The sequence below is a fragment of the Bradyrhizobium cytisi genome (assembly GCF_008123515.1).
GTDB lineage: Bacteria > Pseudomonadota > Alphaproteobacteria > Rhizobiales > Xanthobacteraceae > Bradyrhizobium > Bradyrhizobium cytisi.
Genome location: NZ_VSSR01000002.1, coordinates 1 through 57,400, shown reverse-complemented (window position 1 = coordinate 57,400; position 57,400 = coordinate 1). Strand labels below are relative to the sequence as shown.

At 64.3% G+C, this 57,400-nt stretch carries 51 protein-coding genes (1 of these 51 cut by a window edge); 29 read left to right on the top strand and 22 right to left on the bottom strand.

The annotated features are described in order from the left end of the window. Positions 1-151: the 3' portion of a TetR/AcrR family transcriptional regulator gene (locus FXB38_RS00925; protein ID WP_148748907.1), read on the top strand. The gene continues 497 nt to the left of window position 1, outside the view; 151 of the gene's 648 nt are visible here — the last part of the coding sequence; its start codon lies off the left edge, out of view; its stop codon occupies positions 149-151. Here FXB38_RS00925 and FXB38_RS00920 read toward each other — a convergent pair. The 4 genes from FXB38_RS00920 to FXB38_RS00905 all read right to left on the bottom strand — a co-directional run bounded on the left by FXB38_RS00920 (position 148) and on the right by FXB38_RS00905 (position 4,197). After that, positions 148-798 (bottom strand): aspartate/glutamate racemase family protein, encoded by a 651-nt coding sequence (locus FXB38_RS00920; RefSeq protein WP_148748906.1) that lies wholly within the window; start codon positions 796-798, stop codon positions 148-150. The two genes, FXB38_RS00925 and FXB38_RS00920, sit on opposite strands and share 4 nt — an antisense overlap. 148 nt (positions 799-946) lie before the next feature. Beyond that, complete coding sequence (locus FXB38_RS00915; protein ID WP_148748905.1) at positions 947-1,960, bottom strand: amino acid ABC transporter substrate-binding protein; 1,014 nt, start codon at positions 1,958-1,960, stop codon at positions 947-949. A gap of 12 nt (positions 1,961-1,972) precedes the next feature. Then, positions 1,973-3,322 (bottom strand): aspartate aminotransferase family protein, encoded by a 1,350-nt coding sequence (locus FXB38_RS00910; RefSeq protein WP_148748904.1) that lies wholly within the window; start codon positions 3,320-3,322, stop codon positions 1,973-1,975. Between the two features lie 2 nt (positions 3,323-3,324). Continuing rightward, positions 3,325-4,197 carry a MurR/RpiR family transcriptional regulator gene (locus tag FXB38_RS00905; RefSeq protein ID WP_148748903.1) on the bottom strand — a complete coding sequence of 291 codons (873 nt, stop codon included), beginning with the start codon at positions 4,195-4,197 and terminating at the stop codon, positions 3,325-3,327. An 88-nt stretch (positions 4,198-4,285) separates the two neighbouring features. On the opposite strand from FXB38_RS00905, the gene FXB38_RS00900 reads away from it, so the two are divergent. Both FXB38_RS00900 and FXB38_RS00895 read left to right on the top strand, forming a co-directional pair. Next, the gene (locus tag FXB38_RS00900) at positions 4,286-5,473 is read left to right on the top strand and encodes an amino acid ABC transporter permease (protein ID WP_148748902.1); all 1,188 of its coding nucleotides are present in this window, start codon (positions 4,286-4,288) and stop codon (positions 5,471-5,473) included. A gap of 2 nt (positions 5,474-5,475) precedes the next feature. Next, complete coding sequence (locus tag FXB38_RS00895; RefSeq protein WP_148748901.1) at positions 5,476-6,582, top strand: amino acid ABC transporter permease; 1,107 nt, start codon at positions 5,476-5,478, stop codon at positions 6,580-6,582. A 148-nt stretch (positions 6,583-6,730) separates the two neighbouring features. Here the strand turns inward: FXB38_RS00895 and FXB38_RS00890 are convergent, their stop codons facing one another. After that, positions 6,731-8,149 carry an amidase gene (locus tag FXB38_RS00890; RefSeq protein ID WP_148748900.1) on the bottom strand — a complete coding sequence of 473 codons (1,419 nt, stop codon included), beginning with the start codon at positions 8,147-8,149 and terminating at the stop codon, positions 6,731-6,733. A 119-nt stretch (positions 8,150-8,268) separates the two neighbouring features. Next, positions 8,269-9,045: an SDR family oxidoreductase gene (locus FXB38_RS00885; RefSeq protein ID WP_148748899.1), complete on the bottom strand. Its 777-nt coding sequence runs from the start codon at positions 9,043-9,045 to the stop codon at positions 8,269-8,271. Between the two features lie 157 nt (positions 9,046-9,202). On the opposite strand from FXB38_RS00885, the gene FXB38_RS00880 reads away from it, so the two are divergent. After that, entirely contained in the window at positions 9,203-10,276 is a 1,074-nt protein-coding gene (locus FXB38_RS00880; RefSeq protein WP_148748898.1) for a tartrate dehydrogenase, read from the top strand. 80 nt (positions 10,277-10,356) lie between these two features. Here FXB38_RS00880 and FXB38_RS00875 read toward each other — a convergent pair whose 3' ends face one another. The 4 genes from FXB38_RS00875 to FXB38_RS00860 are packed head-to-tail and all read right to left on the bottom strand — an operon-like array spanning position 10,357 to position 14,565. Then, complete coding sequence (locus tag FXB38_RS00875) at positions 10,357-11,430, bottom strand: malate/lactate/ureidoglycolate dehydrogenase (protein WP_148748897.1); 1,074 nt, start codon at positions 11,428-11,430, stop codon at positions 10,357-10,359. 11 nt (positions 11,431-11,441) lie between these two features. Continuing rightward, complete coding sequence (locus FXB38_RS00870; protein ID WP_148748896.1) at positions 11,442-12,353, bottom strand: NAD(P)-dependent oxidoreductase; 912 nt, start codon at positions 12,351-12,353, stop codon at positions 11,442-11,444. Between the two features lie 12 nt (positions 12,354-12,365). Then, positions 12,366-13,616, bottom strand: a complete 1,251-nt coding sequence (locus tag FXB38_RS00865; RefSeq protein WP_148748895.1) for a Zn-dependent hydrolase — start codon at positions 13,614-13,616, stop codon at positions 12,366-12,368. 31 nt (positions 13,617-13,647) lie between these two features. Next, positions 13,648-14,565 (bottom strand): LysR family transcriptional regulator, encoded by a 918-nt coding sequence (locus tag FXB38_RS00860; RefSeq protein WP_148748894.1) that lies wholly within the window; start codon positions 14,563-14,565, stop codon positions 13,648-13,650. A gap of 121 nt (positions 14,566-14,686) precedes the next feature. On the opposite strand from FXB38_RS00860, the gene FXB38_RS00855 reads away from it, so the two are divergent. The 6 genes from FXB38_RS00855 to FXB38_RS00830 all read left to right on the top strand — a co-directional run bounded on the left by FXB38_RS00855 (position 14,687) and on the right by FXB38_RS00830 (position 20,262). After that, the gene (locus FXB38_RS00855) at positions 14,687-15,502 is read left to right on the top strand and encodes a putative hydro-lyase (RefSeq protein WP_148748893.1); all 816 of its coding nucleotides are present in this window, start codon (positions 14,687-14,689) and stop codon (positions 15,500-15,502) included. An 85-nt stretch (positions 15,503-15,587) separates the two neighbouring features. Continuing rightward, positions 15,588-16,832 (top strand): ABC transporter substrate-binding protein, encoded by a 1,245-nt coding sequence (locus FXB38_RS00850; protein ID WP_148748892.1) that lies wholly within the window; start codon positions 15,588-15,590, stop codon positions 16,830-16,832. A 152-nt stretch (positions 16,833-16,984) separates the two neighbouring features. Beyond that, on the top strand, positions 16,985-17,863 hold the full coding sequence (locus FXB38_RS00845) for a branched-chain amino acid ABC transporter permease (protein WP_148749020.1): 879 nt from the start codon (positions 16,985-16,987) through the stop codon (positions 17,861-17,863). Further along, positions 17,863-18,846, top strand: coding sequence for a branched-chain amino acid ABC transporter permease (locus tag FXB38_RS00840; protein ID WP_148748891.1), 984 nt, complete (start codon positions 17,863-17,865; stop codon positions 18,844-18,846). The genes FXB38_RS00845 and FXB38_RS00840 overlap by 1 nt, the downstream gene beginning before the upstream one ends. After that, positions 18,843-19,574, top strand: a complete 732-nt coding sequence (locus tag FXB38_RS00835) for an ABC transporter ATP-binding protein (RefSeq protein ID WP_148748890.1) — start codon at positions 18,843-18,845, stop codon at positions 19,572-19,574. The genes FXB38_RS00840 and FXB38_RS00835 overlap by 4 nt, the downstream gene beginning before the upstream one ends. Next, positions 19,558-20,262 (top strand): ABC transporter ATP-binding protein, encoded by a 705-nt coding sequence (locus tag FXB38_RS00830; protein ID WP_148748889.1) that lies wholly within the window; start codon positions 19,558-19,560, stop codon positions 20,260-20,262. Before FXB38_RS00835 ends, FXB38_RS00830 begins: the two co-directional genes overlap by 17 nt. Positions 20,263-20,364: 102 nt before the next feature. On the opposite strand, the gene otnC is transcribed toward FXB38_RS00830, so the two are convergent. Further along, positions 20,365-21,057, bottom strand: a complete 693-nt coding sequence (gene otnC / locus FXB38_RS00825) for a 3-oxo-tetronate 4-phosphate decarboxylase (RefSeq protein WP_187434586.1) — start codon at positions 21,055-21,057, stop codon at positions 20,365-20,367. On the opposite strand from otnC, the gene ltnD reads away from it, so the two are divergent. The 6 genes from ltnD (at position 21,021) to FXB38_RS00795 (ending at position 30,627) form a co-directional block, all read left to right on the top strand. Continuing rightward, positions 21,021-22,079, top strand: coding sequence for an L-threonate dehydrogenase (ltnD, locus tag FXB38_RS00820; RefSeq protein ID WP_283812697.1), 1,059 nt, complete (start codon positions 21,021-21,023; stop codon positions 22,077-22,079). The genes otnC and ltnD overlap by 37 nt on opposite strands. Before the next feature lie 12 nt (positions 22,080-22,091). Next, positions 22,092-22,874, top strand: a complete 783-nt coding sequence (gene otnI / locus FXB38_RS00815; protein ID WP_148748886.1) for a 2-oxo-tetronate isomerase — start codon at positions 22,092-22,094, stop codon at positions 22,872-22,874. Next, positions 22,871-24,148, top strand: a complete 1,278-nt coding sequence (gene otnK / locus FXB38_RS00810; RefSeq protein ID WP_148748885.1) for a 3-oxo-tetronate kinase — start codon at positions 22,871-22,873, stop codon at positions 24,146-24,148. Before otnI ends, otnK begins: the two co-directional genes overlap by 4 nt. A gap of 164 nt (positions 24,149-24,312) precedes the next feature. Further along, positions 24,313-26,004 (top strand): methyl-accepting chemotaxis protein, encoded by a 1,692-nt coding sequence (locus FXB38_RS00805; protein WP_148748884.1) that lies wholly within the window; start codon positions 24,313-24,315, stop codon positions 26,002-26,004. 260 nt (positions 26,005-26,264) lie between these two features. Further along, complete coding sequence (locus FXB38_RS00800) at positions 26,265-29,444, top strand: efflux RND transporter permease subunit (protein WP_148748883.1); 3,180 nt, start codon at positions 26,265-26,267, stop codon at positions 29,442-29,444. Then, positions 29,431-30,627, top strand: coding sequence for an efflux RND transporter periplasmic adaptor subunit (locus tag FXB38_RS00795; protein ID WP_148748882.1), 1,197 nt, complete (start codon positions 29,431-29,433; stop codon positions 30,625-30,627). The genes FXB38_RS00800 and FXB38_RS00795 overlap by 14 nt, the downstream gene beginning before the upstream one ends. A 156-nt stretch (positions 30,628-30,783) precedes the next feature. On the opposite strand, the gene FXB38_RS00790 is transcribed toward FXB38_RS00795, so the two are convergent. After that, on the bottom strand, positions 30,784-32,301 hold the full coding sequence (locus FXB38_RS00790; protein WP_148748881.1) for an acetyl-CoA acetyltransferase: 1,518 nt from the start codon (positions 32,299-32,301) through the stop codon (positions 30,784-30,786). A gap of 116 nt (positions 32,302-32,417) precedes the next feature. After that, positions 32,418-33,551: a nitronate monooxygenase gene (locus tag FXB38_RS00785; RefSeq protein ID WP_148748880.1), complete on the bottom strand. Its 1,134-nt coding sequence runs from the start codon at positions 33,549-33,551 to the stop codon at positions 32,418-32,420. A gap of 306 nt (positions 33,552-33,857) precedes the next feature. On the opposite strand from FXB38_RS00785, the gene yghU reads away from it, so the two are divergent. Continuing rightward, positions 33,858-34,739, top strand: coding sequence for a glutathione-dependent disulfide-bond oxidoreductase (gene yghU / locus FXB38_RS00780; RefSeq protein ID WP_148748879.1), 882 nt, complete (start codon positions 33,858-33,860; stop codon positions 34,737-34,739). Positions 34,740-34,907: 168 nt separating this feature from the next. Here yghU and FXB38_RS00770 read toward each other — a convergent pair whose 3' ends face one another. From FXB38_RS00770 to FXB38_RS00760, 3 genes are all read right to left on the bottom strand, one after another. Continuing rightward, positions 34,908-36,185 (bottom strand): acyl-CoA dehydrogenase family protein, encoded by a 1,278-nt coding sequence (locus FXB38_RS00770; RefSeq protein WP_148748878.1) that lies wholly within the window; start codon positions 36,183-36,185, stop codon positions 34,908-34,910. A 252-nt stretch (positions 36,186-36,437) separates the two neighbouring features. After that, positions 36,438-36,818 (bottom strand): VOC family protein, encoded by a 381-nt coding sequence (locus tag FXB38_RS00765; protein ID WP_148748877.1) that lies wholly within the window; start codon positions 36,816-36,818, stop codon positions 36,438-36,440. A gap of 130 nt (positions 36,819-36,948) precedes the next feature. Then, the gene (locus FXB38_RS00760; protein WP_148748876.1) at positions 36,949-37,728 is read right to left on the bottom strand and encodes an SDR family NAD(P)-dependent oxidoreductase; all 780 of its coding nucleotides are present in this window, start codon (positions 37,726-37,728) and stop codon (positions 36,949-36,951) included. Positions 37,729-37,918: 190 nt separating this feature from the next. Here FXB38_RS00760 and FXB38_RS00755 point away from each other — a divergent pair, with 190 nt between their 5' ends. The 3 genes from FXB38_RS00755 to FXB38_RS00745 are packed head-to-tail and all read left to right on the top strand — an operon-like array spanning position 37,919 to position 40,070. Then, a complete protein-coding gene (locus tag FXB38_RS00755; RefSeq protein ID WP_148748875.1) occupies positions 37,919-38,707 on the top strand; it encodes an enoyl-CoA hydratase/isomerase in 789 nt (262 codons plus the stop codon). Continuing rightward, the gene (locus FXB38_RS00750; protein ID WP_148748874.1) at positions 38,704-39,690 is read left to right on the top strand and encodes a phosphotransferase family protein; all 987 of its coding nucleotides are present in this window, start codon (positions 38,704-38,706) and stop codon (positions 39,688-39,690) included. The genes FXB38_RS00755 and FXB38_RS00750 overlap by 4 nt, the downstream gene beginning before the upstream one ends. 2 nt (positions 39,691-39,692) lie before the next feature. Beyond that, complete coding sequence (locus FXB38_RS00745; protein WP_148748873.1) at positions 39,693-40,070, top strand: DUF6285 domain-containing protein; 378 nt, start codon at positions 39,693-39,695, stop codon at positions 40,068-40,070. Positions 40,071-40,181: 111 nt separating this feature from the next. Here FXB38_RS00745 and FXB38_RS00740 read toward each other — a convergent pair whose 3' ends face one another. Further along, positions 40,182-40,961, bottom strand: a complete 780-nt coding sequence (locus FXB38_RS00740; RefSeq protein WP_148748872.1) for an enoyl-CoA hydratase-related protein — start codon at positions 40,959-40,961, stop codon at positions 40,182-40,184. A 210-nt stretch (positions 40,962-41,171) separates the two neighbouring features. Here FXB38_RS00740 and FXB38_RS00735 point away from each other — a divergent pair, with 210 nt between their 5' ends. After that, entirely contained in the window at positions 41,172-42,446 is a 1,275-nt protein-coding gene (locus FXB38_RS00735; protein ID WP_148748871.1) for an acyl-CoA dehydrogenase family protein, read from the top strand. Positions 42,447-42,665: 219 nt separating this feature from the next. On the opposite strand, the gene FXB38_RS00730 is transcribed toward FXB38_RS00735, so the two are convergent. Continuing rightward, on the bottom strand, positions 42,666-43,538 hold the full coding sequence (locus tag FXB38_RS00730) for an SDR family oxidoreductase (RefSeq protein ID WP_148748870.1): 873 nt from the start codon (positions 43,536-43,538) through the stop codon (positions 42,666-42,668). Between the two features lie 116 nt (positions 43,539-43,654). Here FXB38_RS00730 and FXB38_RS00725 point away from each other — a divergent pair, with 116 nt between their 5' ends. From FXB38_RS00725 to ppc, 4 genes are all read left to right on the top strand, one after another. Beyond that, the gene (locus tag FXB38_RS00725) at positions 43,655-44,464 is read left to right on the top strand and encodes a crotonase/enoyl-CoA hydratase family protein (protein WP_148748869.1); all 810 of its coding nucleotides are present in this window, start codon (positions 43,655-43,657) and stop codon (positions 44,462-44,464) included. Between the two features lie 161 nt (positions 44,465-44,625). Then, positions 44,626-46,170, top strand: a complete 1,545-nt coding sequence (locus FXB38_RS00720) for an acyl-CoA synthetase (protein WP_148748868.1) — start codon at positions 44,626-44,628, stop codon at positions 46,168-46,170. Between the two features lie 63 nt (positions 46,171-46,233). Beyond that, positions 46,234-46,638 carry a YccF domain-containing protein gene (locus FXB38_RS00715; protein WP_148748867.1) on the top strand — a complete coding sequence of 135 codons (405 nt, stop codon included), beginning with the start codon at positions 46,234-46,236 and terminating at the stop codon, positions 46,636-46,638. 131 nt (positions 46,639-46,769) lie between these two features. Further along, positions 46,770-49,559, top strand: coding sequence for a phosphoenolpyruvate carboxylase (ppc, locus tag FXB38_RS00710; RefSeq protein WP_148748866.1), 2,790 nt, complete (start codon positions 46,770-46,772; stop codon positions 49,557-49,559). A gap of 132 nt (positions 49,560-49,691) precedes the next feature. Here the strand turns inward: ppc and FXB38_RS00705 are convergent, their stop codons facing one another. The 4 genes from FXB38_RS00705 to FXB38_RS00690 form a co-directional block, all read right to left on the bottom strand. Continuing rightward, on the bottom strand, positions 49,692-50,810 hold the full coding sequence (locus FXB38_RS00705; RefSeq protein WP_148748865.1) for an SMP-30/gluconolactonase/LRE family protein: 1,119 nt from the start codon (positions 50,808-50,810) through the stop codon (positions 49,692-49,694). 116 nt (positions 50,811-50,926) lie between these two features. Beyond that, positions 50,927-51,841 (bottom strand): SDR family oxidoreductase, encoded by a 915-nt coding sequence (locus FXB38_RS00700; protein ID WP_148748864.1) that lies wholly within the window; start codon positions 51,839-51,841, stop codon positions 50,927-50,929. A 147-nt stretch (positions 51,842-51,988) separates the two neighbouring features. Further along, positions 51,989-53,128 carry a thiolase C-terminal domain-containing protein gene (locus FXB38_RS00695; protein WP_148748863.1) on the bottom strand — a complete coding sequence of 380 codons (1,140 nt, stop codon included), beginning with the start codon at positions 53,126-53,128 and terminating at the stop codon, positions 51,989-51,991. 3 nt (positions 53,129-53,131) lie between these two features. Beyond that, positions 53,132-53,545 carry a Zn-ribbon domain-containing OB-fold protein gene (locus FXB38_RS00690; protein ID WP_148748862.1) on the bottom strand — a complete coding sequence of 138 codons (414 nt, stop codon included), beginning with the start codon at positions 53,543-53,545 and terminating at the stop codon, positions 53,132-53,134. 177 nt (positions 53,546-53,722) lie between these two features. Between FXB38_RS00690 and FXB38_RS00685 the strand changes: the two genes are divergently transcribed. The 4 genes from FXB38_RS00685 (at position 53,723) to alkB (ending at position 57,343) form a co-directional block, all read left to right on the top strand. After that, positions 53,723-55,072 (top strand): amidase, encoded by a 1,350-nt coding sequence (locus FXB38_RS00685; RefSeq protein WP_148748861.1) that lies wholly within the window; start codon positions 53,723-53,725, stop codon positions 55,070-55,072. Then, positions 55,065-55,751: a DUF2848 domain-containing protein gene (locus FXB38_RS00680; protein WP_148748860.1), complete on the top strand. Its 687-nt coding sequence runs from the start codon at positions 55,065-55,067 to the stop codon at positions 55,749-55,751. The genes FXB38_RS00685 and FXB38_RS00680 overlap by 8 nt, the downstream gene beginning before the upstream one ends. A 182-nt stretch (positions 55,752-55,933) precedes the next feature. After that, positions 55,934-56,680, top strand: a complete 747-nt coding sequence (locus FXB38_RS00670; RefSeq protein ID WP_148748858.1) for a 2OG-Fe(II) oxygenase — start codon at positions 55,934-55,936, stop codon at positions 56,678-56,680. Between the two features lie 9 nt (positions 56,681-56,689). Next, on the top strand, positions 56,690-57,343 hold the full coding sequence (gene alkB / locus FXB38_RS00665; RefSeq protein WP_148748857.1) for a DNA oxidative demethylase AlkB: 654 nt from the start codon (positions 56,690-56,692) through the stop codon (positions 57,341-57,343). Positions 57,344-57,400: the final 57 nt, after the last annotated feature.

Here is a 57,400-nt window from a genome sequence, read left to right as displayed (position 1 = left end):
CGTGGTGATGCTGGCCGAGCAGGGTCTGTTCACCGGCGAGGCCGCACATGCCACGCGCGAGGAACTGGTCGAGGACTTTGTGAACGAGACGAAGGCCGCGCTCGCGGTTGCGATCAAGGACGCGCAGCGTCGCAAGAAGGCGGGCGCTTAAGCCTTCGCTTTCAGCAGCCGCATCAGCTTTTCGACCGCGCTATCCGGTGTCGTCACGACCGGGCGGCCCGTAGCCTCCGCGACGAGCGGTGCGGTTGCCGCGATGCTGAACTGCGCCAGCGCGATGACGTCGCAGTCGCGCAAATCCTTTGACGCCTCGATGATCAGCCGGTCATGCGTGGCGCGGTCGCCGCGGTCGAGCGCGGCAAGCGCGCCGTCGGCAAGCTTTGGCACGATCTGGACCGAGGTCGGAAACTCCGGCGGCATCGAGACCAGCGTTGGCGGGAAGGTCGAGAGCAGGCCGATCTTCTTGCCCATCGTCACGGCCCGTTCGATCATGGCTTCGTTCGGCTTGAGCACCGGCATCGGCGCATGCGCGCGCGCGACGGCCTCAATGCAGGGGCCGAAGGCCGAGCAGGTGAACAGGATCGCGTTCGCCCCGGTCGCTGCCGCATAATCGCCGAGCGCAAGAAAACGCTCGGTCATGGCATCGTTGAGCTTGCCGTCGCGCGCCAGATCCGCCGACAGGCTGTCGTCGAGCAAGTTCATCAGCCGCGCCTCCGGCCACGCCTGCGCGAACGCCGCCTCGATCGGGCCGATGGAGTGCTTGAGGGCGTGGATCAGGGCGATGCGAGGGGGCGTCGTCATTGAACGTGACTACCTGGTAGGTCTCGTGCCCCGGACGCAGCGCAATGCGCAGTATTGCGCTGCTGAGCCGGGGCCCATTGTGGCCGCTGGGTCCCGGCTCAGCGCAGCAGCGTTGCACGCTGCAGCGCGTCCGGGACACGGAAGACACTTACTTGAACGGCACCGCGTACATCAAGCCGCCCTTGCTCCAGAGGCCGTTGAGGCCGCGCTCGAGCTTGAGCGGGCTCGCCTTGCCGACATTGCGCTCATAGATCTCGCCGTAATTGCCGGTGGCCTTGATCGCGGTGACCAGCCATTTGTTGTCGAGACCAAGCCGCGAGCCGAGATCGCCCGAGGAGCCGAGCAGCCGCTGGATCGCGGGGGTTTGCGATTTCGTCATCTCGTCGACATTGGCCTGGGTGACGCCGAGCTCCTCAGCCTCGATCAGGCCGTAATGCAGCCAGGTGATGATGTCGCTCCAGACCTCGTCGCCATTGCGGGTAAAGGGCCCGAGCGGTTCCTTGCTGATGGTCTGCGGCAGCACGACGTAGTCGGCCGGGTTCGGCGCCGCGGTCGTCACGGCACCGGCAAGCGCGGAGGCGTCCTGGGTCATGGCATCGCAGCGGCCGCCGAAGAAGGTCTGGTACATGGTGTCGACGCGGTCGAAAACCAGCGGCTTCCAGTCGATGCCGTTGGCGCGGCCGTAATCGCCAAGCGTGACCTCATGAGTCGTGCCCTGCGCGACGCAAACGGTGGCGCCCTTGAGGTCCTTCAGCTCTTTCACGCCGAGGTCCTTCTTCACGACAAAACCCTGGCCGTCGTAGAAGTTGATCGGTCCCTGCCGCAGGCCCAACGTGACGCCGCGCAAGTATGTCTGCGTGGAGTTGCGGTAGAGCACGTCGATCTCGCCCGATTGCAGCGCGGTGAAGCGGTTCTGCGCGGTCAGCGAGACATAACGCACCTTGTTGGCATCACCGAGCACGCCGGCCGCGAGCGCGCGGCAATAGTCGACGTCGAGGCCATTGTAATTGCCTTGCGAGTCCGGCGCCGAGAAACCGGCAAAGCCCGCGCTGACGCCGCACACCAGCGTGCCGCGGTTCTTGACCGTGTCGAGCGTCGCCGCCGACGCGACGACCGTCGATGCGGTGAGCACGCTCGCCGCGATAACCATTGTCCTCATCATGCTACTCTCCCCTCAGTGATTGACACTACGCAATACGTTGTCCACGGCCGTGCCGAGCTTGTCGACGATCAGATCGATCTCGTCGGCCGAAGCGATATAGGGCGGCGCCAGCAGCACATGGTCGCCGCGGATACCATCCACGGTGCCGCCGCCAGGATAGCAGCCGAGTCCGTTGGCGAAGGCTTCAGCCTTGATCTTCTGGTTCAGCTTGAGTGCTGGATCGAACGAGGTGCGGCTGGCACGATCAGCGACGAGCTCGATCGCCCAGAACAGCCCGCGTCCCCTGATGTCGCCGACATGGCGATGATTGCCGAAGCGTTCGGTCAGCCGCTGCTCGAGCTGCTTGCCGCGCTCCTTGACCCGGTCGAGCAGATTGTCTTCGCGGATCACGTCCTGCACCGCAAGCGCCGCCGCGCAGGCGAGGGGGTGGGCGAGATAAGTGTGGCCGTGCTGGAACGCGCCCGACCCTGCACGGATTGTGTCGATGATCTTGCCGCTCGCGAGCATTGCACCGATCGGCTGGTAGCCGCCGCCAAGCCCCTTTGCGATCGCCTGGATATCAGGGGCGACGCCTTCTTGCTGCCATGCATGCGTCGTGCCGGTGCGGCCCATGCCGCACATGACCTCATCGAGAATGAGAAGAGCGCCGTGCCGGTCGCAGATCTCACGCACGGCCCTGAAGTAGCCGTCCGGCGCCGTCACCGCGCCGGCTGTGGCGCCGACGACGGGCTCGGCGAGGAACGCCGCAACAGTGTCAGGGCCAAGCCGTTGAAACTCGGCTTCAAGCTCCGCGGCGAGCCGCGCCACGAACTGCGCATCGGATTCACCGTCGTGCTCCTCGTGATAGGCAAAGGCCGGCGTCACGTGGCTGAACGCGGCCGAGAGCAGGGGTGCATAGGGCGCGCGGCGCCAGGCGTTGCCGCCGGCTGCGAGCGCGCCGAGCGTGTTGCCGTGATAGCTCTGCCGCCGCGCGATGAAATGCTGCCGCTGCGGCTCGCCGCGCTCGATGAAATATTGCCGCGCGAGCTTGATGCTGGCCTCGATCGCCTCCGATCCGCCGCTGACGAAATAGGCGTAGGCGAGACCGCCGGGCTCATGCCCGACCAGCGTTTGAGCAAGCGCCTCGGCCGGCTCGGAGGAGAAAAACGCGGTGTGCGCATAGGCGAGCGTCGAGGCCTGCTTCGCCATTGCCGCGATCACGCGGGGATGCTGATGCCCGAGGCAGGACACCGCCGCGCCGCCGGACGCGTCGATCACGCGGCGGCCGTCTTCGGCGAAGAGGTAGACGCCCTCGCCGCCGATCGCCTTGGGCGGCGTTTCGCGCAGCGAACGGTGCAGCACGCGGCTGGTGCGAGTGCTCATGGTCAACCTTTCTCTGAGACGTAGGTAGAGGTGGCGGCAAGCCGCGCCTCGGTATCCTGGAGGCGCTTCTTCGCAGCCGTGCCGCCGAGCAAGAACGTCGCGGCGGCTAGCGACTGCGCGATCGCGATCGCGCCGGTGAGGCTCGGGAAGAATCCGGGCGAGGAGGCGGCTTCGAACAGCAGGACGTGGTCGGCGCCCTCGGCCATCGGCGCGGCCACGCTGTCGGCGATCGCGATCAGCGTCGCGCCGGCGCGATAGGCGGCCTGCGCGACCCGGACGCTGGCATTGGTATAGGGCATGAAGCCGATGACGATCACGGCCTCGTCGGGCCGGAATGCGCCGAGATCGAGATCGTCAGGGCCGGACGCGCCGACGATCTGCACCTGCTCGGGGCGGAACAGCCTTAGCTCGTAGTTGAGCAATTCCGCGACGCTGCGGCAGCTGCGATAGCCGGTGATCCAGATCCGTTTCGCGTCGTGCAGCGTGCGGGCCGCGTCCGCGATCGCGTGGGCGGATATGCGCGGCAGGCCCGCGGCTTCGGCCTCGAGCTTGTCGGAGATAAGCGCGACATCGGCGTTCGGGCCGTGGCGGCGGCTCTTGGCGCGAGCCGAAAAGGGCGAGGTCTGCGACGGCCGCCGTGCCTCGGTCAGCGCGGCGCGCAATTCGTCCCAGCCGGAATAGCCGATCGCCTTCGCAAGGCGCGTGAATGCGGCGGGATCGGCACCGGCTTCTGCCGCGAGGTCGCGCATCGAACGGGTGGTGGCGTCGTAATCATTGGCCGCGACAAAACGCCCGACCTCCTGCAAGCGCAGGGGGAGCGATGGCAACGCAATGCGGAGTTCGCTCAGGGGCGAGAATTTCGCGGGCTCGGCCATGAAACATTTGTTGCACGGTTCCTGGATTGGTGCAACAGTTGACGTGCGCCGCCGGAAATCGCTGCTGTCAGGAAGGATTTTTGCGCCCGTGACCTCAGATGACCCCAGGCCGCCGCCGCGCCGCAGCTTTTTCGGCGCGCTCGGGCCGAACGAATTGAAGGGCTTGTTCTGGCAGGTGCTGGTGGTCGGCATCGCGGTCGCCGTCATCGTCTTCCTCTGGTCCAACACTGTCACCAACCTCTCGGCTCGCCGCATCACCACCGGCTTTGCCTTTCTCGGCCGCGAGGCCGGGATGCCGATCTCCGACAGCCTGCTCGCGTACAATCCGAGAGACAGCTACCTCTGGGCTTTCGTCGTCGGCGTCGCCAACACGCTGCGCGTCGCCGTGATCGGCATCGTGCTCGCGACGATCCTCGGCACACTGATCGGCATCTCGCGGCTGTCTACGAACTGGCTGCTATCCCGGTTTGCGGCCGTCTATGTCGAGGTCCTGCGCGACATCCCGCTGCTGCTTCAACTCCTGTTCTGGTACGTGCTGATGCAGGCGTTGCCGGCTGCGCGTGCGGCGTGGCGGCCGGTCGAGGGCGTCTTCCTATCCAACCGCGGCCTGATCCTGCCGGCGATCCCGGTTGGCTCACCACAGCTCTGGGTGCTCGGCACGGCCGTGCTGGGCTGCGCTGCATTCCTTGTCATTCAGCGATGGCTGGTCGCTCAGCAGGTGCGCGATGGCAAGCCGCGGCCGGCTTGGCCCTTTGCACTTGGTCTCATTGCCGTGCTGCCGGTAGCGGTGTCGTTGTCGCTTGGCGTGTCCTGGACCATCGAATGGCCTGCGCTGCGCGGCTTCAACTTCGTCGGCGGGCTGACGCTCGCGCCTGAATATTTCGCGCTGCTGATCGCGCTCGTGACCTACACGTCCGCCTTCATCGCCGAGATCGTGCGCAGCGGCATCCAGTCGGTGCCACGCGGGCAGTGGGATGCCGCCAGCGCGCTCGGCCTGCGCCGCAGCTTCATGCTGCGGCAGATCATTCTGCCGCAGGCGCTGCGCGTGATCGTGCCGCCGATGACCAGCCAGTATCTCAATTTGACCAAGAACTCGTCGCTCGCGGTCGCGATCGGTTACCAGGACGTGGTCTCGATCGCCAACACCACGCTGAACCAGACCGGGCAGGCGATCGAGGCGATCGCGCTGATCATGGCCGTCTTCCTGACCATCAGTCTCGGCATCAGCTTCTTCATGAACTGGTACAATGCGCGCATCGCGCTGGCGGAGCGCTGAGCATGACCGCGATCACTGACATGCCAGACGTGCCGCGCGCCGCCCGCCGTCCCCAAATCGGCAACCCGGTGCTGCGCTGGCTGCGCACCAATCTGTTCTCGTCGATCCCCAACGGCATCCTGACGGTCGTCCTGCTGGCGGTGCTGGCGAAAGGCGTGATCAGCTTCGTGCAATGGGGCATCGCGAACGCGGTCTGGCTCGCACCAGCCAATGATTCCAGCGCCTGCAAGGCCGCGCGCGGCCTCGGCGCGTGTTGGGCCATCATCCCCGAGAAGTACCGCTTCATCCTGTTCGGCACCTATCCGTTCGACGAGCAATGGCGGCCTGCGCTCTCCGTCGTGCTGTTCATCGCGCTGTTCTTTCTCTCCACGCGCCGCGCGCTATGGCGGCGCGAATTGGCCTATCTCTGGATCGGCGCGCTCGCGCTGATCAGCGTGCTGATGTGGGGCGGCGTGTTCGGGCTGTCCTTCGTCTCGCAGGATCGTTGGGGTGGGCTGCCGGTGACATTGATCCTGGCGACATTCGGATTGGCGTTCGGCTTCCCGCTCGGCATTTTGGTCGCGCTCGGCCGGCGCTCAAAGCTGCCGGCGATCCGCTCGCTCTCGGTGCTCTATGTCGAGTTGATCCGCGGTGTGCCGCTGGTGAGCCTTCTCTTCATGGCGAGCGTGATGTTTCCGCTGTTCATGCCCAGCGGATTCAACATCGACAAGCTGTTGCGTGCGCAGATCGCGATCATTCTCTTCGCGGGCGCCTATCTTGCCGAGGTGATCCGAGGTGGCCTCCAGGCCGTGCCGCGCGGGCAATATGAGGCGGCCGACGCGCTCGGGCTGTCCTACTGGCGCAAGCACCGGCTGATCGTCCTGCCGCAGGCGATCCGCCATGTCATCCCGCCGCTGGTCAACACCTTCATCGCCTTCTTCAAGGATACCAGCCTGGTCCTGATCATCGGTATCTTCGACCTGCTGACGACGGCGAAGACCGCGATCATCGATCCTGCCTGGCAGCAGTTCTCGGTGGAAGTCTATATCTTCGTTGCCGCGATCTATTTCGTGTTCTGCTTCGCGATGTCGCGCTATAGCCGGAGCCTGGAGGCGACGAGCGCGAGGTGATGACCGGTGTCCCGGACAAGGAGCAGCGCGCGAGCGCTGTGCCGCAGAGCCGGGACCCAGGATCGCACAGGAGGCCCCGGAGAGATGGGCCCCGGCTCTGCAGCGCACCGCGAAGGCGCGCTGCGCTGCGTCCGGGCAAGAGAGTGCCTTACTTCTTCACCCGCGGATCGATCGGGGTCTGCCCGCGCAGGCCCAAAATGTCCTCCAGCACCTTCGCACCCGCGATCACTTGCGCGTCCGCGCGGGGTGCGCCGACGACCTGCACGCCGACCGGCAGGCCGGAGGCGGTGAAGCCGCAGGGCAGCGACAGCGACGGGCAGCAGGCCAGCGTGATCGCATAGACGATGCCGAGCCATTCGACATAATTCTCGAAGGTCTTGCCGGCGCATTCCGCGACATAGCGGTTCTCGATCGGGAACGGCGGCACGATCGTGGTCGGCGTCAGCAACAGGTCATAGGTCTTGAAAAACTCGATTGCGCGCGCGGTCATGCCGACGCGCTGTGCTTCGGCGCGTGCGAGCTGTTCGACGGTGAGCTTAAGGCCCTCCTCGATGTTCCAGATCACCTCGGGCTTGAGTAGGTTGCGCTTGGTACGCAGCAGATTGGCCTTGGTGATCGCGAAATCGAAGGCGCGCAGCACGTGGAAGCATTCATGCGCCTCGCGCCAGTCGGGATGCGCCTCCTCGACGATGGCGCCGGCTTCCGCGAAGCGCTCCGCCGCCTTGCGCGTGATCGCCTTGACCTCGGGATCGACCGGCGTGATGCCGAGATCGGGCGAGTAGGCGATACGCTTCGGCTTCGTGCCCGAGCGCGCCGCTGACAGGAAAGAGGTCGCAGGCGCCGGCAGCGACAGCGGATCGTCCGCATAGTCGCCGCTCATGGCGTCCAGCAGCAGCGCGAGGTCCTCGACATTGCGCGCCATCGGGCCGACGACGCCGAGATTGCGATCGATGCCCGATTTGGGAGTATGGGCGACGCGGCCGATGCTCGGCCGCATGCCGACCACGCCGCAGAAGGCCGCGGGGCTGCGCAACGAGCCGCCCATGTCGGAGCCCTGTGCCAGCCAGGCCATGCCGGTGGCGAGCGCCACCGCAGCGCCGCCGGAGGAGCCGGCCGCCGACTTCGAGGTGTCCCAGGGATTGAGCGTCGCGCCGAACACTTCGTTGAAGGTGTTGGCGCCGGCGCCAAATTCTGGCGTGTTCGACTTGGCGTAGACGACCGCGCCATTGGCCTCGAGGTTCTCGACCATGAGGTCGGATTTCGCTGCAATGTTGTCCTTGAAGATGGGCGAGCCCTGCGTGTTCAACACGCCGGCGACATCGGTCAGATCCTTGATCGGCACCGGCAAGCCCGCGAGCAGCCCGCGCGCGCCGGCTGGCTTCTGCATCAGCGCCTTGGCGCTATCTCGCGCCCGATCGAAGCACAGCGTCGGCAGCGCGTTGACCGTGCTATCGACCGCACTGATGCGCTTCTCCACGACATCCAGCAATTCGAGTGGAGAGACATCGCCGGAGCGCAGCTTGTCGACGATGGTGCAGGCGGTTTCGCGGATCAGGTCTTGAGACAACTATTTTGCTCCTGCTCATGAAAAGGCCTCGTCATTGCGAGCGCAGCGAAGCAATCGAGAAATGCATCTGCGGGGACGGTCTTGATTGCTTCGCTTCGCTCACAATGACGCGGATAGAGTTAACCCCATCCTGCGCTGATGCCGCCGTCGACCGTATAGATCACGCCCGACGTATAGCCGGCGCGATCCGACGCCAGGAACGCCATGAGGTCGCCGATCTCGCGCGGATGTGCGGGGCGGCTGAGCGGCAGGCTCTTCTGGAATTCCTTGTAACGGTTCTCGTCGCCGAACTGGTGCTTTGCGCGCGTCTTCAGCAGTGTAACGTGACGGTCGGTGCCAACCGGGCCGGGATTGATGCCGACCACGCGAACGTTGTCGGCGAGGCTTTTTCCCCCGAGCGCGCGGGTGAAAGCCATCAGCGCGGCATTGCCGGCGCTGCCGCAGATGTAATTGGCGTCGAATTTTTCGCCGGCAGCACCAATGTCGTTGACGATGACGCCGCCGCCCCGGGCCTTCATCTGCGCGTAGATCTGCCGCGTCAGGTTGATATAGCCGAACACTTTCAATTCCCAGGCGTGGCGCCAGATGGCTTCATCGATCTTGTCGATGGAGCCGCCGGGGATGTCGCCGGCATTGTTGACGAGCACGTCCATGTCGGCGGCCTCCCTGGCTAGCCGCGCCAAATCCTCGGCGTTGCGTAAATCGACGATGCTGGTCGCGGCATCGATCTGATGCGCCGAGCGCAAGCGGTCGGCCAGCGCCTCGAGCTGCTCGCCGTTGCGCGCGGCGAGCAGGAGATGAGCGCCTTCCTCGGCAAACGCCTCGGCGGCGGCTGCGCCAATGCCCTTGGACGCGCCTGTGATGAGGACGCGCTTGCCACGCAGATGCAGATCCATGAGAGGTACTCGCAGGGTGGGAACAGGGATGAAATCAGTAGGCGCACGGCTGCGCCATGGTCAACATTGCAGTGCAGCGTTGCACTGCCGTTGACTTTGGTCCATTGCAGTGCGGTCAAAAAGGCGGCGGCTGCCGGACCAAAAAAGGACGTTCTCGATGAGCAAGAAACAATACCGGATCGCAGTCATTCCCGGCGACGGCATCGGCAAGGAAGTGATGCCCGAGGGCCTGCGCGTTTTGGAGGCGGCCGCGAAGAGGCACGGGGTCTCCCTGCATTTTGATCATTTCGACTTCTCGTCCTGGGACTACTACGAGAAGCACGGGCAGATGATGCCGGACGACTGGAAAGAGAAGATCGGCAAGCACGACGCGATCTATTTCGGCGCGGTCGGCTGGCCGGCCAAGATTCCGGATCACGTTTCGCTGTGGGGCTCGCTGATCAAATTCCGCCGCGAGTTCGACCAGTATGTGAATCTGCGTCCAGTGCGGCTGATGCCCGGCGTGCCGTCGCCGCTGGCGGGCCGCAAGCCCGGTGATATCGATTTCTGGGTCGTGCGCGAGAACACGGAAGGCGAATATTCCTCCGTCGGCGGCCGCATGTTCCCCGACACCGACCGTGAGTTCGTGACGCAGCAGACGGTGATGACCCGCACCGGCGTCGATCGCATCCTCAAGTTCGCCTTCGAGCTCGCCCAGTCGCGGCCGAAGAAGCACCTGACGTCGGCGACCAAGTCCAACGGCATCTCCATCACCATGCCCTATTGGGACGAGCGCGTGGAGGCGATGGCGAAGAAGTTTCCGGGCGTGAAGTGGGACAAGTACCACATCGACATTCTCACGGCGAACTTCGTGCTGCACCCGGACTGGTTCGACGTCGTGGTCGGCTCCAACCTGTTCGGCGACATCCTGTCCGATCTCGGCCCGGCCTGCACCGGCACCGTCGGCATCGCACCGTCAGGCAACATCAATCCCGAGGGCGATTTCCCCTCAGTGTTCGAGCCGGTGCACGGTTCGGCGCCTGACATCGCAGGGCAGGGCATAGCGAACCCGATCGGCGCGATCTGGTCGGGCGCGATGATGCTCGAGCATCTTGGCGAGAAGGTTGCCGGCAAGTCGATCGTCGATGCGATCGAGCGCACGTTGGCCGAGCGCACGCTCCGCACCAAGGATCTCGGCGGTAACGCCGATACCACAGCCTGCGGCAAGGCGGTCGCAGATATGGTGGATTAAAGTAGGCTGCTAAACGAAATGTCGTTTCCGGCCTAGTGCGCAATTGCGCTCGGGGGTCGGGACGACATTAATGCTGGCAGTTAGCCCACGATCTTCTCGATCACCGCTTCATCCAGTCCGAACTTCTTCCCGGCCGTCAAAATTTCCTGCCAGGTGGTCGGATCGACTGGGATACCTTCCGCGAGCCGCTTCTTCTTGGTCTCACGCTCGGGCTCGCCGGCGATCTTGACCTTGTCGACGCCGAGGGCGGGCGGCGAGCCGGTGTGCCAGGCGACGAAGCTCTCGACTTCGCGCGCGAGGTTTTCGCCGGTGCCGAGCTTGCCCGGGTCGATGATGATCGAGAGCATGCCGTTGAGGACGTTGTGCTTGCCGTCGGACGGGCCCTTGACCACCTGACCGCCGGAGAGCGCACCGCCGAGGATTTCACACACCAGAGCGAGACCCGAGCCCTTGTGCTCGCCGAACGGCAGGATGGCGCCGTGCGGCGGGATCACGGTGTAGCGCGGATTGACGGTGGGCTTGCCTTCATTGTCGATGATGGTGCCGGGCTCGAGTTCGACGCCCTTGTTGTGGGCGACGCGGGTCTTGCCCTGCGCTATCCTGCTGGTGGCGAAGTCGAGCACGATCGGCTCTTTGCCCCTGCGCGGGATGCCGACGCAGAACGGGTTGGTGCCGTGGCGCGCATCGCTGCCGCCCCAGGGCGCCACGATCGGGCGCGAAATCACGTTGACGAAGTGGATCGAGACCAGCCCGTGGTCGATGCACTGCTCGGCCCAGTGGCCGATGCGGCCGATGTGGTGGGCGTTGGAAAGGCCGACGAGACAGACGCCGTTGCTCTTGGCGCGCTCTGCCGCCAGCTCCATCGCTTCATGGCCGATCACCTGACCGTAGCCGGTGAGACCGTCGAGGGTGAGAAGCGGACCATTGTCGAGCACGATCTTGACGTGCTGGTTCACGGCGAGGCCGCCGTTGGTGACGCTCAAGACATAGCGCGGGATCATGCCGACTCCGTGCGAATCGTGTCCCTTCAGATTGGCCTCGACTAAGTTGGTGGAGACAAGCTCGGCTTCGCGGTCCGTAGACCCGCCCGCCTTGACGATGGCGCGGATGACATTGGTGAGCGGTTCCGCCTTGATGGTGCGAGTGTCGGCCATTGTCGTTGCTCTTATCCTTTCACGATCCGGCGGCAATGGACCCATGCCGCTTCGATCAGATTCTCGCTGGCTTCCGGTGTGCGGAACGCCGAATGCGCCGACAGCGTTACGTTCGGTATCCTGGTCAGCGGATGGTCCGCGGGCAACGGCTCGATATTGAAGACATCGAGGCCGGCATGGCGGATGTGGCCCGACGTCAATGCGTCGATCATCGCCTGCTCGTCGACGATCGCGCCACGCGCGGTGTTGATGAAGACGACGCCCGGCTTCATCTTCGCGATTGTCTCGCGCTTGATCATGCCGCGCGTCTCGTCGTTGAGCAGCAGATGCAGCGACACCACGTCGCTTCTCGCCAGCAGCGTGTCGAGATCGGTGAACTCGACGCCAGGATAGGCCTTTGGCGAGCGGTTCCAGGCAACCACCTTCATGCCGCCGCCTGACGCAATGCGCGCGACTTCGGCGGCGATACCGCCGAACCCGATCAGGCCGAGCGTCTTGCCGGTGAGCTGCGTGCCATCCTCGCGCAGCCAGTTACCAGCGCGCATCTCGCGGTCCATCATCGCGATGACGCGGGCGGAGGACCACATCAGTGCGATCGCGGACTCCGCCACGGCCGTGTCGCCATAGCCCTTGATCAGATGCACGGAGATGCCGAGCTCGGCGAGCTCCTCCGGGTTCATGTAGCTGCGCGCGCCGGTGCCGAGAAACACGACGTGCTTCAGCCCCGCGCATTGTTTTGCGACCTCGGTGGGAAGCGCGGTGTGGTCGACGATTGCGATCTCGGCGCCGTCGAGGATCTCAGGATATTGCTCGGGCTTGATATCGGGATCCCGGTGGATCCGCATCTTGGGATCGCCGGGCTTCTCCAGCCGCTCCATGATCACGGCGAGCGCTTCATTGGCGTCGACGAAAACTCCGCGCATGTCAGTCTCCAATCAGGATGCAACGCCTGCGATCGCCAGCACGGTGTGCATCAGCACGTTGGTGCCCGCGGCGCAGTCGGGCTGCGTGGCATCTTCCAGCTCGTTGTGGCTGATGCCGTCCTTGCACGGCACGAACACCATCGCCGCGGGCATGATCGTATTGAGGTTGCAGGCATCGTGGCCCGCGCCGGAGGTGATGCGGCGGGAGGAATAGCCGAGCGTCTTGGCTGCATTCTCGACTGCGGCGATCAGCTTGGGATCGAAATGCGTCGGCGGCTTGCGCCAGACCAGATCGATCTCGACCTCGACCTTGCGGCGCGCGGCGATCTCGGCAATCGTAGTGCGCAGGTCACGATCGAGGGCATCCATGATCGCGCCATCTGCGCTGCGGCAATCCATCGTGAAGGCGATCTCGCCGGGAATGACGTTGCGCGAGGGATTTGCGATCACGGCTTCGCCGATGGTGCCGACTGCATTCGGCCCGTGCTTCCTGGCAATGGCCTCCATCGCCAGCACGATCTCGGACAGTGTCGCCAGCGCGTCGCGCCGCAACGGCATTGGCGTCGATCCCGCATGGCTTTCGAAGCCGGAGATCTTGCCGTCATACCAGAGCACGCCCTGGCCGGAATCGACCACGCCGATGGTCTTTCCTTCGGCCTCCAGGATCGGGCCTTGCTCGATGTGCAGCTCGACAAAGCAGCCGAGCTTCTGGAAACCGACCGGCTTGTCGCCGCGATAGCCGATGCTGTCGAGCGCCTGGCCGACGGTCGTGCCCTCGATATCCTTGCGCGACAGGATGTCGTCGGGCGTGAAATCGCCGACGTAGGCCGCGGACGCCATCATCGCCGGTGCGAAGCGCGAGCCTTCCTCGTTGGTCCAGTTGACGATGCAGATCGGCGCCTCGGTCTCGATGCCGGCATCGTTCAGCGTGCGGATCACTTCGAGCGCGCCGAGCGTTCCCAGAATGCCGTCATACTTCCCGCCTGTCGGCTGGGTGTCGAGATGCGAGCCGATGCCGACGGGAGGCTTCGACATGTCGCGGCCCTTGCGCAGACCGAACTGAGATCCGAGCGCATCGACATGCACGTCGAGGCCGGCTTCCTCACAGGCCTTTCGGAACCAGTCGCGAACCTGCTTGTCTTCGCCGCTGAGCGTCAGCCGCCGTACGCCGCCTTTGGCCGTCGCGCCGAATTGCGCGGTCTCGTGGATGGAGCCCCAGAGGCGGGCGGAATCGATCTGTAAATTGGTGGCGGCTCGGCTCATGCATCAGTCTCTCATTTGTCCGGCGCCTGTTTCAATGACGCGCCAGCGCGGGCGCGTCAACCGCGAGGCTGCTCTGCGCAATCTGACATGCAAGCTCGGCGACGCGCTCGACCGCGACGACGTCGGGCGAGGCGAGCCAGCTTGCGGTGAACGTCAGCGGTGCGATCTCCAGATCGGTGTCGAGCAATTGCAGCCGGCCGTCGGCGAGCTCGTTTTCGACGATGGCGTCGGGGATCACGGCGATGCCGAGTCCTTCCACTGCCATGTGGATCACGGTGGCAAGCGAGGCAGAGGCGTGGAGACGGATCGGCGGCAAGTCGGGCCGGTCGAACACCTCGCGCACGACCTCGTAGGGTCTGGTCTTACGCGGAAAAGTGATGATCGGAAACCGCGCGAGATCGGCGGGCGTCACCGGGCCGTGGCCGAGCCCGAGTGAGGGGCTTGCGAGGAAGCCGATCGGATAGTCGGCGAGCACGCGATTGTGCACGCCGGAGGCCGACAGCGGTCCGACCACGAAGGCCAGCTCGATCTCCTGAGCGAGCAGGCGCGCGGTGAGGTTCGGCGTGATGTCGACCTCGATCTCCAGCGACAGGTTCGGATAGATCCCGTTCATGCTCTTCACCAGCCGCGGCAGCCAGGTGTGCACGATAGTCTCGGCGACGCCGAGCCGCATCACGCCGCGCATCGCCGACCGATCGCCAATCTCGGCCATCATCTGAGCGCGCAGGCCGATCAGCTTTTCCGCATAGACCATCATCTGCCGCCCGCTCGGGGTGGGCGACGCCACGCGATGATCGCGGTTCAGGAGTTTGACGCCCATCTCGCGCTCGAGCTGGGCAATGCGCTGGGAGATCGCCGGCTGGGTCGTATTGAGCCGTGCTGCGGCGCCGCGGAAGCTGCCGAGCTTCACAACCCAGAGGAAGGTTTCGATCGACCTGAAGTCCAGCATTGAAAGGATTTTTTCCTGATCGATAAAATAAATTTATCGATATCGATTAGAAAGGACGATTAGACTTTATAGCACGCTTGGTGTTGGCTGTCTTTGTCGAGTTTATAGGCAGGTCGATCACATGACTGTTTTGGTGGCAGCGCAGCAAACTGAAACACCCGACACCCTCCCGAGCCGTCAGGCGCGGCTCGCCTATCGTGGCGGCGAGGTCGGTTCCACCGCCGGGGTCGCGCCCGGCTTCGTCCAGGGCAATCTGGCGATCCTGCCGGCGGAATACGCCGGCGCCTTCCACCGCTTCTGCCAGCTCAATCCGAAACCGTGCCCGATCATCGGGATGTCCGATGTCGGCAGCCCGTACATCCCTGCGCTTGGCGCCGATCTCGATATTCGCACCGACGTGCCGCGCTACCGTGTCTGGCGCGACGGCGAAGTCGTCGACGAGCCAACCGATGTGACCAAGTATTGGCGCGATGACCTCGTGACCTTCGTGCTCGGGTGCTCGTTCTCATTCGAGGAGGCACTGCTCGACGAGGGCATGCCGATCCGCCACATCGAGCAGAACGTGCGGGTGCCGATGTACCGCACCAACATCGCCTGCGGCGAGGCCGGCCCGTTCGCGGGTCCGATGGTGGTGTCGATGCGCCCGTTCAAGCCGGCCGATGCGATCCGCGCGGTGCAGATCACCTCGCGCTATCCCGCCGTGCACGGCGCGCCCGTGCACCTCGGCCATCCGCATCTGATCGGCATCAAGGACATCGCCAAGCCCGACTATGGTGATCCGGTAGCTGTTGCCGATGACGAGATCCCGGTGTTCTGGGCCTGCGGCGTGACACCGCAATCGGTCATCAATGCGGCCAAGGTCCCTTTCGCGATCACGCATTCGCCCGGCCTGATGTTGGTGACCGATCTGAAGAACAGGAACATGGCCGTGATTTAGTGGGCAGCATTTGCTGCTTCTTCAGGCTTTACGCAGTTTGCCAATCGCTTCATTCGATACGCACAAAATACAGAGGACTTTGCCAATGACGATCACTCGCCGCGACGTTCTGCTCGGAGCCACCGCCGCTGCCGCGCTGTTGCCGCTAGCGGCGCGCGCGCAAACCTCTGAGGTGGTGATCGGCGCGACCTATCCCTTGTCCGGCGCCGGCGCCCAGGTAGGGGTGGACGCGCAGCGTGCATTCGAGACCGCGATCGATATCATCAACAACGACCAGGACTTCGACCTTCCGCTGGCGAAGGGTGTCGGCTTGCCCGGTCTCGGTGGTGCCAAGATCCGCATGGTGTACGCCGACCACCAGGGCGACCCGCAAAAGGGGCGCGCCGAAGCCGAGCGGCTGATCACCCAGGAAAAAGTCTGCGCGGTGCTCGGCTCCTATCAGAGCGCAGTCGCGGTCACGGTCAGCCAGATCTGCGAGCGTTACCAGGTCCCGTTCTTGTCGGCGGACAATTCCTCGCCGAGCCTGCATCGCCGTGGACTGAAGTATTATTTCCGCGCCTCGCCGCATGACGAGATGTTTTCGGCCGGGATGTTCGATTTCCTCGACTCGATGAAGAAGAAGGGCGCCAAGGCCGAGACGCTGGCGCTGTTCCACGAAGATACGATCTTCGGCACCGACTCCGCCAACGCTCAGACCAAGCTCGCAACCGAGCGCGGCTACAAGATCGTCGCCGACATCAAGTACCGCGCCAACTCGCCGTCCTTGTCTGCCGAAGTCCAGCAGCTCAAGGCCGCCAATGCCGATGTGCTGCTGCCCTCGAGCTACACCACGGACGGCATCCTGTTGGTCAAGACCATGGCGGAGCTCGGCTACAAGCCGAACGCGATCCTGGCCCAGGCAGCCGGCTTCTCCGAAAAGGCGCTTTACGACGCCGTCGGCGACAAGCTCGAAGGTGCGATCACCCGCGGCAGCTTCTCGCTAGATCTCGCCGCCAAGCGGCCGATGGTCGGCAAGATCAACGACCTGTTCAAGGCGAAATCGGGCAAGGATCTGAACGACAACACGTCGCGGCAGTTCATGGCGATGATCGTGATTGCGGACGCCATCAACCGCGCCAAGTCGACCGACGGCGAGAAGATCCGCGACGCGATGGCCGCAACCGACATTCCGGGCGAGCAGACCATCATGCCCTGGAAGCGGGTCAAGTTCGACGACATGGGCCAGAACAACGACGCCGATCCGGTGCTGCTGCAATATATCGGCGGCAAGTTTGTCACCATCTTCCCGTCGCAGGCGGCCGTGGCCGAAGCAGTCTGGCCGATGAAGTGAGGACGAAATCGGGAGCCCGGACGATAGCTCCTGATCCTGATCCTGCGGAGTAAGACGGAGCCCGCGTCGGGAAAGACGAGGGTTGCCCGTCCTTGGCGATGCGCGTTCGATGACGCCCCTCGGGGTGAGGGCTTTTTCTGGGGGACAAGTTGCTGACAGTCGAAACAATTGTCCAAAGTCTCGCGAGCGGCCTGCTGATGGGCCTGCTCTACGGACTGATCGCCGTCGGCCTCGCGCTGATCTTCGGCCTGATGGACGTCACGAACTTCGCCCATGGCGAGTTCCTGATGATCGCGATGTACGCGTCCTTCTTCCTGTTCACGTTCTTCGCAATCGACCCCTTGCTTTCGGCGCCGCTGGTCGCGGCAGCGATGTTCGTGTTCGGAGCGGTGATCTACCTGTTGGTTGTGCGCTTCGCCATGCGCGCCAAGGCCAATGCCGGCATGGTGCAGATCTTCACGACCTTCGGCCTGGCCATCGTGATGCGCGGACTGGCCCAGCTGTTCTTCACGCCGGACTATCGCAGCATTCCGCAATCCTGGCTCGGCGGCAAAACCATCTCGGTTGCGGGCATTTTCCTGCCGGAGCCGCAGCTGGTCGGTGCGCTGGTCTCGATCGCGGCCTTTGCCGGCCTCTACTTCTTCATCCACCGCACCGATTTCGGCCGCGCGCTGGAAGCCACCCGTGAAGATCCCGGCGCGGTCGCGCTCGTCGGTATCGACAAGAATCGCGTGTTCGCGTTCGGTTGGGGCCTGGGCGCTGCGCTTGTCGGTCTCGCCGGCGCGATCATGGCGGTTTTTTTCTACATCTATCCCGACGTTGGCGCCTCCTTTGCGCTGATTGCCTATGTCACGGTGGCGCTCGGCGGCTTTGGCAGCGTGTTCGGCGCCTTTGCCGGCGGCATCATTGTCGGCCTGGTTGAAGCGGTGACCGCCCTGATGCTGCCGCCCTCACTGAAGTCGGTCGGCATCTATGCGGTGTACTTGCTCGTTGTCTTCATCCGGCCGCGTGGCCTGTTCGGGTCGATGTGATGGACAAGAATTTTGCCACGCGGCGTCGCCGCGATCTCATCGTTGCCGCAGTGCTGGCCGCACTGGCCGCGCTCGCGCCGCTGTTCGTCAAGAACGTCTACATCCAGAACATCCTGGTGCTGACCTTGATGTATGCGGCGCTGTCGCAGAGCTGGAACATCCTGTCCGGCTATTGCGGACAGATCTCGCTCGGACACGCGCTCTATTTCGGCATCGGCGCCTACACCACGGAGCTGCTGTTCACCAAGTTCGGCGTGCTGCCCTGGTTCGGCATGCTTGCCGGCGGCGTGATCGCTGCCGTGATCGCGATGGGGCTCGGCTATCCCTTCTTCCGTCTGCGTGGCCATTACTTCGTGATCGCGACCATCGTCATCGCCGAGATCGGGCTGCTGCTGTTCCAGAACTGGGAATGGGCGGGGGCTGCGATGGGAATTACCATTCCGGTGCGCGGCGACAGCTGGCTGAAATTCCAGTTCATGCGCAGCAAGCTGCCGTACTTCTATTTCGCGCTGGCGCTTTGCTGCGTCGCCTGGTTCGTCACCTGGTGGCTCGAGGACTCCAAATGGGGTTTTTGGTGGCGCGCGGTAAAGGACAATCCGGAAGCCGCTGAAAGCCTGGGCGTCGTCGTGTTCAACTCCAAGATGGGTGCGGCAGCGGTCTCTGCATTCCTCGTTGCCGTCGGCGGCGCCTTCTATGCGCAATTCCTCGCTTATATCGATCCCGAAAGCGTCATGGGTTTCCAGTTCTCGCTTCTGATGGCACTCCCGGCCGTGCTCGGTGGCATCGGCACCCTCTGGGGTCCGGTGTTAGGAGCGGCCATCCTGATCCCGATGACGGAGCTGACGCGCTCCTATATCGGCGGCTCCGGCCGCGGCGTCGACCTCATCGTCTATGGCGCGCTGATCGTGGCGATCTCGCTCGCTTTGCCGCAAGGCCTCGTGAGCCTGTTCTCCCGTTCCAAGGCAAAAGGAGCGACGCGATGACCGCGCTCCTTGAAACCCGCGGCGTCTGGCAGCGGTTTGGCGGCCTCGTCGCCAACAGCGACGTCTCGATCTCGGTCGGCCGCGGCGAGATCGTCGGGCTGATCGGTCCGAATGGCGCCGGCAAGTCGACGCTGTTCAACCTCATCGCCGGCGTTCTGCCGCCGACGCAAGGCTCGATCTGGTTCGACGGCGAGGACGTGACAAAGCTGCCGGCGGCCGAGCGCTGCCAGCGCGGCGTTGGTCGCACCTTCCAGGTCGTCAAGAGCTTTGAGACCATGACGGTGATCGACAACGTCATCGTCGGCGCACTCGTGCGCAACACGGTGATGCGCGAGGCTCGCCGCAAGGCGCATCAGGTGCTGGAATTCACCGGCCTTGCGGCGCGCGCCGACGTGCTCGCAAGCGACCTCGTGCCGGCCGAGAAGCGCCGTCTCGAAGTCGCGCGTGCGCTTGCGACCGAACCGAAACTGCTTTTGCTCGACGAAGTCCTCACCGGCCTCACGCCGACCGAGGCGCAGACAGGCGTGGCGCTGGTGCGAAAAGTACGCGATGCCGGCATCACTGTTCTGATGGTCGAGCATGTCATGGAGATCGTGATGCCGCTAGTCGATCGCGCCATCGTGCTCGATCTCGGCAAGGTTCTGGTCGAGGGCAAGCCCGCCGACGTGGTCCGCGATCCCAAGGTGATCAGCGCATATCTGGGAGATCGTCATGCTGTCGGTGCATGAAGTCACGACCGCCTATCAGGGCCTGGTCGCGATCTCCGCGGTCTCGATCGAAGTCCAGAAGGGGGAGATCGTCTGCGTTGCCGGCGCCAACGGTGCGGGCAAGTCGACGCTGCTCAAGTCCATCGCCGGTGCCGAGCGTCCGCGCTCGGGCACGGTGACGTTCGACGGCAAACGCCTCGACGGCATGGCGCAGCATCATATCACCGCCACCGGCATCGCTTATGTGCCGGAGAACCGCCGCCTGTTCCCGCGCTTGTCGGTGCGCGACAATCTCCGCCTCGGTAGTTATCTCTATCGCGGCGAGGCCGATCGCGAGGGGCCGCTCGATCTCGTCTTCAAGCTGTTTCCGCGCCTGTCCGAACGCCTCGAGCAGCGCGCCGAAACGCTTTCCGGCGGTGAGCAGCAGATGCTCGCGATCGGCCGCGCCCTGATGACGCGTCCGCGGCTTCTGATGCTCGACGAACCTTCGCAGGGCATCATGCCGAAGCTGGTCGACGAAATCTTCCAGGCGGTGAAAACCATCCGCGAAGCCGGCATGACCGTGCTGATCGTCGAACAGCGCATGGCCGAGTGCCTGGAGATCGCCGACCGTGCCTACATCCTGCAAACCGGCCGCGTGCTGATGCAGGGCCCGGCAGCGGAGATCAGGGGCAATCCGGACGTACGCAAGGCATATCTGGGGCTGTAGCGCCAACCGTCATTGCGAGCGCAGCGAAGCAATCCAGAATCCGTCCGCGGAAAGACTCTGGATTGCTTCGCTGCGCTCGCAATGACGAGGTTAAAGCTGGGCTCAATGCCCGTGCTCGTGCCCGTGCTCCGGCAACGTCACCCCGAACACCTTCACCAGATCCGCCACCTGCTCCGGCGAGAGATACCGCGGGTTCATCCCGCGCAGCAGCAGATAGAGCTTCGCCGTCTCCTCCAGCTCCTCGGTCGCGAACACCGCCGCTTCCAGCGTCTCGCCGGCGACGACCGGGCCGTGATTGGCGAGCAGCACGGATGAATATTTTCCGGCCAGCCCCTTGATCGCATCCGCGACCGCGGGATCGCCAGGGCGGTAATAGGGCACGAGCGCGGTGGCGCCGCATTTCATCAGATAATAGGCCGTCATCGGCGGCAGCGCGGCGTGCGGGTCGATCTCGGGCAGCATCGAGAGCGCGACCGAATGGGTGGAGTGCAGATGCACGATCGCCCGAGCACTTCCGCGCGTATCGTAGAGCGCGGTGTGCAGCGGAACTTCCTTGGTCGGCGCATCGCCGGACATGAGCCGGCCCTGATCGTCCAGCCGCGACAGTTTTGCAGGATCGAGGAAGCCGAGCGAGGCGTTGGTTGGCGTCACCAGCCAGCCGCCGCTATCCAGCCTGACACTGATATTGCCGGAGGAGCCCGGCGTCAGCCCGCGCTCGAACAGGGACCGTCCGAAGCGGCAGATATCCTCACGCAGCCTTGTCTCGTTGCTCGTTTCAGTTTTCATGGCCGTCATGCTCGCTTGTCTCACGCTTTGGCAGCGCGGCCAAGCCGTGTTATTCGAGATCACGAGCCGCCGCAAAGGCGGCCGTCCGGGAAACGTTCGCAAGGGTTAGTTGCATGTCCGCCTCCACGTCACAAAATCAGCGCATCGCGGTCATCGGGCTCGGCTCGATGGGGTACGGCATGGCGACCTCGCTGAAGCGCGCCGGCCATACGGTCACCGGCTGCGACGTTTCGGCTGATGCGGTGGCGCGTTTTGTCAAAGACGGCGGCGCCGGCGCCACAACGCCGGCCGAGGCGGCCAAGGGCGCGGACATCGTCGTCAGCGTCGTCGTCAACGCTGCGCAGACCGAGGCGATCCTGTTCGGCAAGGAGGGCGTGGCCGAGACCCTGCCGAAGGACAGCGTCTTCATCTCCTCCGCGACCATGGATCCCGACGTGGCCCGGCGCCTGGCAAAACAGCTGGAAGCGACCGGCCGAAATTACCTGGATGCGCCGATCTCCGGCGGCGCACAGCGCGCCGCGCAAGGCGAGCTGACGATCCTTGCCTCGGGCAGTCCGGCCGCGTTCGCCAAGGCGCGTCCGGCGCTCGATGCCATGGCAGCAAAGCTCTACGAGCTCGGCGATGCCGCTGGCCAGGGCGCCGCGTTCAAGATGATCAACCAGCTGCTGGCCGGCGTGCATATCGCTGCCGCAAGCGAAGCGATCGCGTTCGCCGCCAAGCAGGGCCTCGACATCCGCAAGGTCTATGAGGTGATCACGGCGTCCGCCGGCAATTCGTGGATGTTCGAGAACCGCATGCCGCACGTGCTCGACGGCGACTACACGCCGCGCAGCGCGGTCGAGATCTTCGTCAAGGATCTCGGCATCATCCAGGACATGGCGCGCAGCGCCAGATTCCCGGTGCCGGTTTCCGCCGCGGCCCTCCAGATGTTCCTGATGACATCAGCCGCCGGCATGGGGCGCGACGACGATGCGTCGGTGGCGCGAATGTATGCGCAGGTCACCGGCGTAAAACTTCCCGGTGACAAGTAGAAGAGGATTCCAATGCCCCGTTTCGCCGCCAACCTCTCGATGATGTTCACCGAGGTGCCGTTCCTCGATCGGTTCGACGCCGCAGCGGCAGCCGGCTTCACCGCGGTCGAGTTTCTCTTTCCCTATGAGCATCCGGTCGAGGCGATCGGCGAGCGGCTCAAGCGCAACGGCCTGACACAGGCGCTGTTCAACCTGCCGCCGGGCGACTGGAATGCCGGCGAGAAAGGTTTTGCCGCACTGCCGGCGCGCTTTGCCGACCTCAAGGCGAGCCTGGAGACGGCGCTGCCTTACGCCAAAGCGACCGGCGTCAAGCGGCTGCATTTGATGGCGGGCATCGCCAACCGTGGCGAACGCGTGGCGATCGAGGCCTTCTACAAATCGGTGACGTGGGCTGCGGAATTCTTCGCGCCGCATGGCATCGACATCGTGCTCGAGCCGATCAACGCTCGCAACGTCCCAGGTTACTTCCTCAACGATTTCGGCTTCGCGCGCGATTTGATCCAGGAGTTGAGGCTTCCCAATTTGAAGCTCCAATTCGACATCTATCATTGCGGGATCATCCATGGCGACGTCACCATGCGGCTGCGCGAGATGATGCCGATCATCGGTCACATCCAGATCGCCAGCATTCCCTCGCGCAACGAGCCCGATGGCGAGGAGCTCAATTATCCGTTCCTGTTCGATGAGCTCGACCGGCTCGGCTATGCCGGATTCGTCGGCTGCGAATACAATCCGCGCGGCAACACCACCGATGGCCTGGCCTGGTTCAAGCCCTATGCGGGGGTGAAGTCGTGACACTTGCGCTGGGTTGCATCGCCGATGACTATACCGGCGCCTCCGATCTCGCCAACACGCTCACGCGCGCGGGTTTACGCACGGTGCAGACCATCGGCGTGCCCGCCGACGATCTGAATTTGCCGGAAGTGGACGCCGTCGTGGTGTCGCTGAAGAGCCGCTCGATCGAGGCGGGGCTTGCGGTGTCGCGCTCGCGCGCGGCCGAGAAATGGCTGCGCGGGCGCGGCGCGAGCCACGTGCTGTTCAAGATCTGCTCGACCTTCGATTCCACCGACGCGGGCAATATCGGGCCGGTGATGGATGCGCTGCGCGCCGATTGCGGCGAGGCGGTCGTGCTGGTGACGCCGGCATTTCCCGAAACCGGCCGGACGGTCTACCAGGGCAATCTGTTTGTCGGTGCCGTGCCGCTGAACGAGAGCCCTTTGAAGGATCATCCGCTCAACCCGATGCATGATTCCAATCTGGTGCGCGTGCTGGCGCGCCAGAGCAAGACGCAGATCGGTCTCGTCGATCTCGCGACCCTCGCGCGCGGGGCGGAGGCCGTGCACGCCCGGCTTGCCGAACTATCAGGCAAGGGTATCGGCGCCGCCATCATCGACGCCGTGTTCGACCGCGACCTCGAGACCATCGGCCTCGTCGCCGCAGAGCACCGGCTGTCGGTCGGCGCCTCCGGTATCGGCCTCGGGCTCGCCCGCGCGCTGGTGTCGACCGGCAAGGTCAAATCGGCCACCACAAGCAGCGACCATCGGGCCGCCGTCGGTGGACAGGTGGCGTGCCTCGCCGGAAGCTGCTCGCAAGCCACCTTGCAGCAGATCGCCAATGCCGAACGGGTCATGCCGGTGCTCCGTCTCGACCCTGACCGTATTCTTACGGGCGCGAACGAAACGCAGCGTGCGCTGGACTGGGCGAAGGAGCGGTTGGCCCAGGGGCCCGTGCTGATTGCATCGAGCGCGACGCCGGCTGACGTTGCTGCGCTCCAGGCGCGTCACGGCCGCGACGCCGCAGGGCACGCCATCGAGCAGACGATGGCCGACATCGCCGAAAGCCTTGTGAAAGCAGGGGTGCGGCGCTTGATCGTCGCCGGCGGCGAGACCTCTGGCGCCGTGGTCGATCGGTTGAAGATTCCCGGATTTCTCGTTGGAGTGGAGATCGCTGCGGGTGTCCCCGTGCTGCGCGCTGTCGGTGCTGAAAAAGCCGGCATGTTGCTCGCTCTCAAGTCCGGAAATTTCGGTGGAGCGCAGTTTTTTTCGGATGCGATCGGGCTCATGCGCTGAGCGCAGGGCATTCTTATCCCCCTGTTCATCTCTTTCGGGTTCCTTACCCGTGAGGAATCAGAGTTCACATCTGCTCAGATGCTTTGTTGGTGATGTCGGCACTGCTCCCCTCGGTTGATTGGTAAATTCCCGGACGCGACCGCGCCCAGCAAAGAGATCCGATTATGTTCGCCTCCCTCTCCATCCGCGCCAAGATCATCAGTGTCGTGGCGTTCCTGCTGGTCGCGATGACCGGCATGGGCCTGCTCGCCGTCATGAAGATGCGGTCGATCAACGCGAACACGGTCGATATCACCACGAACTGGATGCCCAGCGTGCGGGTGATCGGCGATCTGCGCGCCGGCGTCATCACCTACCGCAACGTCATCCGCGAGCATATGCTGGCGGAAACGCTGGAGGAGAAGCTCGCGGCGGAGAAGACCCTCGCGACGGTGATCGAGGCCAATACCAAATTCCGCAAGGCATACGAGGCGATGATTACCTCGCCCGAGGAGCGCGCGCTTTACAGCCAGTGGTCCAAGATCTGGGAGGACTACAAGAAGGGCACCCAGGAAGTCATGGCGTTATCGCGCAAGGAGGCCGGCAAGATTCCGCACGAGGCGCACGAGTTGAACACCAAGACAGTCAACAAGATCGGGCTTGAGGCCGACGCGATTCTGGCCAAGGACATCGAGCTGAACACCACGGGCGGCGATCAGGCCTCCGCCGATGCCTCCGACACCTATTACTACGCCTTCGTACTCGTCGCGATCATCCTCGGCGCCGCCGTCGTCATTGGCATTGGCGTCGGCTTCTATCTCGTCCAGGACGTCTCCAGCGGCATCAACTCCATCATCCAGCCGATGCAGGCGCTCGGCAAAGGCGACCTTTCCGCCGAGGTCCCGCACCGTGGCGAGAAGACCGAGATCGGCGCCATGGCCGACGTGCTCCAGGTCTTCAAGGAAGCGCTGATCGCCAAGAAGGCTGCCGACGAGGCTGCTGCGGCCGACGCCGAAGCCAAGATCGAGCGCGGCCGCCGCGTCGACAATGTCACCCGCGAATTCGAAACGATGATCGGCGAGATCGTCCAGACCGTGTCGTCGGCCTCAACCCAGCTCGAATCCTCCGCCTCGACCCTGACTTCGACCGCCGATCGTTCGCAGCGGCTGGCGACCACTGTTGCCGCCGCTTCGGAAGAGGCTTCCACCAACGTCCAGTCGGTGGCTTCGGCGACGGAAGAGATGGCCTCCTCGGTCGGCGAGATCAGCCGTCAGGTGCAGGAATCGGCGCGGATGGCGGGTGACGCCGTCGGCCAGGCCCGTGCCACCACCGAGCGCGTCAGCGAGCTGTCGAAAGCCGCTTCGCGCATCGGCGACGTCGTCGAGCTCATCAACACCATCGCCGGCCAGACCAACCTGCTGGCGCTGAACGCCACCATCGAGGCGGCGCGCGCCGGTGAAGCCGGCCGCGGTTTCGCGGTGGTCGCCTCCGAAGTGAAGGCACTGGCCGAGCAGACCGCGAAGGCGACCGGCGAGATCGGCCAGCAGATCTCCGGCATCCAGGCGGCGACCAACGACTCGGTCGGCGCGATCAAGGAGATCTCCTCGACCATCGAGCGGCTCTCGGAAATCTCCTCCGCCATCGCCGCCGCGGTGGAAGAGCAGGGTGCTGCGACCCAGGAAATCGCCCGCAACGTCCAGCAGGCGGCGCAGGGCACCCAGCAGGTCTCGTCCAACATCACCGACGTGCAGCGCGGCGCCACCGAAACCGGCACAGCCTCCTCGCAAGTACTCTCGGCGGCGCAGATGCTGTCGAACGACTCGACCCGGTTGAAAACCGAGGTCAGCAAGTTCCTGACCAACGTTCGGGCGGCGTAGACCTCAAGACGATGTCAGTTCTGAAAGCGGTGCCTCCGGGCGCCGCTTTTTTGCGTGGTTGAAGGCCCTCGCTGTAATCTTTCGACGAGAGCATATCTGGAATGCGATTTCGCTGTGCGATAGCAGGGAATTGACCGCGCGTGACATGCTGTCGTTGGCCATTTCGGCGGTGTTCGGGTAAATCAGCCGAGGAACCGGTGGGGCGTGTTCCTTGTCCCCCGTATTTGGACTTGTCCCCCGTATTTGGAATTGCCTGACGAATGATTGCTCTGGTCCGTATTGCCCTGAGCCGGCCCTATACGTTTGTCGTGCTGGCGCTCCTGCTTCTGATCATTGGACCGCTCGCGGCGCTGCGGACGCCGACCGACATCTTTCCGGACATCCGCATCCCCGTGATCGGCGTGGTCTGGCAGTACACCGGCCTGCCGCCCGATCAGATGTCCGGTCGCATCACCACGCCGTTCCAGCGGGCGCTGACGACGACCGTCAACGACATCGAGCACATCACCGCCAATTCCTATAACGGCTTTGGCATCATCAAGATCTTCTTCCAGCCCAATGTCGACATCCGCACCGCCAATGCGCAGGTCACCGCGATCTCGCAGACGCTGATCAAGCAGATGCCGCCGGGCGCGACGCCGCCCTTGATCCTGAACTACTCCGCCTCGACCGTCCCGATCATCCAGGTGGCGCTGTCGGGCGACGGCCTGACCGAGCAGAACCTCGCCGACATCGGCATCAACCAGCTCCGCACGCCGCTCGTCACCGTGCCCGGTGCGGCGATCCCGTACCCGTTCGGCGGCAAGCAGCGCCAGGTCCAGATCGACCTCGACCCGACCGCGCTTCAGGCCCGCGGCCTTTCGGGCCAGGACGTCGCCAATACGCTCGCAGCCCAAAACCTGATCACGCCGGTCGGCACCCAGAAGATCGGCCAGTTCGAGTACAGCATCCAGCTCAACAACTCGCCGCTCAAGATCGACGAGCTCGGCAATCTGCCGATCAAGACCGTCAACGGCGCGATGGTCTATGTGCGCGACGTCGCCACCGTGCGCGACGGCAATCCGCCGCAGACCAACATCGTCCACGTCGACGGCAACCGCTCGGTGCTGATGATGGTGCTGAAGGCGGGCGCGACCTCGACGCTCGATATCATCGCCGGCATCAAGCAGAAGGTCATCGACGTCAAGGATCAGTTGCCGGATGCGCTGAAGATCGGCTTCATCGGCGACCAGTCGGTGTTCGTCCGCGGCGCGATTCAAGGCGTCGCCTTCGAAGGCGTGATCGCGGCGCTGCTCACCAGCGTCATGATCCTGCTGTTCCTCGGCAGCTGGCGCTCGACCCTCATCATCGCGGTCTCGATCCCGCTGTCCGTGCTCGGTGCCATCGTCATGCTCTCGGCGATCGGCGAGACGCTCAATATCATGACGCTCGGCGGCCTTGCGCTCGCGGTCGGCATCCTGGTCGACGACGCCACGGTAACCATCGAGAATATCAATTATCATCTCGAGCAGGGCAAGCCGGTCGAGCAGTCGATCCTCGACGGCGCCAACCAGATCGTGACGCCGGCCTTCGTCTCGCTGCTCTGTATCTGCATCGTGTTCGTGCCGATGTTCTTCCTCACCGGCGTCGCGCGCTTCCTGTTCGTGCCGATGGCTGAAGCGGTGATGTTCGCGATGATCTGGTCGTTCATCCTGTCGCGCACGCTGGTGCCGACCATGGCTAACTATCTGCTGCATGCGCACGTCCATCATGAGGGCGAGCCACCGAAGTCGCGCAATCCCTTCGTCTGGTTCCAGCGCGGATTCGAGGCGCGGTTCGAGCGTATTCGCGGCGGTTACCGCGGTCTGCTCGGCATGGCGCTGGCGCATCGCGCGGTGTTCGTGATCGGCTTCCTCTGCGTGGTCGGTGCGTCCTTCGCGCTGGTGCCGTTCTTGGGGCGCAATTTCTTCCCCGCCGTCGATGCCGGCAACATCCTGATGCATGTGCGCACCCAGGTCGGCACTCGCGTCGAGGAGGCCGCCAACCAGCTCGCGGATGTGCAGAAGGCGGTGCGCAAGCTGATTCCGGGCGAGATCGAGACCATGACCGACAACATCGGCATGCCGATCTCCGGTATCAACATGACCTACAACAACACTGGCGTGATCGGTCCGCAGGACGGCGACATCCAGATCAAGCTGAAGGAAGGTCACAAGCCGACCGCGGAACATGTGCGGGTGCTGCGCGAGCAGTTGCCGCGGCTGTTCCCGGGCGTAAGCTTCGCCTTCCTGCCGGCCGACATCGTCAGCCAGATCCTGAATTTCGGTGCGCCGGCGCCGATTGATCTCCAGATCCGCGGCGCCAATCTCGACGGCAACTTTGCCTACGCCAACAAGTTGCTCGCCAGGGTTCGCCGGATTCCAGGCATTGCCGATGCACGCATCCAGCAATCACCGAACCTGCCGACCTTCAACATCGATGTCGATCGCACCCGCGCGCAATATGTCGGCCTGACCGAGCGCGACGTCACCAACAGCCTCGTGGTCAATCTCGCCGGCTCCTCACAGGTCGCGCCGACCTATTATCTCAACCCGGACAACGGCGTGTCCTACTCGATCGTGATGCAGACGCCGCAATACCAGATCGATTCGCTCAGCGCGTTGCAGACGCTGCCAATCACCGCGGCCGGCGCCTCGCAGTCGCCGATCCTCGGCGGCATCGCCGACATCAAGCGTGCAACCTCGAGCGCGGTGGTGTCGCAGTACGACATTCAAAACCTCGTGCAGATCTTTGCCACGACGTCGGGCCGCGATCTCGGCGCGGTCGCAACCGACATCCGCCAGGCCATCGCCGACACCGCCAAGGAGGTGCCGAAGGGCTCCTCCGTGGCGTTGCTTGGTCAGGTGCAGACCATGAACAGCGCCTTCACCGGCCTTCTGTTCGGCCTGCTCGGCGCCGTCGTGCTGATCTACTTCTTGATCGTCGTGAACTTCCAGTCCTGGTCCGATCCGTTCGTGATCATCACGGCGCTGCCGGCAGCGCTTGCCGGCATCATCTGGATGCTGTTCACGACCCAGACCACGCTGTCCGTGCCGGCGCTGACCGGCGCGATCATGTGCATGGGCGTGGCCACCGCCAACAGCGTGCTGGTGATCTCCTTCGCCCGCGAGCGCTATGAGGAGCTCGGCGATCCCATTGCGGCCGCGCTGGAAGCCGGCTTCGTCCGGTTCCGCCCGGTGCTGATGACTGCGCTTGCCATGATCATCGGCATGGCGCCGATGGCGCTCGGGCTGGGCGAGGGCGGCGAGCAGAATGCGCCGCTTGGCCGCGCCGTGATCGGCGGCCTGATCTTTGCAACCTTCGCAACGCTGATCTTTGTTCCCGTGGTGTTCAGTATGGTACACAAGAAACAAGGCGCCAAAGCCGCCGCCCGATCGGAGACTCCGCATGTCGCCCACTGAACCCCGCTCCCCGGTGTCGCACCGGAAACTGGGCATTTTCGGCGTGGTGGCGCTGATTGCGGCAGGCCTCGTGGTTGGCACCGGCATCCGGGCCCGCGAGGAGCAAGGCTCCAAGCTGAAGGAATGGACCGACGACCAGGCCGTTCCCAGCGTTGCGGTGACGCTGCCAAACGCCAAGGCGCTCAATTCCACCATCGATCTGCCGGGCCGGCTCGAGGCCTATTACCGCGCTCCGATCTTCGCGCGCGTCTCCGGCTATCTCAAAAGCTGGAGCGCGGACATCGGCGCCCGCGTCAAGGCCGGCCAGGTGATCGCCGAGATCGAGGCGCCAGACCTCGACCAGCAGCTCCTGCAGGCCCGCGCCGACCTCGCCAGCCAGCAAGCCAGCGCCAGGCTGTCGGAAGCAACCCTGAACCGGCGCAAAACGCTGGTCGCCTCCAACTTCGTCTCGGCGCAGGAAATCGACGAGCGCACCGCCGATCTCTCCAACAAGAATGCCGCGGTCCATTCCGGCCAGGCCAATGTCGAGCGTCTCGAGGCGCTGGCCGGCTACAAGAAGATTACGGTGCCATTCGATGGCGTGGTCACGGCGCGCGACACCGACGTTGGCGCGCTGATCAACGCGGGCGGCGGCTCGGGGCCGGCGATGTTCGTGGTCTCCGACATCACCAAGCTGCGCGTCTACGTCAACGTTCCCCAGAACTACGTGCCGGCGATCAAGATCGGCGCAAAGGCCTCCATCGTGATGCCGGAATATCCGAACCGGACCTTCCAGGCGACGGTGGAAGCTTCTTCCCAGGCCGTCGACGTCGCATCGGGCACCACGCGGATGCAGCTTGGGCTGGACAATTCCAACGGCGAGCTGATGCCCGGCGGCTATGCGAGCGTGAAGCTCAACCTCCAGCGCGACACCGCGCCGCTCAGCATTCCCGCCAGCGCCCTGATCTTCAACGGCAGCGGCCTGCGTGTTGCGACCGTCGGTGCGGACGAGAAGGTGCAGTTCAAGACCGTGACCATCGCCCGTGATCTCGGCAAGGAGATTGAGCTAGCCTCGGGCATCACACCGGACGACCGTGTCATCACTGCCCCGCCGGACGGTTTGTCTGATGGCGATGCGGTTCGCGTCGTTGGTGCCGGCGGCAAGCCGGCAACTGCGTCGGAAAAGCAGGCGCCGAAGGGCTAGTTAAGGGCGGTCTCGTGCCCCGGACGCAGCGCAGCACGAAGTGGTGCGCTGCTGAGCCGGGGCCCATCTCTCCTCAAAGTACCGTGTTGCTTTATGGGTTCCCGGCTCAGCGGAGCGGCATTGCATGCCGCACCGCGTCCGGGACACGAGAGCTAGCTACGCCACCCGCCACTCCGGTGTGCCATCGGCTGCCAGGGTGATCTCGCCAATTGAGCCGACCGGCGTCTTATCCATGTTCAATAGATGCGCCAGAGTCGCACAATCGCTGGCGGGAATCCGCGCCAGCGTGCGTCGGTCATCCGCCGTGCGCAACATCACCACACCGTGCTCGGCATCGCCGCCACGGCCGTAGAGCACGGTAAAGCTTTCCACCGTGCCTTTCCCGCTTGCCTCCGCGACGAACTCCGGCACCGCACGCTTGTTGCGGTCGGCCTCGCCTTGCACGCTGGTCTCCTGCGCCAGCGTTTCGCGCGGCGACGTCTTTGACACCACCAGAGCATGATGCTTGGTGACGAAGCCGCCCTGGCCGTAGAGCAGGCCGAGCTTGTCGCCGTCGCGCAGGCGCCGCACCATCGCGCAGGCTGCATGCGTCATGTAGGTGTTGAGCGGCGCGCCGAAGAAGGTGAGCCCGCCGGTTACCGTGGGCTGCACGTCGGCGCCCAGCCCCAGCGTCCGCCGCGCCATCTTCGGCACGCAAGGGAAGCAGCTGTACAGCTCGATCGCGTCGAAATTTTTACCGTCGCCGCCGGCGATGTCCATCACGGCCGTCAGGACCGCGTTCTGCGGATGGCTCTCGTAAAACTGGTCGCGCACCAGATAGTCGGGCGGCTCCTCGGCAGACGCGCCGCCGAGCGGGTAGACCAGCTTGTCCTCAGCAATGCCAGCCGCACGCGCCCTGGCAAGGCTGGTGAGCAACAGCGCGCCGCCCATGTTAACGCTTGGATTGGCGACCATCAGCTTGTTGTAGGGCCAGGCGATCAGCCGGTTGTCCGCGGTCGGCGTCGTGATCTCCTCGGGCGCATAGCGCCGCTTCAGCCACGAATTGGGATTTTGCGCGGCGGCCGCCGAATAGCGCGACCACAGCGTGCCTGATTCCGCCATCGCCTCGCGCGGCGTCTGGCGCCAATGTGCGGACGAAGCCGCTTCGTAGAACGGGTAAACCGTGACGGGCCGGAACACGCCGAGCTTGATAGCCAGCGGTTTCTGAAACGCGGCGCCGCGTTTCGGCTCCTCGACATCGTGGGCGAACGGCGTCCATGGCAGCTTGACGCCGGCGCGCTCGGCCTTGGTTGCCGTCGATTGCGCTTCCGCGCCGCAGACCGCGGCGACGGTACATTCGCCGCGCGCGATGCGCTTGGCTGCCTCGTGAATGAAGCGGATCGGGCTCTCGCCGCCGACCGGACCGTAATAGCAATGCGCCGGCGAGACGCCGAGCCGTTGCGCAAGCAGCTTCTCCGGATCGCGATAGCGCCAGCTCAGGAAGTTGACGACGTCGAGCGATTGCACCTCACCGAGCAGCTTCGCGCCGGCGTCAGCTTCGGCGCGTCGCAGCGCCTGTTCGAGCAGATCGAGCGGCTCGAGGCCCTCGGCGATCTCCTTGGGGCGGTCGACGATCTCGCCGATGCCGACGATGACGGGGATTCGGTCTTCGTGAACAATGGTCTTTTCGGTCATGGCCTCAATTCACGATATCGATTGTTTTCGTCATTGCGAGCGTAGCGAAGCAATCCAGAATCTTTCCGCGATGACGGTCTGGATTGCTTCGCTACGCTCGCAATGACAGGTGGTTGTTACTCCGCCACCAGCGCATTCATGTGCTCGACGGCTTCGGCAAAATCTTCCTTGAACTCCTGCACCACGGCGCCGGCCGATTTCACGCTGTCGATCAGGCCGACGCCCTGGCCGACGAAATAGCTGACGAGGTCGCGCGCCCTAGCGTTGCCAGCGGCCGCGGCGCGGTCGATCGAGTTGAAGGCATCGCGGCTGATGATGCTTTGAAGCGGCATCGGCAGCGCGCCGGGGCTTTCCGGCGCGCGGTCCCAGGCATCGGTCCAGACCGAACGGAGCTGTCGCGCCGGCTTTCCGGTGCGGCCCTTCGAGCGGATTGCGTCACGCGACGACGCCGCGATCATCTTCTCGCGAAAGATTTCGCTGGTCTCGGACTCGACGGTAGCAAGCCACACCGAGCCGGTCCATGCGCCGGCGGCGCCCATCGCCATGCAGGCCGCCATCTGCCGTCCCGTCATGATGCCGCCGGCCGCCAGCACCGGCACATCGCGGACCTTCTTGATCGCCTTGATCACCTCGGGCACCAGCACCATGGTCGAGACCTCGCCGCAATGGCCGCCGGCTTCGGTGCCCTGCACCACGAGGATATCGACACCGGCCGCGACCTGGCGCAACGCGTGCTCCTTGGCGCCGACAAGGGCGGCCACGGGCACGTTGTGCTTCTTGCCCATCTCGATCATCGCTTTCGGGGGCACGCCCAGCGCGTTCGCGATCAGCCGGATCGGATGATTGAAGGAGACTTTTAGCAACTCCAGCGCGGTCTCGGCATCGAACGGCTGCGGCTCGTCGTCAGCCACATCGGTTGTCATCAGCTCGATGTCGTACTTCTTCAGCAGATCGCTGGTGTATTTGCGGTGCTCCTGCGGCACACGCGCTTCCAGGCTCTTCCAGGTGACGTCCTTCTCGCCCGCGGTCGAGATGTTCTCGGGGATCAGCACGTCGATGCCGTAGGGCTTGCCGTCGACGTGGTCGTCGATCCATTTCAGCTCGCGTTCGAGCGTATCCGGCGTATGCACGGTAGCACCTAACACGCCAAAGCCGCCGGCACGGCTGACGGCAGCAACGACATCGCGGCAATGGCTGAAGGCGAGCAGCGGAAACTCGATGCCCAGCATGTCGCAGATCGGCGATTTCATGGTCCTCTCCCGGCGGCCTTCACGTTGCTGTTGTTGTCTCTCGGGCGAAGGCCATCGAAGCTAGGCCATCGTCTTGCGCAATGCCAATCCGGATTTGGCAACGCATCTTGCGTGCACACGCCGTGTTGCGTGCCAGGCCGCACGCGGGGGGCTCGGCAGGGCGGCCTCCATTCCAGGCCTTCCTCGGCAAGGTCAAGCTGCATGACCCGGACGTGAGCTCCGCGCCTCGTGCAGAGCGGGCAGGGCTTGTCATCGGCCGTCAGCGGGCTAATTAATGCATGCGCATCTTTTCGCCGGAGCCCTCGCATGACCGATACCCCTTACGTGCCGCCAAAAGTCTGGACCTGGAACAAGGAGAATGGCGGCCAGTTCGCCAGCATCAATCGGCCGATTGCCGGGGCCACCCACGACAAGGAGCTGCCGGTCGGCAAGCATCCCTTCCAGCTCTATTCGCTGGCGACGCCGAACGGGGTGAAGGTGACGGTGATGCTGGAGGAGCTTCTGGCGCTCGGCCACAAGGGCGCCGAATACGACGCCTGGCTGATCAGAATAGGCAATGGCGACCAGTTCGGCAGCGGCTTTGTCGACATCAACCCGAACTCGAAAATCCCGGCGCTGATGGACCGCTCGGGTCCGGAGCCGATCCGGGTGTTCGAGTCCGGCTCGATCCTGTTCTATCTCGCCGAGAAGTTCGGTGCCTTCCTGCCGAAGGACATCAAGGTCCGCACCGAAGCCATGTCCTGGCTCTTCTGGCAGATGGGCAGCGCACCCTATCTCGGCGGCGGCTTCGGCCACTTCTACGCCTATGCGCCGTTCAAGATCGAATACGCCATCGATCGCTTTGCGATGGAGACCAAGCGCCAGCTCGACGTGCTCGACCGGCGCCTTGCCGATAACGAATATCTCGCGGGCAAGGACTACACCATCGCGGATATGGCGGTGTGGCCCTGGTACGGCGCGCTCGCAAAGGGGCTGGTCTACGGCGCCGGCGAGTTCCTGTCGGTGCAGGACTACAAGAACGTGCAGCGCTGGACCGACCAGATCGCAAAACGCCCCGCGGTGAAGCGCGGCCGCATGGTCAACCGCGTCTCAGGCGACCCCGCCAGCCAGCTTCACGAACGCCACGACGCGAGCGATTTCGAGACCAGGACCCAGGACAAGATCGGCGAAGTGGCTGCTGCGTCGTAGGGCGGTGCTCACTTCACCTCGCCCCGCTTGCGGGGAGAGGTCCGATTGCATCGAAGATGCAATCCGGATGAGGGGGAGTCTCCGCGAGTCCAATTGCCATCGTCCTCGCGGAGACTCCCCCTCATCCCGACCTTCTCCCCGCAAGCGGGGAGAAGGGGAAGAAAGACCTCACGCCATGCTCAACTCGTGGCGACCCACCACCATCCAGTGCACCTCGTCCGGACCGTCCGCAAAGCGCAGGTGGCGGACGTCCTGGTACATCTCGGCCAGCGGCGTCCAGTGCGAGATGCCGGTGGCGCCGTGCATCTGGATCGATTGGTCGATGATCTTGCAGGCCCGCTCCGGCACCATGGCCTTGACCATGGAGACCCAGACGCGGGCTTCCTTGTTGCCGAGCACGTCCATCGCCTTCGCGGCCTTCAGCACCATCAAGCGCATCGCTTCGATCTCGCAGCGCGCCTGCGCGATGATCTGCATGTTGCCGCCGAGATGGGCGATCTTCTTGCCGAAGGCTTCGCGGGTGAGGCCGCGCTGCACCATCAGGTCGAGCGCCTTCTCGGCCTTGCCGATGGTGCGCATGCAGTGATGGATGCGGCCGGGTCCGAGGCGGAGCTGCGAGATCTCGAAGCCGCGGCCTTCGCCGAGCAGCATGTTCTCCTTGGGCACGCGGACATTGTTGAATCGCATGTGCATGTGACCGCGCGGCGCGTGGTCCTGACCGAACACATACATGGGCCCGAGCACCTCGACGCCGGGCGTGTCGCGCGGCACCAGGATCTGCGACTGCTGCTTGCTCGGCGCCGCGTCCGGATTGGTCTTCACCATCACGATGAGTATCTTGCAGCGGGGATCGCCGACGCCGGAGATGTAATACTTCTCGCCGTTGATGACCCACTCGTCACCGACGAGCTTTGCAGTCGTCGAGATGTTCTTGGCATCGGAGGAGGCGACGTTCGGCTCGGTCATGACATAGGCCGAGCGGATCTCGCCGTTCATCAGCGGCTTCAGCCACTTCTCTTTCTGCTCCTTGGTGCCGACGCGCTCCAGCACCTCCATGTTGCCGGTGTCGGGCGCCGAGCAGTTCATGGTCTCCGACGCGAGCGGGCTCTTGCCGAGCTCGGAGGCGATATAGGCGTAGTCGAGATTCTTCAGGCCCTGGCCGGTCTCGTCATCGGGCAGGAAGAAGTTCCAGAGGCCTTCCTTCTTGGCCTTGTTCTTGGCGACCTCAAGCACCTCGATCTGCTTCGGTGTGAAGCTCCAGCGATCCTGTTTGCCTTCGCCGGCCTTGGCGAACTCGATCGACATCGGCTCGACCGTCTCGCGAATGAATTTCCTGACGTGATCGTAGAGCGACCGCACCTGGTCCGACATGCGGAGATCGTTGAGCTCGTCGCCGGGATTGAGCGTGTAGTTGGTGGTGCGGGGAATGTAGGCGTGCTTTGTCATTGTTCCTCCCGGGGTCACTGAGATCGCGTTGGGCCGGAGAATAGTCGCAGCACGGCCAAAGCGCGAGCGCGTATTTTCTCACGCAAGCCATGCCATGCGATGGAATTTCGCAAGGGCGTTTGAAATGTTGTTTGAATCGAGGAGCGCTGTTTCGATGTGCTCGCCGCGCTCTCCGCTGTCATCGCCCGATTCAATCGGGCGATCCAGTATTCCAGAGACGGAAGTGATTGAACCGAGAAGCCGCGGCTTCAATCAGTTCGGCATCCGGTGCATCGCGCAGATCTTGTTGCCGTCGAGATCGCGCAAATAGGCGATATACAGCTTGTTTCCCGCGCCCTCGCGAATGCCGGGCGGATTTTCGATCGGCGTTCCGCCAGCGGCGACGCCGGCGGCGTGCCACTTGTCGACCTGCTCAGGCGAGTTGGCGGCAAAGCCGATGGTGCCACCATTCGCACAGGTCGCCGGCTCGCCGTTGATCGGCTTCGACACCGAGAATACGCCGGTCCTGGTGAAGTAGAAAATGCGATGGCCGTCGACCTTCGCCGGACGTACTTCGAGTGTGTTCAGCAAATTGTCGTAGAAGACCTTCGCCTTGTCGAGATCGTTGGTGCCAATCATGATGTGCGAAAACATTTGCCCTATCCCCTCAGCGCTTGCAAAACCAGAGACCGTAGGTGGGCAAAGCGCAGCGTGCCCACCACGGTAGTCGAAAGCGCTCATGGCGGGCACGGCGCAGATGCGCCTTTGCCCACCCTACGAGATCTCAAAACGCCGTATAGCCGCCGTCGATCACGAACGTATCCGCGGTGTGATACGACGACGCCTTGCTCATCAGATACACCGCGATGCCGCCGAAATCGGATGCCTCGCCGAAGCGCCGCACCGGAATGCGCGGCATCACGTTGGCGACGAATTTTTCGTTGGCCATGATGCTTGATGTCATGTCGCTCTTGATCCAGCCCGGCAGGATCGCGTTCGCGGTGACGCCGTGGCGCGCCAGCTCGACGCCGAGCGCGCGCACCAGCGCGTTGATGGCGGCCTTGGTCGCCGCATAATGCTCGTTGCGCGCAGTGCCGAAGATCGAGGCGAGGCTCGAGGTCGCAACCAGCCGGCCAAAGGGATCGCCGGCATTGGCGCGGTCGGTCATGTGCTTTGCGGCCGCCTGGAAGGCGTGGAACACACCATCGAGATTGGTCGCAAACATCGCGCGCCATTCCGCCTCGGTGCGCTCGATGAAGGACCTGCGGCCGCCACCGCCGATGCCGGCATTGGCGAAGCAGCCGTCGACCCGGCCGAAGCTGTCGAGCGTCGCGTTCATAGCGGCATTGACGGAGGCCGGATCGGTGACGTCGCAGACGCGGGTATCGACCTTGCCGGTGAGGCCCGCCATGCTCGCGGCAGCAGCCTTGTTCTTGTCAGCATTGCGGCCCCAGATCGAGACGTTGCAGCCTTGGCCGGCGAGCGCCTGCGCGATGCCGAGCCCGATACCGCCATTGCCGCCGGTGATCACCGCGACGCGGCCGGAGAGGTCGAAAAGATTCATGGCGCGTTTCCTGTTTTTGGCAAGGCTTCTTGGTGTGCCGCGCGTCAGCCGGTGCGCGCAAGATCATGCGATATGACGGTGGGGTATGCTTTCGTCACCATGGACAAGACCGCGCCAAAAATCAAATATGCGCTCCGGCAACAAATTCCGGTCTGCGAAACTGACGCGGGCCGCAACCGACGAGGAAACGATGCAGTTCAAACACGTCACGCTCGAAATCGATGGTTCGGTTGCGATCATCAGGCTCGATCATCAGGAGGTGATGAACGCAGTCTCCGTGGACATGCTGGGCGGGCTCTCCGATGCGCTCGACGCGATCGAGGAGAAAAAAGATGAGGTGCGCTGCGTCGTGCTGACCGGCGCCGGGCGGGCGTTCTGCACCGGTGCGAATCTCCAGGGCCGCAACAACCAGTCGAAGAAGACCAAGGCCGGCCTGACGCTCGAGACCGGCTTTCATCCGTTCCTGCGCCGCGTCCGCAATCTGCATTGCCCGATCGTCACGGCGGTCAACGGCCCGGCAGCGGGCGCCGGCATGAGCTTCGCGCTGCTCGGCGACATGATTTTATGCGCGCGGTCGTCTTACTTTCTTCAAGCCTTCCGCCGCATCGGCCTCGTGCCGGATTGCGGCTCGACTTGGCTGCTGCCGCGCCTGATCGGCAAGGCGCGCTCGGTCGAATTGTCGCTGATTGGCGAGCGGCTGCCGGCCGAGAAGGCGCTGGAATGGGGGCTCGTCAACCGCGTCTATGACGACGGCGTTCTGATGGAAGAGGCAATGAAGCTTGCACGCGACCTTGCCAGCGGCCCGACGATCGCGCTGTCGCTGATCCGCAAGCTCTATTGGGACAGCCCGGAAAACTCCTTCGAGGACCAGCTCAATCTCGAATTCCAGTGCCAGCTCCGCGCCGGCGATACGCAGGATTTTCGCGAAGGTGTCGGCGCCTTTCTGGAGAAGCGTCCGGCGCAGTTCAAAGGCAAATGATCGAGGCGGAGCTCTCCCGCAGCGTTGCGCGCTGGTGCAAGGGAGCGACCGGCGTTACCGGCGCGGCAAAGCTGTCCGGCGGCGCCAGTCAGGAGACCTGGCGCTTCGACATTACCCATCCCGATGGGCCGATCGGCGCGATCCTGCGCCGCTCGCCGAAAGGCTATGGCGCAGCGCCAACGCGTGCAGCCGGTCTTGCCGCTGAAGCGCGGCTGATGCAGCTCGCCTATGAGGCGGGTGTGCCGTCGCCGCGTGTGATGCATGAGCTGACGCCGGACGAGGAACTCGGCACCGGTTTCATCATGCAGCGGGTCGAGGGCGAGACCATCGCGCGCAAGATCCTGCGCGACGAGGAGTTCGCGGCGGCGCGGCCGCTTCTCGCGCGGCAGATCGGCGCCGTGCTTGCGGGCCTGCACAGGCTGCCGCAGGACAAGCTGCCCGAGTTGCGCAGCCGGTCCGGGACCCAGGAGATATCCGAGTTCGAGCGCGACTATCGCAGCCTGGATTGGCCAAAGCCGGTGTTCGAGCTGGCGCTGCGCTGGCTGCGCGACCACGATCCCGGTCCGTCCGCCGAGACCACGCTGGTGCACGGCGACTTCCGCAACGGCAATCTCATCATCGGCGCCGACGGCGTTCGCGCGGTGCTGGACTGGGAGCTCGCCCATCTCGGCGATCCCATGGAGGATCTCGGCTGGGTCTGCGTCAACTCTTGGCGCTTTGGTGAGATCGACAAGCCCGTCGGCGGTTTCGGCTCGCGCGAAGAGCTGTTCGCGGGCTATGAGGCTGCCGGCCGTGAGGTCGATCCGTCACGCGTGAAATTTTGGGAAGTGATGGGCACGTTGCGCTGGGGCATCATGTGCGGCGGCATGATGCAGCGGTTCCGCGAGGGTCCGGATCATTCGATGGAGCGCGCCATGATCGGCCGCCGCGCCTCGGAGACCGAGATCGATCTGCTGCGGCTGCTCGCGCCGCGGGGAGGTTAGGCATGCAGGACGAACCGACACCGATCGAGCTGACCAAGGCGGTCGCCGATTTCCTCCGCAACGACATCACGCCGCTGGTCTCGGGCCATCAGGCCTTCAAGTTGCGGGTGGCGGTCAACATCCTCGACCTCGTGACTCGGCAGTTGACGCAGGAGGAGGGGGGCGATGCTGCGGAGGTGGAGCGCCTGCGCGCGCTACTTGGTATGGACGGCGCGGTAACTGACCTCAACCGCGCACTCGCGGATCGTATCGCCAAGGGCGAGGTGGATTTTGCAACGCCGGGGCTGGCCGAGCATCTGTGGGCGACTACGATGGACAAGCTCGCGGTGGATCAGCCGAACTATGCGTCATACAAGCGCGAGCTGGGGCGGGGCGGGTAGGCAGTGGCCCCATCCTCCGTCATTGCGAGGAGCCCTTGCGACGAAGCAATCCAGACTGTCTCCGCGGGAAGATTCTGGATTGCTTCGCTCCGCTCGCAATGACGCGTTGAGCTACTTCCCCACCCATTTTGGCGGGCGCTTCTCCGAGAACGCCTTCGGGCCCTCGATGTAATCCTGCGACGCGACCATCGCCTTTACCGCCGGATATTCGCGCTGCTCCTCGATCGCCTGTTCCAGCGAGACGGCAAGGCCCTTCCGGATGGTCTGCTTGGACGCCCGAATCGACATCGGCGAGTTCTTGGTGATCATGTCGGCCCAGCGCAGCGCGCCAGCAAGCGCTTCGCCCTGCGGCACCACCTCGTTGACGAAGCCGAGCTCAAAACCCTCCTTGGCGCTGACATGACGCGCGGTGAGGATCATGCCCATGGCGCGCTTCAAGCCGATTTGCCGCGGCAGCCGGTGCAGGCCGCCTGCGAGTGCGGCGAGGCCGACGCGCGGCTCGGGCAGGGCGAAGGTCGCGTTCTCCGAGGCGATGATGAGGTCGCAGGCGAGCGCGATCTCGAAGCCGCCGCCCATGGCGACGCCGTTGACCGCGGCGATGATCGGCTTGTCGCAGTCGAATCGCGCGGTGAGGCCGGCAAAACCGCCCTTGTCCCAGCCGCGCTTGCCTCCCGCCGCCTGCCACTTCAGATCGTTGCCGGCGCAGAACGCCTTGTCGCCGGCGCCGGTGACGATCGCAACCCACTGCGCAGGGTCGGCGGCGAAATCGTCAAACACCTTTTGCAGCTCGAAATGCGCATCGGTGTGCAGCGCGTTGTAGACCTCGGGCCGCGACAGCGTGATGATCGTGATCGGCCCCTTGTGTTCCACTTTTGAGAATTTCAGCTCCATCGCGCGCTCCCGCATTTTCTCGTGAAGGAATATTGGCGTCATAGTACCGCGGAGGCATCGTTCAACACCATCGAATTGCGCAATGTGCCTTGCGCGTCTGGCACGCCTCGCTTTGCTTGACTTGAGCGCGCTCTTCTCACCCTAATCGTGCGAAGCAAAACGCGCCTAGCGCCTTAACGCAAAACGATAGAATCAATCCGGGAGAGAACCGTGGATTTCTCATTGCCTGCCGATCTCGTCGCCTATCTCGGAGAGCTCGATCGCTTCATCGAACGCGAGATCAAGCCGCTGGAACAGGCCGACGACAACATCCGCTTCTTCGATCATCGCCGCGAATGGGCGCGCACCGATTTCGAGAATGGCGGCCTGCCGCGTCACGAATGGGAAGCGCTGCAGCGCAAGGCGAAGGATCTCGCGGACGCCGCCGGCCATCTGCGCTTTCCGGTGCCGAAGCAGTATGGCGGCAAGGATGGCTCCAACCTCTGGATGGCCGTGATCCGCGAGCATTTTGCCGCGAAGGGTCTCGGCCTGCACAACGACCTCCAGAACGAGCACTCCATCGTCGGCAATTTTCCCGTCGTCACCATGCTCGATCGCTACGGCCGCGACGACCAGAAGGCGATGATCGACGGCTCGATCAAGGGCAAATACCGCATCACCTTCGGCCTGACCGAACCCAATCACGGCTCGGACGCGACTCACATGGAGACGCGCGCGGTGCCGGCGACTCGCGACAACGTCAAGGGCTGGATCATCAACGGCGAGAAGATGTGGACCACCGGCATGCACGTTGCCACGCATTGCGCGCTGTTCGCGCGCACCTCGGGTAATGACGGCGATGCCCGCGGCATCACCTGCTTCCTGGTGCCGGCCAAGAGCCATGGCGTGAAGGTCGAGGAGTACATGTGGACCTTCAACATGCCGACCGATCATCCCCGCGTCAGCTTTACGGACGTGTTCGTGCCTGAGGATGCGCTGTTCGGCGAGGTCGGCCGCGGCCTGTCGCTGGCGCAGTGCTTTGTGCACCAGAACCGCATCCGCCAGGCCGCGAGCTCGCTCGGTGCGGCCGTCTACTGCATCAACGAAAGCGTGAAATATGCGCGCGAGCGAAAGCCGTTCGGCAGGGCGCTGGCAGAGAACCAGGCGATCCAGTTCCCGCTGGTCGAGCTTGCCACGCAAGCCGAGATGCTGCGCCTGTTGATCCGCAAGACCGCCTGGGAGATGGACCAGCTCAATGAGGAGCAGATCGAGCGCACGCTCTCCGATCGCGTCTCCATGTGCAACTACTGGGCAAACCGCCTCGCTTGCGAATCCGCCGACCGCGCCATGCAGGTCCACGGCGGCATGGGCTATTCACGCCACAAGCCCTTCGAGCACATCTACCGCCACCACCGCCGCTACCGGATCACCGAGGGCAGCGAGGAGATCCAGATGCGCAAGGTGGCGGGGTTTTTGTTTGGGTATATGGGGCCGGGGAAGCATTGAGCGTCAATCTGTGCACTCGTAGGGTGGGCAAAGCGAAGCGTGCCCACCATGCTTCCGGCTAGCGTAGTAAGACGGTGGGCACGGCGCGCGAAGAGCGCACCTTTGCCCACCCTACGAAATCAATTCACCCGTCGATCCTTGCCCGCCCAATACGGCTCCCTCAATTGTCGCCCGCACCACGCCGAAGGCGGCGCGCTGCGCTGCGTGCGGGGCACGAGATTATCCCCGCTTCGCCCGGTCCTTCTCGTTCTGCGCCATGATGCTCTCGCGCGCGGTCTTCCAGTCGTCGTCGCTCCAGTCCCGGAGCTGGTAGAAATTGCCGCCCATGGCCAGCGCCTGTGCACCGTCCATGGCGATGGTCTCGCCGGTGATCCAGTCGCAGCCGCCGGAGATCAGGAACACCGCGAGGTTCTGCAATTCCTCCATGGTGCCGACGCGGCCCATCGGGTTCATCGCCTTGGTGCGTGCGCCGGCCTCGTCGCCGGGCTTGATGCGCTTGCTCATGCCCTCGGTCGGGATCTCGCCCGGCGCGATGGTGTTGAGACGGATGCCGTGTCGGCCCCATTCGGTCGCAAGCGACATCGTCATGGCGTGGATCGCCGACTTGCTCATCGCCGACGGCACCACGTAAGGCGAGCCGTTGCGCACCCAGGTCACCGTGATTGAGACGACATTGCCGGGCTGCTTCAAGGCGATCCAGCGCTTGCCGACCGCATGCGTCACATAGAACGTGCCGTGCATGACGATGTTGGCGACCGCGTCGAAGCCGCGCGGCGAGAGCTCCTCGCTGCGCGAGATAAAATTGCCGGCGGCGTTGTTGATGAGGTCGGTCAGCGGCGCGTCGCGGAAGATATTCTCGATCATCTCCTCGACGGCGAGCGCATTGCGGATGTCGACGCCGTGGCTGGTGACGCGGCCGCCATACTGATCCATCAGCTCGGTCGCGGTCTCGTCGCAGACGATCTTGCGCCGGCCGCAGATGTGCACCTCGGCGCCGAGCTGGAGAAAGCGCGCCGCCATCGATTTGCCGAGGCCCGTGCCGCCGCCGGTCACGAGAATGCGCCGTCCAGCCAGAAGATTTTCCTTGAACATGGCTGTTTCTCCCTTACGGATTGTCAGTTAATTGGTCGATTGACTAAATCCGGCGGTCAGCTTTCTGTAAAGCGGCACCGAACAAGAACAGGCAAGAACTAGGGGAGAATTCATCCATGGAAGAGCGCGTCTCGATCTCGATCTCGGAAGGCGTCGCCGACGTGCGCCTGGTGCGCGCGGATAAGATGAATGCGCTCGATCAGGCCATGTTCGAGGCCCTTGTTGCGGCAACCGAGCGGCTTTCGAAGGAAAAAGGCGTGCGCGTCGTCGTGCTGTCCGGCGAGGGCCGCGCCTTCTGCGCCGGTCTCGACATGGGGCGTTTTGCCGCCATGAAGGAGAATGGCGGCAACGGAATTCCGGGTGGCGAAAATCGCGATCTCACCAAGCGCACGCATGGCCAGGCGAACTTTCCGCAACAGGCGGTATGGGGATGGCGCCAGCTTCCGGTTCCCGTGATTGCGGCCGTGCACGGCGTTGCCTTTGGCGGTGGCTTCCAGCTCTCGCTCGGCGCCGACATGCGCTTCCTCTCCCCCGATGCGCGGATGTCGGTGATGGAGATCAAATGGGGCCTCGTGCCCGACATGGCGGGCACGCCGATCCTGGCCTCGCTCGTGCGCGATGACATCTTGCGCGATCTTACTTACACCGGCCGCATCTTCTCCGCGCAGGAGGCGATGACGTATGGCCTCGCCACGCGCATCTGCGACGACCCGCGCGTCGCAGCGCTCGAAGTCGCGCGCGAGATCGCGGGAAAAAGCCCCGATGCGATCCGCGCCGCCAAGCGCCTGCTCAACAATCTCTCGGTCGATTCCGGCCCTGCGCTGCTTGCAGAGTCGGTCGAGCAGCAGAAGCTGATCGGCAGCGCGAACCAGACCGAAGCGGTGCGGTCGAATCTGGAGAAGCGCGCGGCGAGGTTTGCGGATTGAGTTCGTCATTCCGGGATGCGCCGCAGGCGCAGGCCCGGAATCCATCGCACCTCATCGTCCGCTGTGAAATGGATTCCGGGTTCGATGCTTCGCATCGCCCCGGAATGACGGCCTGAGTGATGCCCACCTCTCTCAACCCGACGAAACATCGGAAAACAAAAATGAGCGAAGCGTCCCAATTCCTCGGCATCGTCTCCGGAGATCGCCGTCGCGACCATGCCGAGGTCGCCAATCGCGCCGACCGCATCGCGTCCGGCCTCGCCAGGATCGGCGTCCGCCAAGGCGATTGCGTCTGCATGCTGATGCGCAACGATATCGCCTTTCTCGAAGCCGCCTACGCCGCGATGCGGCTCGGGGCCTATGGCGTGCCGATCAACTGGCATTTCAAGCCGGAGGAGATCAACTACATCCTTGGCGATACCGGCACGTCCGTGCTGATCGGACATGCCGACATGCTGCACGCCTTGCGCGATGCTATCCCGAAAGGCGTGACGGTGCTCAGCGTGCCGACACCGCCGGAGATCCTGTCCAACTACAAGATCGATCCCGATCACCTGACGGCTCCTGAATTCGCGATCGATCTCGAATCCTGGCTCGCGCAATTCCAGCCCTATGACGGCCCGGTCGTGCCGCAGCCCATGAACATGATCTACACCTCAGGCACCACCGGCCATCCCAAGGGCGTGCGCCGCAATGCGCCGACGCTGGAGCAGCAGGCCGCCGGCGAGCGCATGCGCGCGATGATCTATGGCTTGAAGCCCGGCGCTCGCGCGATCCTGCCGGGCCCGCTATATCATTCCGCGCCGAACTCGTTCGGCATCCGCGCCGGCAAGCTCGGCGGCGTATTGGCGCTGATGCCGCGCTTCGAGCCGGAAGAATTTCTGGAGCTGATCGAGCAGTACAGGATCGACACCATCTTCATGGTGCCGACCATGTTCATCCGCCTGATGAAGCTGCCGGAGGAGGTGCGCAGCAAATACGACGTCTCCTCGCTGCGCCACATCATTCACGCTGCGGCGCCATGTCCGGCCGATGTCAAGCGCGCCATGATCGAATGGTGGGGTCCGGTGATCTACGAATTCTACGGCTCGACCGAATCCAGCGCGGTCACGTTTGCGACCTCCGAGGACGCACTGAAGAAGCCCGGCACCGTCGGCAAGATCTCGCCCGGCGCCGAGCTGCGCTTCATCGGCGATGACGGCCGCGTGATTGGTGTCGGCGAGATCGGCGAGATCTATTCCCGCATGGCCGCGATGGCCGACTTCACCTACCACAACAAGCCGGAGAAGCGCGCCGAGATCGACCGCGACGGCTTCATCACCTCGGGTGACGTCGGCTACATCGACGCGGACGGTTACGTCTTCATCTGCGACCGCAAGCGCGACATGGTGATCTCGGGCGGCGTCAATATCTATCCGGCCGAGATCGAATCCGTGCTGCACGCCGTGCCGGGCGTGCATGATTGCGCCGTGTTCGGCATCCCCGACGCCGAATTCGGCGAGGCGCTGATGGCCGTGGTCGAGCCGCAGCCGGGCGCCACGCTCAATGCAGCCGATATCCGCGCGCGGCTGAAGAGCTCGCTTGCCGACTACAAGGTGCCGAAGCATATCGAGGTCCGCTCGGGACTGCCGCGCGAAGACTCGGGAAAAATCTTCAAGCGCCGCCTGCGCGATCCCTATTGGGAGCAGGCGGGACGGAAGATCTAGCTCGGATTTGTGTTATACAAACGCGATCATTGACCCCGGATCATCCCAAGGTTCCTGAATCTAATGGCCCCCGTTTCCATTCTGCTCAACGTCATCTGGATTCTCATCGGCGGTGCCTGGATGGCATTCGGCTGGCTGGTGGCGTCCATCATCATGGCCATCACCATCATCGGCCTGCCCTGGGCGCGGGCGGCGTTCAACATCGCCGTCTATGCGCTCTTGCCGTTCGGTTCGCGGGCGGTCAGCCGCGACGAGGTCACCGGTGCTGGCGATATCGGAACCGGCCCGCTCGGGGTGATAGGCAACATCATCTGGTTCGTGCTGGCCGGCTGGTGGCTGGCGCTCGGCCACGTCCTGACGGCCGTGATCTTTGCCATCACCATCATCGGCATTCCCTTTGCGTGGGCCCATCTGAAGCTCGCAGGCATCGCGCTCTGGCCGATCGGCAAGGTGATCGTGCCAGCCTGACCTTGCCGGCACACTTCGAGCCCGGCGCGGGCCTGTGTGCACCGCCCCCAACTTCATCTTGCGCTGCGGCAAAAAACTTGCACACTTGGTAGGCCGGGGAGCCATTGGGAGCTCTGCAAAAGGAGCGAGCCATGTCCCTCCAGACCCTACCATCCGACGCTGCCGATCTTCGCCCGAACAGGCCTGAGGACGCCCAGGCGCTGGAGGCTGACGCGCGGCTGCGCGACGACATCCGCCTGCTCGGGCGTATCCTGGGCGACACGGTGCGCGACCAGGAGGGCGCAGATGTGTTCGACCTGGTCGAACGCATCCGGCAGACCTCGATCCGGTTCCACCGCGACGAGGACCGGCCTGCGCGCCGCGAGCTCGAGCAGATCCTCGACGGCATGTCGACCTCGGAGACAGTGCGAATCGTCCGTGCCTTCAGCTATTTCTCCCACCTCGCCAACATCGCCGAGGACCAGAACAACATCCGCCAGATGCGCGCGGGCAAGGGCGGCGGCTCCGGCGTGCTGGCGGAGACGCTCGCCAAAGCCAAGGCCGCGGGCATTGGCGCGGATACGCTACGCAATTTCTTCAAGAGCGCGCTGGTCAGTCCGGTGCTGACGGCGCACCCGACTGAAGTCCGCCGCAAGAGCACCATGGACCGCGAGATGGAGGTCGCTCGCCTGCTCGACCGCCGCGAGCGGGTTGCGCTGACGGAGGACGAGGCCGCCGCCAGCGACGAGCAGCTTCGCCGCGAGGTGCTGACGCTGTGGCAGACCAATCTGTTGCGCCGGACCAAGCTCACCGTGCTCGACGAGGTCGCCAACGGCCTGTCGTTCTACGATTACACCTTCCTTCGTGAAGTGCCGCGGTTGGTCAACGCACTGGAAGACCGGCTGGAGGAGGGCGGCGAGCAGGCCGCCAGCGAGCTCGCCTCGTTCCTGCGCATGGGAAGCTGGATCGGCGGCGACCGCGACGGCAATCCGTTCGTGACCGCCGACGTGATGCGCGGCACGCTGCGGCTCCAGTCGAGCCGGGTCATGCAGTTCTATCTGAATGAGCTGCACGTGCTCGGCTCGGAGCTGTCGATCGCAGCGCATCTCGCCGACGTCTCGGGGGAGCTGCGCACACTGGCGGAGCGTTCGCCCGATACCTCGCCGCACCGGAGCGGCGAGCCCTATCGTCTCGCGGTCTCCGGCATCTATGCCCGCCTGACGGCCACGGCCGAAAAGCTCGAGGTCGAGATCACCCGCCGTCCCGTCGGCAAGGGCGCGCCCTATGAGAGCGTCAGGGAGTTGCAAGCCGATCTCGACGTGCTGCACCGCTCGCTGATCTCCAATAACGCCCGCGTCATCGCCCGCGGCCGGCTGCGGCTGTTGCGTCGCGCGGTGGATTGCTTCGGCTTCCATCTGGCGCGGCTCGATATTCGCCAGAACTCGGCAGTACACGAACGCACCATCGCCGAGCTGATGGACGCGGCAAACCCCGGCATGTCCTATCTCGCGCTCGGCGAGGAGGCGCGCATCTCGCTGCTCACCAACGAATTGCGCAGCATCCGCTCACTGGTTTCGCCATTCGTCAAGTACAGCGACGAGACCATGGGTGAGCTCAACGTCTTCCATGCGGCTGCGGAGGCGCATGCGAAGTTCGGCTCGGACGCGATTCCCCAATGCATCATCTCGATGTGCAAGGGCATGTCTGACATGCTCGAGGTCGCGGTGCTGTTGAAGGAGGTGGGCCTGGTCCATCCCTCCGGGCGCAGCGCCATCAACATCGTGCCGCTGTTCGAGACCATCGAGGATCTGCAGGCCTCCAGCGGCATCATGGATCGCATGCTGTCGCTGCACGATTACCGCCGCCTCGTCGACAGCCGCGGCAGCGTGCAGGAGGTCATGCTCGGCTATTCCGACTCGAACAAGGACGGCGGCTTCGTCACCTCGGGCTGGGAGCTCTACAAGGCCGAGATCGGCCTCGTCGAGGTGTTCGAGCGCCACCACGTTCGCCTGCGTCTGTTCCACGGCCGCGGCGGCTCGGTCGGCCGTGGCGGCGGGCCGAGCTATGACGCCATCGTTGCGCAGCCGGGCGGGGCGGTGAACGGCCAGATCCGCATCACCGAGCAGGGCGAGATCATCTCGTCGAAATATTCCAACGCAGAGGTCGGCCGCAACAATCTCGAAATCCTGGCGGCGGCGACGCTGGATGCCAGCCTGTTGCAGCCGAGCCAGAGCGCGCCGCGCCGCGAATATCTCACTGCGATGGACGAGCTTTCAAATCTGGCCTTCAAGGCCTATCGCGGCCTCGTCTACGAGACCGACGGTTTTGTCGATTATTTCTGGGGTTCGACCGTCATCAACGAGATCGCGACGCTCAACATCGGCAGCCGTCCGGCGTCGCGCAAGAAGACCCGCGCGATCGAGGATTTGCGTGCGATCCCCTGGGTGTTCTCCTGGGCGCAGTGCCGCCTGATGCTGCCGGGGTGGTACGGCTTTGGCAGCGCAGTGGAGCAATGGATCGCGGAGCATCCCGACAAGGGCATGCCGTTCCTGAAAGAACTCTACAAGGAATGGCCGTTCTTCCGCATGCTGTTGTCGAACATGGACATGGTGCTCGCGAAAAGCTCGATCGCGATCGCATCGCGCTATGCCGAGCTGGTGCCGGACGAAGCCCTGCGTGAAAAGATCTTCGGCCGCATCCGCCGCGAGTGGCATTCCTGCATCGAGACGTTGCTCGACATCATGGATCAGGACCGGCTGCTGCAGGGCAACCCGCTGCTGGAGCGCTCGGTGCGTCACCGATTCCCCTATCTCGATCCGCTCAACCACGTGCAGGTCGAGCTCTTGAGGGAGCACCGCGCGCAGAACCCGGATGAGCAGGTGCTGCGCGGGATTCAGCTGACGATCAACGGCATCTCGGCGGGGCTGAGGAATACAGGATAGGTTCAGGAGCCACGCGGTCGCCTCGCACTCTGTCGTCATGCCCGGGCTTGTCCCGGGCATCCACGTTCTTCGTGCCGTGTGTCAACGCGTGGATGGCCGGGACAAGCCCGGCCATGACGAGGAGCGGGGCTCTCAACAGAAATGCGCGCCCTGCGTCTCCACATAGACCGAATACAGCGACTGGCTCGCGGTCATGAACAGTCGGTTGCGCTTCTTGCCGCCGAAGCACAGATTGGCGCAGGTCTCCGGCAGCATGATCTGGCCGATCCGTGCGCCGTCGGTCGATGCGAACACCTGCACGCCGTCATAGCCCGGTCCGACCCAGCCGGCGCCGACCCAGATATTGCCTTCAGTGTCGACGCGCATTCCGTCGGGGAAGCCTGACTTGCCGTCGAGCTTCATGTCGATCAACCGCTTCGGGTTCGATAACTTTTGACCGTCGAGGTCGTAGGACCACACCACGTTTTCCGCCTGCGGATAATGCGTGATCCCGGTGTCGCAGACATAGACCTTCTTGTAGTCGTGTGAGAAGGCGATGCCGTTCGGCTTGAACGGGTCGTCCGCGACCTTCGTCAGCTGGCCGGACTGCGCATCGAGGCGATAGACGGCTTCCTTCTGATAGGGCTGCAGCGAGCCGGTATTGGCGAGCTTGCCCTCGTAGATGCTGATCGCGCCGTAGCCGGGATCGGTGAACCAGATCGACTTGTCGTTGGGATGCACGACCATGTCGTTCGGGCCGTTGAGCGGCTTGCCGTTGGCCTGCTCGGCCAGCGTCGTCACCGAGCCATCGTGCTCGTAGCGGACGAGGCGGGTGCGCTCGGCGCTGATCTGGCGTCCCTCGGTGTCGAACGAATTGCCGTTGGCCTCGTTCGACGGCTTGTGGAACTGCTCGGAGATATGGCCGTCATCGTCGAGATAGCGCAGCTGCCGGTTTGCGGGGATGTCGCTCCAGACGAGATATTGCCCCTGCGCATTCCACGCAGGTCCCTCCGCCCAGAGGCAGCCGGTATAGAGCCGCTTGATCGCGGTGTTGCCGACCTTGGCCTTGAAGCGCTTGGGATCGATGACGACGATGTCGGGGTCGGGATAGCGCTGCGGCTCGGCATTGGCGCCATAGTCGCGGGCGTCGGCCTTGGAGGCGAGCAGGGTGGATGCGACGACGGTCGCGGCGCCCTTGAGGAGCGTGCGGCGGCCGAGACCGCCGCGCTCGCTTGCAATGATGTCGTCGGAGTTGGTCAGTATTCTTGTCATGGTTTCCTCCCAAAGTTGTGTTGGGAGGACACCATTCGCTCGCATTCGGGCGTAAAGCGGGGCGATCTCTGGACAAGGCAACCAGAGATCGCGGCGCAGGGATGCCAAAAATATGGCTAGACGGGATCCCACGGGAAGATGTCGGCGGAGCGATCGAGCTTGTAGAACGAGCCCTTCAGCGCCGGCATGCCGTGCTCCGCGATCGACTGCGGCGTCCAGCCTTCGCTGCGATGCACCGAGCGCAGCGGACGGTTCTGGCTGAACAGGAACAGCTCGTTCATGCGCGCGCCAAAGATCTGGCCAGAGACATCCTTGGCGGCATCGGAGAGCAGATAGGCGCAGATCGGCGCGATCTTCTCCGGACCCATCTGCTTGATCTTCTCGACACGCGCCTTCTCGGCGTCGGTTTCGGTCGGGATGGTGCCGATCATGCGGGTCCAGGCAAACGGCGAGACGCAGTTCGAGCGAACGTTGAAGCGGCCCATGTCGAGGGCGATGGATTTAGAGAGCCCGACGATGCCGAGCTTGGCGGCGGCGTAGTTGGCCTGGCCAAAGTTTCCGATCAGGCCCGAGGTCGATGTGAAGTGCACGAAGGAGCCGCTTTCCTGCTCGCGGAAGATGCGCGCCGCGGCATGGCTGACGTAGAACGAGCCCATCAGATGTACCTTGATGACGGCCTCGAACGCTTCCACGCTCATCTTGTGGAAGATCATGTCCCGCAAGATGCCGGCATTGTTGACGACGCCGTCGAGCCGGCCGAAATGATCGGTCGCCGTCTTCACGATCTTGCTCGCCGGCACGGCTTCCGCGACCGATTCGAAATTGGGGACGGCGATGCCGCCGCGCTTCTTGATCTCGTCGACCACCTCTTCGGCGGGGGATGCGCTCGAGCCGGCACCGTCGGCGGCAACACCGGGGTCGTTGACCACGACCTTGGCGCCTTCCGCCGCGCAGAGCAGCGCGATCTCCCGCCCGATGCCGCGGCCTGCGCCGGTGACGATGATGACCTTGTCCTGCAGTGATTTGCTCATGTGGGTTTCTCCGCTGTCCGTTCCAATTTCCGCCGTCATTCCGGGGCGCGCCTCTTGGCGCGAGCCCGGAATCCATTTCTCCGCCTCGCCTGCTGCACGATGGATTCCGGGCTCGTCGCTTGCGCGCCGCCCCGGAATGACGGTGCGCTACCTCTCGTTCGTAAACACGATCGTGCCACTTGCGGCGAACATGCCGCCGACGCCGTGGCACACCGAAATCTTCGCGTTGGGCACCTGTGCCGGCGCGATGCCGCGCATCTGGCGCACGCTCTCCTGGAGCGCATACATGCCGTACATGCCCGAATGCATGTAGCTCAAACCGCCGCCATTGGTGTTGAGCGGAAGCTTGCCGCCGGGGCGCGTGTTGCCGTCGGCGATGAATTGGCCGGTCTCCTCATGCGGCATGAAGCCGAGGTCGCCGAGGCCGAACAGCGGCAGATGCGCGAAAGCATCGTAGATCATGAGGTGATCGACGTCCTTGTGCGCGATGCCGGCCTCCCTGAACGCCAACGGCCCCGCGGTCTTGAACGCGCGCGAGGAGTTGAACGTCTCCATCTGGCTGACCATCGGCGTCTCGACGCTCTCGCCGGTGCCCATGATGTAGACGGGCTTGCGCGGAAAATCCCTGGCGCGGTCGGCCGAGGTCAGGATCAGCGCGCCGCCGCCGTCGGTGACGAGGCAGCATTGCAAGAGCCGGAACGGATAGGCGATCATGCGCGAGTTGAGGACGTCGGCAACCGTGATCGGGTCCTTCATCATCGCCCGCGGATTCTTCGCCGCCCATTCGCGCTGGACGACCGCGACCGAAGCGAGCTGCTCGTGGGTGATGCCGTAGGTCTTCATGAAACGCAGCACGGGGATCGGAAACATGCTGGGCGGGCCGTAGACGCCGTAGGGTGCCTCGAACTGGCCTTGCAGGCTGTCGGCGGAGATCGAGCGCGGCGCCTTGCCGATCATCGACTTGCCGCTCTCGGCATGCGTGATCAGGACGGTCTTGCACAAGCCGGCCTCGATCGCCGCGGCCGCGTGGCGGACGTGCAGCATGAACGAGCAGCCGCCGACCGAGGTGCCGTCGACCCAAGTGGGCTTGATTCCGAGATAATGGCAGACCTGCTGCGGCGTCTCGACCGCGGTGGCGAAGCCGTCGATGTCGGACAGTTTTAGCCCGGCATCGGCGATGGCATTGAGCGCCGCATCCGCGTGAAGCTGGAGCTGCGAGACGTTGGGGATGACACCGAGCTCGGTGGTCTCGGCCGCGCCGACGACGGCAACCTGGTTCTTGCGCATGGTTTACCCCTTCGCCGGACGGAACACGGGGAGGGTGATCTTGTCGTCGAGTGCCTCGAAGGCGACCTCGAGCTTCATGTCGAGCTCAAGCGCCTCCGGGGTCTGCGGACAATCGATGATGTTGCTCATCATCCGCGGCCCTTCGGCGAGCTCCACCACTGCGATCGCGTAAGGCGGCGTGAAGCCGGGCGCGGCGGGACGGTGATTGATCACGTAGCTGTAGAGAAAGCCCTTGCCGCTCGCCTTGAACATCGAAACCTTGCGCGAGGCGCAGGACGGGCAGAACGGGCGCGGCGGGAAGTAGACATGCGCGCAGGCGTCGCAACGCTGCAGGCGCAGCTCGCCCGCCTTGGTGCCGTCCCAGAAATGCTGGGTTTCCGGCGTCGGTTTCGGTCGCGCGCGCTGCGGTTCGGCCATCTCGGAACGCCCTCCTCAAGGACAGGCTTCACGCCCGCCTGTTTCAATCTTGATGCGACAATCGGCTATAGCGCGTCAACGGTCCAGCAGGCAGCATGCATGCCATCATGCGCACAATGCTTGTGTCGAACTGAGCCGGCGCTATAGATTGCGCGCGCAATATTCCGTGAGACAGACATGCCCGATTTTCCGACACTGGCGAAGCTCGCCGACGACCTCGAAAGCGGCCGCACCACCTCCCGAAAACTGGTCGAGGCGTGCATCGCCAAAATCGCCGATCCCGCCGGCGAGGGGCAGCGCACCTTCGTCCATGTCGCCAAGGACGCCGCGCTTGCGACCGCGGATGCCATGGACGGCTTGCGCAAGGCCAGGGCTGCGCCGTCGCGCTATGCCGGCATCCCGGTCTCGATCAAGGATCTCTTCGACATCAAGGGCCAGGTGACGCGTGCCGGCTCCCGCGCGCTCGACGATTCCCCGCCGGCCGAGCAGGACGCGGCGACGGTGGCACGGCTGCGCAGGGCCGGATTTGTCGTGATCGGCCGCACCAACATGACCGAGTTCGCCTATTCCGGCATCGGCATCAATCCGCATTACGGCACGCCGAAGGGCGCCTGGAACCGGGCCGAGGGCCATGTGCCCGGCGGCTCGTCCTCGGGCGCGGCGGTGTCCGTGCTCGACGGCATGGCGCACGGCGCGCTCGGCACCGACACCGGCGGCTCCTGCCGCATTCCGGCGGCCTTTAACGGTATCGTCGGCTATAAGCCGACGCAGCGCCGTGTACCGCTCGACGGCGCGGTGCCGCTCTCGTTCTCGCTCGACAGCATCGGGCCTTTGGCGCGATCGGTCAGCTGCTGTGCCATTCTCGACGCCGTGCTTGCGAACGAGCCGATCGTGCCCCTGAAGCCGCGCCCCGTGAAAGGCATGCGGCTTGCGGTGCCGACCACGATCGCGCTCGACGATCTCGACGCGCCCGTGGCTGATACCTTCGAGCGCGCGCTGAAATCGCTCGCCGACCATGGCGCCATCATCGAGCGCATCGAGATGGCCGAATTCCACGACATCGGCCCGATGAACGCCAAGGGCGGCTTTGCCGCGTCCGAGAGCTATGCCTGGCATCGCTATCTCATCACGTCCAAGGGCGACGTCTACGATCCCAGAGTCTCCGTACGCATCATGCGCGGCGAGGCGCAGAGCGCGGCCGACTATATCGATCTGCTCAACGAGCGCCGCTCGCTGATCGCCCGCGTCAATGCGCGCATCGCGCCCTATGATGCCCTGGTGCTGCCGACCACCGCCAACACGCCGCCGAAGATTTCAGCTCTCGCCGACGACAGGGCGTTCACCGTCCAGAACCTGCGCGCGCTGCGCAATTGCACCCTGATCAACATGATCGACGGCTGCGCCATCTCGTTGCCGGCACATCGCGCGGGCGAGGTCCCCGTGGGCCTGATGCTTGCAGGCGCGGGTGGATCGGATCGTCGTATCTTTGAGCTTGCTGCCGGCATGGAGGCCGTCATTCGTGTTTGACCTGACTTTCACCGTCGACGCCCGGGACACCACCACGCCGCTGACGCTGGCGATCGACCAGATGGTCATCGCGGGCTGGACCGGCCGCGACGCGATCGCGCGCGACAAGCACATCGCCGAGCTGGAGGCGATGGGCATCGCCCGGCCGGCCTCGACGCCGATCTACTACCGCGCCTCGGCGCGGCGGCTGACCCAGGAAGACAGCATCGAATGCTGCGGCGGCGATTCCTCAGGCGAGGTTGAGTTCGTGCTGATCGGCTGGCAGGGCCGCATCTTCGTCGGCTGCGGCTCCGACCACACCGACCGCAAGGTCGAGGCCTACAACGTCACGGTCTCCAAGCAGATGTGCGACAAGCCGATTGCGTCCACGCTGTGGGAGCTCGAGGACGTCATCGGCCATTGGGACAGGATGATTTTGCGCTCCTACGCCACGATCAAGGGCGAACGCGTGCTCTACCAGGAGGGCACGCTGGACGCGATGCTGCCGGTCAATGACCTCATCGCGCGCGGTTTCGAAGGCGGAAAATTTCCTGACGGCTGCGCCATGTTCGGCGGCACCTTTGCAGCCAAGGGCGGCATCCGCCCCGCGGATCGGTTCGAGTTCGAGCTGGAAGATCCCGTGCTGAAACGCACGATCAAGCACGGCTACAATGTGATGACGCTACCGGTGAGGGGCTAAAGTCTCTCCGCCGTCATTGCGAGCGACGCTCTCTCGGCGTCATTGCGAGGAGCCCTTGCGACGAAGCAATCCAGAATCCCTCCGCGGAAAGACACTGGATTGCTTCGCTCCGCTCGCAATGACGGGGAGAGAGTCGGAAATCGGGTGGCAGAGGGCGGGGCGGTCCTGCGAGAGTCAATGCCATGGCAGCAACGGCACGCAAACCACCTCGGTCCCAGTCGGTGGACCTCACCGCCCACGTCGATGCCCTCGACTGGTCCCAGATCACCGCCGAACTCGACTCCCAAGGCTGCGCTGTCCTCAAGGACCTGCTGACGCCGGATCAGTGCCGTGCCGTCGCCGCCCTCTATCCCGACGACGCGAACTTCCGCAGCCGCATCGTCATGGGCCGCCATGGCTTTGGCCGCGGCGAGTACAAATATTTCTCCTACCCGCTGCCCGATCTCATCACGCAGCTGCGGCCGGCGCTCTATGCGCATCTCCAGGGCGTCGCCAATCGCTGGAACGAGGCGATGGGCATCGACATCCGCTATCCCACAGCGCATGCGGCCTTCCTGAAGCGCTGCCACGAGGCGGGGCAGGCGCGGCCGACGCCGCTACTGCTGCAGTATGAAGCCGGCGACTACAATTGCCTGCATCAGGACCTCTATGGCGAGCACGTGTTCCCGCTCCAGGTCGCGATCCTGCTGTCCGAGCCGGGGCGCGATTTCAGCGGCGGCGAGTTCGTGCTGACCGAGCAGCGCCCGCGCATGCAGTCCCGCGCCGAGGTGGTTCCGCTGGTGCAGGGCGATGCGGTCGCGTTCGCTGTGCATCACCGCCCGGTGCAGGGGACACGCGGCACATACCGCGTTAACCTGCGTCATGGCGTTAGCCGGATCAGGTCCGGTCAGCGCCACACCCTGGGTGTGATCTTTCACGATGCCAAATGAGTGCGGCGATTGACGGCTGATTTATTCGACAGGGTTGCCGAGGCGCAGCCGTCGCGCGAGGACATCGCCGATGGCGCCGTGCTGCTGCGCGGCTTCGTCAGGCCGATCGAGAACGAGCTGATCGAAGCCGTGCGCGCCATCGTGGCGCAGTCGCCGTTCCGGCGGATGACCACGCCCGGCGGCTACCAGATGTCGGTGGCGATGACCAATTGCGGCGAGCGCGGCTGGATCGCCGACCACACCGGCTATCGCTATGATCCCATCGATCCGCGAACCGGCGCGCCATGGCCGGCGATGCCGCCGGTGCTCCGCGATCTCGCCCGCCGCGCCGCGGAGCAGGGAGGCTTCCAAAACTTTGCGCCCGACGCATGCCTCGTCAACCGCTACGAGCCCGGCACGCGACTGTCGCTGCATCAGGACAAGGACGAGCTGGATTATTCGGCACCAATCGTCTCGGCCTCGCTCGGCCTGCCCGCGACCTTCCTGTTCGGCGGCCTGGCGCGCGCCGACAAGCCGCGCCGCTTCCGGCTGGTCCATGGCGACGTCGTGGTCTGGGGCGGGCCGTCCAGGCTCGCCTATCACGGTGTCGCGCCGCTCGCCGACGGCGAGCACGCGCTGCTCGGCCGAAAGCGGATCAATCTGACCTTCCGTAGCACGCGCTGACCTTCCTTCTCCCCTTGTGGGAGAAGGTGGATCGCTTGTCCAGACCGGATAGAGAGG

Coding starts and splice junctions, on each gene's coding strand:
- FXB38_RS00870 (WP_148748896.1), bottom strand. CDS start 12,353: ATGCGCGGAGTTTTCGTCGACGCCAATGAAGCGCTCGCCGTGATCATG.
- otnI (WP_148748886.1), top strand. CDS start 22,092: ATGCCCCGTTTCGCCGCCAACCTCTCGATGATGTTCACCGAGGTGCCG.
- FXB38_RS00805 (WP_148748884.1), top strand. CDS start 24,313: ATGTTCGCCTCCCTCTCCATCCGCGCCAAGATCATCAGTGTCGTGGCG.
- FXB38_RS00835 (WP_148748890.1), top strand. CDS start 18,843: ATGACCGCGCTCCTTGAAACCCGCGGCGTCTGGCAGCGGTTTGGCGGC.
- FXB38_RS00800 (WP_148748883.1), top strand. CDS start 26,265: ATGATTGCTCTGGTCCGTATTGCCCTGAGCCGGCCCTATACGTTTGTC.
- FXB38_RS00670 (WP_148748858.1), top strand. CDS start 55,934: ATGGCAGCAACGGCACGCAAACCACCTCGGTCCCAGTCGGTGGACCTC.
- FXB38_RS00745 (WP_148748873.1), top strand. CDS start 39,693: ATGCAGGACGAACCGACACCGATCGAGCTGACCAAGGCGGTCGCCGAT.
- FXB38_RS00770 (WP_148748878.1), bottom strand. CDS start 36,185: ATGACAAAGCACGCCTACATTCCCCGCACCACCAACTACACGCTCAAT.
- FXB38_RS00880 (WP_148748898.1), top strand. CDS start 9,203: ATGAGCAAGAAACAATACCGGATCGCAGTCATTCCCGGCGACGGCATC.
- FXB38_RS00895 (WP_148748901.1), top strand. CDS start 5,476: ATGACCGCGATCACTGACATGCCAGACGTGCCGCGCGCCGCCCGCCGT.
- FXB38_RS00905 (WP_148748903.1), bottom strand. CDS start 4,197: ATGGCCGAGCCCGCGAAATTCTCGCCCCTGAGCGAACTCCGCATTGCG.
- FXB38_RS00790 (WP_148748881.1), bottom strand. CDS start 32,301: ATGACCGAAAAGACCATTGTTCACGAAGACCGAATCCCCGTCATCGTC.
- FXB38_RS00740 (WP_148748872.1), bottom strand. CDS start 40,961: ATGGAGCTGAAATTCTCAAAAGTGGAACACAAGGGGCCGATCACGATC.
- FXB38_RS00705 (WP_148748865.1), bottom strand. CDS start 50,810: ATGACAAGAATACTGACCAACTCCGACGACATCATTGCAAGCGAGCGC.
- yghU (WP_148748879.1), top strand. CDS start 33,858: ATGACCGATACCCCTTACGTGCCGCCAAAAGTCTGGACCTGGAACAAG.
- FXB38_RS00885 (WP_148748899.1), bottom strand. CDS start 9,045: ATGGATCTGCATCTGCGTGGCAAGCGCGTCCTCATCACAGGCGCGTCC.
- FXB38_RS00860 (WP_148748894.1), bottom strand. CDS start 14,565: ATGCTGGACTTCAGGTCGATCGAAACCTTCCTCTGGGTTGTGAAGCTC.
- FXB38_RS00840 (WP_148748891.1), top strand. CDS start 17,863: ATGGACAAGAATTTTGCCACGCGGCGTCGCCGCGATCTCATCGTTGCC.
- FXB38_RS00915 (WP_148748905.1), bottom strand. CDS start 1,960: ATGATGAGGACAATGGTTATCGCGGCGAGCGTGCTCACCGCATCGACG.
- FXB38_RS00755 (WP_148748875.1), top strand. CDS start 37,919: ATGCAGTTCAAACACGTCACGCTCGAAATCGATGGTTCGGTTGCGATC.
- FXB38_RS00795 (WP_148748882.1), top strand. CDS start 29,431: ATGTCGCCCACTGAACCCCGCTCCCCGGTGTCGCACCGGAAACTGGGC.
- FXB38_RS00695 (WP_148748863.1), bottom strand. CDS start 53,128: ATGCGCAAGAACCAGGTTGCCGTCGTCGGCGCGGCCGAGACCACCGAG.
- FXB38_RS00855 (WP_148748893.1), top strand. CDS start 14,687: ATGACTGTTTTGGTGGCAGCGCAGCAAACTGAAACACCCGACACCCTC.
- FXB38_RS00920 (WP_148748906.1), bottom strand. CDS start 798: ATGACGACGCCCCCTCGCATCGCCCTGATCCACGCCCTCAAGCACTCC.
- FXB38_RS00910 (WP_148748904.1), bottom strand. CDS start 3,322: ATGAGCACTCGCACCAGCCGCGTGCTGCACCGTTCGCTGCGCGAAACG.
- FXB38_RS00700 (WP_148748864.1), bottom strand. CDS start 51,841: ATGAGCAAATCACTGCAGGACAAGGTCATCATCGTCACCGGCGCAGGC.
- FXB38_RS00785 (WP_148748880.1), bottom strand. CDS start 33,551: ATGAAATCGCCGATCTGCGACATGCTGGGCATCGAGTTTCCGCTGCTC.
- FXB38_RS00730 (WP_148748870.1), bottom strand. CDS start 43,538: ATGTTCAAGGAAAATCTTCTGGCTGGACGGCGCATTCTCGTGACCGGC.
- FXB38_RS00720 (WP_148748868.1), top strand. CDS start 44,626: ATGAGCGAAGCGTCCCAATTCCTCGGCATCGTCTCCGGAGATCGCCGT.
- FXB38_RS00850 (WP_148748892.1), top strand. CDS start 15,588: ATGACGATCACTCGCCGCGACGTTCTGCTCGGAGCCACCGCCGCTGCC.
- FXB38_RS00760 (WP_148748876.1), bottom strand. CDS start 37,728: ATGAATCTTTTCGACCTCTCCGGCCGCGTCGCGGTGATCACCGGCGGC.
- FXB38_RS00750 (WP_148748874.1), top strand. CDS start 38,704: ATGATCGAGGCGGAGCTCTCCCGCAGCGTTGCGCGCTGGTGCAAGGGA.
- ppc (WP_148748866.1), top strand. CDS start 46,770: ATGTCCCTCCAGACCCTACCATCCGACGCTGCCGATCTTCGCCCGAAC.
- FXB38_RS00865 (WP_148748895.1), bottom strand. CDS start 13,616: ATGAGCCGAGCCGCCACCAATTTACAGATCGATTCCGCCCGCCTCTGG.
- otnC (WP_187434586.1), bottom strand. CDS start 21,057: ATGACGGCCATGAAAACTGAAACGAGCAACGAGACAAGGCTGCGTGAG.
- FXB38_RS00685 (WP_148748861.1), top strand. CDS start 53,723: ATGCCCGATTTTCCGACACTGGCGAAGCTCGCCGACGACCTCGAAAGC.
- FXB38_RS00715 (WP_148748867.1), top strand. CDS start 46,234: ATGGCCCCCGTTTCCATTCTGCTCAACGTCATCTGGATTCTCATCGGC.
- FXB38_RS00830 (WP_148748889.1), top strand. CDS start 19,558: ATGCTGTCGGTGCATGAAGTCACGACCGCCTATCAGGGCCTGGTCGCG.
- FXB38_RS00875 (WP_148748897.1), bottom strand. CDS start 11,430: ATGGCCGACACTCGCACCATCAAGGCGGAACCGCTCACCAATGTCATC.
- FXB38_RS00725 (WP_148748869.1), top strand. CDS start 43,655: ATGGAAGAGCGCGTCTCGATCTCGATCTCGGAAGGCGTCGCCGACGTG.
- FXB38_RS00765 (WP_148748877.1), bottom strand. CDS start 36,818: ATGTTTTCGCACATCATGATTGGCACCAACGATCTCGACAAGGCGAAG.
- FXB38_RS00690 (WP_148748862.1), bottom strand. CDS start 53,545: ATGGCCGAACCGCAGCGCGCGCGACCGAAACCGACGCCGGAAACCCAG.